This is a genomic window from Amycolatopsis sp. Poz14, from assembly GCF_006704225.1.
GTDB classification, from domain to species: Bacteria; Actinomycetota; Actinomycetes; order Mycobacteriales; family Pseudonocardiaceae; genus Amycolatopsis; species Amycolatopsis nivea.
Window position 1 is genome coordinate 6,417,033 of sequence record NZ_JACLHD010000001.1, and the last position, 57,087, is coordinate 6,474,119.

Annotated in this window: 51 protein-coding genes (2 of these 51 running past the window's edge); 30 read left to right on the plus strand and 21 right to left on the minus strand. The window is 70.4% G+C overall.

Features of this window, described 5'->3' with window-relative positions; all coding sequences use genetic code 11:
• Positions 1–444: the 5' portion of a 2-keto-4-pentenoate hydratase gene (locus FKO37_RS30050; RefSeq protein ID WP_134733942.1), read on the minus strand. 288 nt of this gene lie to the left of the window's left edge; the window shows 444 of its 732 coding nt (coding positions 1–444); its start codon is at positions 442–444; the stop codon falls past the left edge of the window.
• Positions 441–1,898: a 2-hydroxymuconic semialdehyde dehydrogenase gene (locus FKO37_RS30055; RefSeq protein WP_238606654.1), complete on the minus strand. Its 1,458-nt coding sequence runs from the start codon at positions 1,896–1,898 to the stop codon at positions 441–443. Before FKO37_RS30055 ends, FKO37_RS30050 begins: the two co-directional genes overlap by 4 nt.
• Positions 1,899–2,054: 156 nt before the next feature.
• On the opposite strand from FKO37_RS30055, the gene FKO37_RS30060 reads away from it, so the two are divergent.
• The 3 genes from FKO37_RS30060 (at position 2,055) to FKO37_RS30070 (ending at position 4,571) form a co-directional block, all read left to right on the plus strand.
• Positions 2,055–2,891, plus strand: coding sequence for an alpha/beta hydrolase (locus tag FKO37_RS30060; protein ID WP_238606655.1), 837 nt, complete (start codon positions 2,055–2,057; stop codon positions 2,889–2,891).
• 35 nt (positions 2,892–2,926) lie between these two features.
• Complete coding sequence (locus FKO37_RS30065; protein WP_043838096.1) at positions 2,927–3,853, plus strand: LysR substrate-binding domain-containing protein; 927 nt, start codon at positions 2,927–2,929, stop codon at positions 3,851–3,853.
• 73 nt (positions 3,854–3,926) lie between these two features.
• The gene (locus tag FKO37_RS30070; protein WP_037814372.1) at positions 3,927–4,571 is read left to right on the plus strand and encodes a cysteine hydrolase family protein; all 645 of its coding nucleotides are present in this window, start codon (positions 3,927–3,929) and stop codon (positions 4,569–4,571) included.
• 153 nt (positions 4,572–4,724) lie between these two features.
• Here FKO37_RS30070 and FKO37_RS30075 read toward each other — a convergent pair whose 3' ends face one another.
• Positions 4,725–5,897 carry an FAD-dependent monooxygenase gene (locus FKO37_RS30075; RefSeq protein ID WP_037814374.1) on the minus strand — a complete coding sequence of 391 codons (1,173 nt, stop codon included), beginning with the start codon at positions 5,895–5,897 and terminating at the stop codon, positions 4,725–4,727.
• A 72-nt stretch (positions 5,898–5,969) separates the two neighbouring features.
• On the opposite strand from FKO37_RS30075, the gene FKO37_RS30080 reads away from it, so the two are divergent.
• Positions 5,970–6,536, plus strand: coding sequence for a TetR family transcriptional regulator (locus FKO37_RS30080; protein WP_238606656.1), 567 nt, complete (start codon positions 5,970–5,972; stop codon positions 6,534–6,536).
• 38 nt (positions 6,537–6,574) lie between these two features.
• On the plus strand, positions 6,575–8,101 hold the full coding sequence (locus tag FKO37_RS30085; protein WP_238606657.1) for an HNH endonuclease: 1,527 nt from the start codon (positions 6,575–6,577) through the stop codon (positions 8,099–8,101).
• A 3-nt stretch (positions 8,102–8,104) separates the two neighbouring features.
• Here FKO37_RS30085 and FKO37_RS30090 read toward each other — a convergent pair whose 3' ends face one another.
• Positions 8,105–8,782, minus strand: coding sequence for a phosphonatase-like hydrolase (locus FKO37_RS30090; RefSeq protein ID WP_238606658.1), 678 nt, complete (start codon positions 8,780–8,782; stop codon positions 8,105–8,107).
• On the minus strand, positions 8,779–9,768 hold the full coding sequence (locus FKO37_RS30095; RefSeq protein ID WP_238606659.1) for a phosphotransacetylase: 990 nt from the start codon (positions 9,766–9,768) through the stop codon (positions 8,779–8,781). The genes FKO37_RS30090 and FKO37_RS30095 overlap by 4 nt, the downstream gene beginning before the upstream one ends.
• A 204-nt stretch (positions 9,769–9,972) precedes the next feature.
• Here FKO37_RS30095 and ald point away from each other — a divergent pair, with 204 nt between their 5' ends.
• The 5 genes from ald (at position 9,973) to FKO37_RS30120 (ending at position 16,077) form a co-directional block, all read left to right on the plus strand.
• Complete coding sequence (ald, locus tag FKO37_RS30100; protein ID WP_037814379.1) at positions 9,973–11,088, plus strand: alanine dehydrogenase; 1,116 nt, start codon at positions 9,973–9,975, stop codon at positions 11,086–11,088.
• Between the two features lie 96 nt (positions 11,089–11,184).
• Positions 11,185–12,648, plus strand: a complete 1,464-nt coding sequence (locus FKO37_RS30105) for a PLP-dependent aminotransferase family protein (protein WP_037814380.1) — start codon at positions 11,185–11,187, stop codon at positions 12,646–12,648.
• 95 nt (positions 12,649–12,743) lie between these two features.
• A complete protein-coding gene (locus FKO37_RS30110) occupies positions 12,744–14,408 on the plus strand; it encodes an amidohydrolase (RefSeq protein ID WP_238606660.1) in 1,665 nt (554 codons plus the stop codon).
• Positions 14,405–14,638: a DUF3311 domain-containing protein gene (locus tag FKO37_RS30115; protein ID WP_037814381.1), complete on the plus strand. Its 234-nt coding sequence runs from the start codon at positions 14,405–14,407 to the stop codon at positions 14,636–14,638. Before FKO37_RS30110 ends, FKO37_RS30115 begins: the two co-directional genes overlap by 4 nt.
• Positions 14,638–16,077 (plus strand): sodium:solute symporter, encoded by a 1,440-nt coding sequence (locus FKO37_RS30120; RefSeq protein WP_238606661.1) that lies wholly within the window; start codon positions 14,638–14,640, stop codon positions 16,075–16,077. Before FKO37_RS30115 ends, FKO37_RS30120 begins: the two co-directional genes overlap by 1 nt.
• On the opposite strand, the gene FKO37_RS30125 is transcribed toward FKO37_RS30120, so the two are convergent.
• From FKO37_RS30125 to FKO37_RS30135, 3 genes are read right to left on the minus strand one after another with little or no spacing between them, the layout of a single operon-like run.
• The gene (locus FKO37_RS30125) at positions 16,074–17,756 is read right to left on the minus strand and encodes a cobalt chelatase (RefSeq protein WP_238606662.1); all 1,683 of its coding nucleotides are present in this window, start codon (positions 17,754–17,756) and stop codon (positions 16,074–16,076) included. The two genes, FKO37_RS30120 and FKO37_RS30125, sit on opposite strands and share 4 nt — an antisense overlap.
• Positions 17,753–18,697, minus strand: a complete 945-nt coding sequence (locus FKO37_RS30130) for an AAA family ATPase (RefSeq protein WP_037814384.1) — start codon at positions 18,695–18,697, stop codon at positions 17,753–17,755. The genes FKO37_RS30125 and FKO37_RS30130 overlap by 4 nt, the downstream gene beginning before the upstream one ends.
• A 13-nt stretch (positions 18,698–18,710) precedes the next feature.
• Positions 18,711–19,556, minus strand: coding sequence for an IclR family transcriptional regulator (locus FKO37_RS30135; RefSeq protein WP_037814385.1), 846 nt, complete (start codon positions 19,554–19,556; stop codon positions 18,711–18,713).
• Between the two features lie 145 nt (positions 19,557–19,701).
• On the opposite strand from FKO37_RS30135, the gene xsc reads away from it, so the two are divergent.
• From xsc to FKO37_RS30160, 5 genes are all read left to right on the plus strand, one after another.
• Positions 19,702–21,510, plus strand: coding sequence for a sulfoacetaldehyde acetyltransferase (xsc, locus tag FKO37_RS30140; RefSeq protein WP_037814386.1), 1,809 nt, complete (start codon positions 19,702–19,704; stop codon positions 21,508–21,510).
• A 169-nt stretch (positions 21,511–21,679) separates the two neighbouring features.
• Entirely contained in the window at positions 21,680–23,044 is a 1,365-nt protein-coding gene (locus FKO37_RS30145; protein WP_037814387.1) for an aspartate aminotransferase family protein, read from the plus strand.
• Between the two features lie 295 nt (positions 23,045–23,339).
• On the plus strand, positions 23,340–24,704 hold the full coding sequence (locus FKO37_RS30150; protein ID WP_238608355.1) for an amino acid permease: 1,365 nt from the start codon (positions 23,340–23,342) through the stop codon (positions 24,702–24,704).
• Between the two features lie 193 nt (positions 24,705–24,897).
• Positions 24,898–25,644, plus strand: coding sequence for a sulfite exporter TauE/SafE family protein (locus FKO37_RS30155; RefSeq protein WP_037814389.1), 747 nt, complete (start codon positions 24,898–24,900; stop codon positions 25,642–25,644).
• A 40-nt stretch (positions 25,645–25,684) separates the two neighbouring features.
• Positions 25,685–26,404 (plus strand): sulfite exporter TauE/SafE family protein, encoded by a 720-nt coding sequence (locus FKO37_RS30160; protein WP_037814390.1) that lies wholly within the window; start codon positions 25,685–25,687, stop codon positions 26,402–26,404.
• A 30-nt stretch (positions 26,405–26,434) separates the two neighbouring features.
• Here the strand turns inward: FKO37_RS30160 and FKO37_RS30165 are convergent, their stop codons facing one another.
• Genes FKO37_RS30165 through hisD form a run of 6 tightly spaced genes read right to left on the minus strand, consistent with a single transcriptional unit; the run spans position 26,435 to position 35,022 of the window.
• Positions 26,435–27,997, minus strand: a complete 1,563-nt coding sequence (locus FKO37_RS30165; protein WP_238606663.1) for a GMC oxidoreductase — start codon at positions 27,995–27,997, stop codon at positions 26,435–26,437.
• A 12-nt stretch (positions 27,998–28,009) separates the two neighbouring features.
• The gene (locus FKO37_RS30170; protein WP_238606664.1) at positions 28,010–29,572 is read right to left on the minus strand and encodes a GMC family oxidoreductase; all 1,563 of its coding nucleotides are present in this window, start codon (positions 29,570–29,572) and stop codon (positions 28,010–28,012) included.
• Positions 29,573–29,586: 14 nt separating this feature from the next.
• Positions 29,587–31,374, minus strand: coding sequence for a thiamine pyrophosphate-binding protein (locus tag FKO37_RS30175; RefSeq protein ID WP_037814394.1), 1,788 nt, complete (start codon positions 31,372–31,374; stop codon positions 29,587–29,589).
• Positions 31,375–31,402: 28 nt separating this feature from the next.
• Positions 31,403–32,071 (minus strand): ThuA domain-containing protein, encoded by a 669-nt coding sequence (locus FKO37_RS30180; protein WP_238606665.1) that lies wholly within the window; start codon positions 32,069–32,071, stop codon positions 31,403–31,405.
• Positions 32,068–33,648, minus strand: a complete 1,581-nt coding sequence (locus tag FKO37_RS30185; protein ID WP_238606666.1) for an APC family permease — start codon at positions 33,646–33,648, stop codon at positions 32,068–32,070. The genes FKO37_RS30180 and FKO37_RS30185 overlap by 4 nt, the downstream gene beginning before the upstream one ends.
• Before the next feature lie 48 nt (positions 33,649–33,696).
• Positions 33,697–35,022 carry a histidinol dehydrogenase gene (hisD, locus tag FKO37_RS30190; RefSeq protein WP_134666205.1) on the minus strand — a complete coding sequence of 442 codons (1,326 nt, stop codon included), beginning with the start codon at positions 35,020–35,022 and terminating at the stop codon, positions 33,697–33,699.
• A 266-nt stretch (positions 35,023–35,288) separates the two neighbouring features.
• Here hisD and FKO37_RS30195 point away from each other — a divergent pair, with 266 nt between their 5' ends.
• From FKO37_RS30195 to FKO37_RS30205, 3 genes are all read left to right on the plus strand, one after another.
• Positions 35,289–36,338 (plus strand): LacI family DNA-binding transcriptional regulator, encoded by a 1,050-nt coding sequence (locus FKO37_RS30195; protein WP_238606667.1) that lies wholly within the window; start codon positions 35,289–35,291, stop codon positions 36,336–36,338.
• Positions 36,339–36,421: 83 nt separating this feature from the next.
• On the plus strand, positions 36,422–38,032 hold the full coding sequence (locus FKO37_RS30200; RefSeq protein WP_238606668.1) for a PucR family transcriptional regulator: 1,611 nt from the start codon (positions 36,422–36,424) through the stop codon (positions 38,030–38,032).
• A gap of 290 nt (positions 38,033–38,322) precedes the next feature.
• The gene (locus tag FKO37_RS30205) at positions 38,323–38,733 is read left to right on the plus strand and encodes a peptidase inhibitor family I36 protein (RefSeq protein ID WP_037814400.1); all 411 of its coding nucleotides are present in this window, start codon (positions 38,323–38,325) and stop codon (positions 38,731–38,733) included.
• A gap of 55 nt (positions 38,734–38,788) precedes the next feature.
• Here FKO37_RS30205 and FKO37_RS30210 read toward each other — a convergent pair whose 3' ends face one another.
• Positions 38,789–39,922 (minus strand): HoxN/HupN/NixA family nickel/cobalt transporter, encoded by a 1,134-nt coding sequence (locus tag FKO37_RS30210; RefSeq protein ID WP_037814401.1) that lies wholly within the window; start codon positions 39,920–39,922, stop codon positions 38,789–38,791.
• Between the two features lie 335 nt (positions 39,923–40,257).
• On the opposite strand from FKO37_RS30210, the gene mdo reads away from it, so the two are divergent.
• The 5 genes from mdo to FKO37_RS30235 all read left to right on the plus strand — a co-directional run bounded on the left by mdo (position 40,258) and on the right by FKO37_RS30235 (position 45,913).
• Positions 40,258–41,550: an NDMA-dependent methanol dehydrogenase gene (mdo, locus tag FKO37_RS30215; RefSeq protein ID WP_134666197.1), complete on the plus strand. Its 1,293-nt coding sequence runs from the start codon at positions 40,258–40,260 to the stop codon at positions 41,548–41,550.
• A gap of 67 nt (positions 41,551–41,617) precedes the next feature.
• Positions 41,618–42,796: an AAA family ATPase gene (locus FKO37_RS30220; protein WP_238606669.1), complete on the plus strand. Its 1,179-nt coding sequence runs from the start codon at positions 41,618–41,620 to the stop codon at positions 42,794–42,796.
• Positions 42,797–42,806: 10 nt separating this feature from the next.
• A complete protein-coding gene (locus tag FKO37_RS30225) occupies positions 42,807–44,318 on the plus strand; it encodes a VWA domain-containing protein (RefSeq protein ID WP_238606670.1) in 1,512 nt (503 codons plus the stop codon).
• Positions 44,315–45,232 (plus strand): mycofactocin oligosaccharide methyltransferase MftM, encoded by a 918-nt coding sequence (gene mftM, locus FKO37_RS30230; protein WP_238606671.1) that lies wholly within the window; start codon positions 44,315–44,317, stop codon positions 45,230–45,232. Before FKO37_RS30225 ends, mftM begins: the two co-directional genes overlap by 4 nt.
• Before the next feature lie 39 nt (positions 45,233–45,271).
• Positions 45,272–45,913 carry a GPR1/FUN34/YaaH family transporter gene (locus tag FKO37_RS30235; protein WP_238606672.1) on the plus strand — a complete coding sequence of 214 codons (642 nt, stop codon included), beginning with the start codon at positions 45,272–45,274 and terminating at the stop codon, positions 45,911–45,913.
• 52 nt (positions 45,914–45,965) lie between these two features.
• Here FKO37_RS30235 and FKO37_RS30240 read toward each other — a convergent pair whose 3' ends face one another.
• From FKO37_RS30240 to FKO37_RS30250, 3 genes are read right to left on the minus strand one after another with little or no spacing between them, the layout of a single operon-like run.
• Positions 45,966–46,634, minus strand: a complete 669-nt coding sequence (locus FKO37_RS30240; protein ID WP_037814409.1) for a response regulator transcription factor — start codon at positions 46,632–46,634, stop codon at positions 45,966–45,968.
• Positions 46,624–48,000: a sensor histidine kinase gene (locus FKO37_RS30245; protein ID WP_238606673.1), complete on the minus strand. Its 1,377-nt coding sequence runs from the start codon at positions 47,998–48,000 to the stop codon at positions 46,624–46,626. The genes FKO37_RS30240 and FKO37_RS30245 overlap by 11 nt, the downstream gene beginning before the upstream one ends.
• A complete protein-coding gene (locus tag FKO37_RS30250) occupies positions 47,997–49,259 on the minus strand; it encodes an iron-containing alcohol dehydrogenase (protein WP_200864500.1) in 1,263 nt (420 codons plus the stop codon). Before FKO37_RS30250 ends, FKO37_RS30245 begins: the two co-directional genes overlap by 4 nt.
• 174 nt (positions 49,260–49,433) lie before the next feature.
• Between FKO37_RS30250 and FKO37_RS30255 the strand changes: the two genes are divergently transcribed.
• The 3 genes from FKO37_RS30255 (at position 49,434) to FKO37_RS30265 (ending at position 51,861) form a co-directional block, all read left to right on the plus strand.
• On the plus strand, positions 49,434–50,687 hold the full coding sequence (locus FKO37_RS30255; RefSeq protein WP_238606674.1) for a GAF domain-containing protein: 1,254 nt from the start codon (positions 49,434–49,436) through the stop codon (positions 50,685–50,687).
• A gap of 78 nt (positions 50,688–50,765) precedes the next feature.
• Entirely contained in the window at positions 50,766–51,137 is a 372-nt protein-coding gene (locus FKO37_RS30260) for a DUF779 domain-containing protein (protein ID WP_051173043.1), read from the plus strand.
• Between the two features lie 415 nt (positions 51,138–51,552).
• Positions 51,553–51,861, plus strand: a complete 309-nt coding sequence (locus tag FKO37_RS30265) for a hypothetical protein (protein ID WP_238606675.1) — start codon at positions 51,553–51,555, stop codon at positions 51,859–51,861.
• 618 nt (positions 51,862–52,479) lie between these two features.
• Here the strand turns inward: FKO37_RS30265 and FKO37_RS30270 are convergent.
• Together FKO37_RS30270 and FKO37_RS30275 are read right to left on the minus strand one after the other, a co-directional pair.
• Complete coding sequence (locus tag FKO37_RS30270; RefSeq protein WP_238606676.1) at positions 52,480–53,313, minus strand: alpha/beta fold hydrolase; 834 nt, start codon at positions 53,311–53,313, stop codon at positions 52,480–52,482.
• Positions 53,314–53,324: 11 nt separating this feature from the next.
• A complete protein-coding gene (locus FKO37_RS30275) occupies positions 53,325–53,705 on the minus strand; it encodes a VOC family protein (RefSeq protein WP_238606677.1) in 381 nt (126 codons plus the stop codon).
• A 48-nt stretch (positions 53,706–53,753) separates the two neighbouring features.
• Between FKO37_RS30275 and FKO37_RS30280 the strand changes: the two genes are divergently transcribed.
• Complete coding sequence (locus FKO37_RS30280; RefSeq protein WP_238606678.1) at positions 53,754–54,389, plus strand: TetR/AcrR family transcriptional regulator; 636 nt, start codon at positions 53,754–53,756, stop codon at positions 54,387–54,389.
• A 602-nt stretch (positions 54,390–54,991) separates the two neighbouring features.
• Here the strand turns inward: FKO37_RS30280 and FKO37_RS30285 are convergent.
• Positions 54,992–55,354 carry a VOC family protein gene (locus FKO37_RS30285; RefSeq protein ID WP_238606679.1) on the minus strand — a complete coding sequence of 121 codons (363 nt, stop codon included), beginning with the start codon at positions 55,352–55,354 and terminating at the stop codon, positions 54,992–54,994.
• Between the two features lie 130 nt (positions 55,355–55,484).
• On the opposite strand from FKO37_RS30285, the gene FKO37_RS30290 reads away from it, so the two are divergent.
• The 3 genes from FKO37_RS30290 to FKO37_RS30300 all read left to right on the plus strand — a co-directional run.
• Complete coding sequence (locus FKO37_RS30290) at positions 55,485–56,075, plus strand: TetR/AcrR family transcriptional regulator (protein WP_238606680.1); 591 nt, start codon at positions 55,485–55,487, stop codon at positions 56,073–56,075.
• 176 nt (positions 56,076–56,251) lie between these two features.
• Positions 56,252–56,869: a cation:proton antiporter gene (locus FKO37_RS30295; protein WP_238606681.1), complete on the plus strand. Its 618-nt coding sequence runs from the start codon at positions 56,252–56,254 to the stop codon at positions 56,867–56,869.
• Positions 56,848–57,087 carry the 5' portion of a cation:proton antiporter gene (locus tag FKO37_RS30300; protein WP_238606682.1) on the plus strand. Its footprint extends 108 nt past the window's final position, so the window shows 240 of its 348 coding nt (coding positions 1–240); the start codon lies at positions 56,848–56,850; its stop codon lies off the right edge, out of view. The genes FKO37_RS30295 and FKO37_RS30300 overlap by 22 nt, the downstream gene beginning before the upstream one ends.

Here is a 57,087-nt window from a genome sequence, read left to right on the forward strand (position 1 = left end):
GAACGCGGACGCCGAGGTGTTGTCAGCAACGACGTCGGCCAGGCTGAACTTGAAGTCGCGGTACCGGCTGTCGATGATCTCCAGCGCGGGCGCCACAGCGACGATCTCGGCATCCGGGCCGAGCCGGAACGCGACCTCGGGCTCGACGCGCGGATGCACCCCGCGGCCGACGTCGAACGTCCCGCCGTCCTCGATCCGCATGCGGTCGGTCAGCGAGCCGATGATCACGTCCGAGACGCCCATCTGCTCGGCCTTAGCCTTGCTCGTGAAGCCCAGTTTGACCCCGGCCAGCCGCTCCCCGCGCCCCTCGCGCAGCGCGATTCCCGCGTGCTGCACGGCGTACGCGGTTTCCAGGCTCATCGGCCCAGCGCTGGTGAGCTGCGGGATCGCCTGCCCGGTAGCGGTCGCCCGGTCCAGCCGCGCGGCGTGGTCCTCGATCGTCATAGCTGCACGCACACATTCGTCGGCTGGGTGTAGAAGTGCATCGAGTGCAGGCCGCCCTCGCGGCCGATGCCGGAAAGCCCGACGCCGCCGAACGGCGACCGGAGATCGCGCAGGTACCAGGTGTTGACCCAGGCCATCCCGACCCGCATCTGCTGCGCGACCCGGTGGCCGCGCTCCAGGTTCGTCGTCCACACGGCGGCGGCGAGCCCGTAGTCGGTGTCGTTCGCCAGCCGGACGGCTTCGTCCTCGGTGTCGAACGGGATCAGCGCCGCGACCGGGCCGAAGACCTCCTCGCGCACGACCCGCGCCGAGTTGTCCAGCCCGGTCCACAGCGTCGGTTCGATCCACGACCCGCCCGCCAGGTCCGGCCCCAGTTCCGGAACCGCGCCGCCGGCGAGCACCGTCGCGCCTTCGGCGACCGCGAGGTCCAAATAGGACTGGACTTTCTTCCGGTGCTGCTGGGATATCAACGGCCCGGTCGTGGTGTCCGGATCACCCGGCCGGCCCAGGCGCAACGCCTTCGCCCGCTCGGCGAGCCCGTTCGCGACCGCGTCGAAGACGGACCGCTCGACGTAGACCCGCTCCGTGCACAGGCACACCTGCCCGGTGTTCAGGAAAACCGACCGGGCGAGTCCGTCGAGGGTCTTCTCGAGATCGCAGTCCGCGAACACCACCGCGGCGTTCTTTCCGCCCAGTTCAAAGGAAACCGGCCGTACCGACGGAGCGACCGCGCGCATGATCGCCGAGCCGGTCCGGGATTCGCCGGTGAACGTGACGCCGTCGATGCCGCGGTGAGCGGTGAGGTACTCCCCGGCGGAGTCCGGCCCGAAGCCGTGCACGACGTTATACACCCCGGTCGGCGCACCGGCCTCCGCGATCACCTCGGCGAGCAAGGTCGCGGTCGACGGCGTCTCTTCGGACGGCTTGACCACCACCGCGTTGCCGCACGCGAGCGCGGGCGCGACCTTCCAGGTCAGCAGCAGCAGCGGCAGGTTCCACGGCACGATCACCGCGACCACGCCCAGCGGCTTGGGCACCGCGTAGTTCAGCGCCTTCCGGCCGTTCGGCAGATCCGTCAGGAAGGAATCGAGACCGGCCGCCGCGATCGTGTCGGCGAACGAACGGAAGTTCATCGCCGCCCGCGCCACGTCCAGGTCGCGCGCCAAGTGCTCCGGTTTTCCGGTGTCGCGGACCTCGGCGGCGACGAAATCCTCGAACCGCTCCTCGATCCGGTCGGCGATCCGCCGCAGCAGAGCGGTGCGCTCGGCGACCGAGGCACGTCCCCACGGCACGTCCACCGCGGCGCGCGCAGCCGCGACCGCCGCGTCGACCACGTCCGGACCGGCCTCGTGGACGTGCGCGACCAGCGACCCGTCGACCGGGTCGATCTTCTCGAAGGTGCGCCGCCCGGCGACCCGGGTCCCGCCGACGACGTTGTGGAGTTCCGCAGCCATGAAGCTGACCGTAGGGACGTCCGGAATGCCTCGCCAATGCTCTTTGCCGCCGCTGCCATAGCTGTCCGGACATGTCTCGCCCATGCCTGTAGCGGCATGGCTTTCGTCGGAATGGGCATTGGTCAGGCATGACAGCGGCGGCGAAGGATGGGTCCCGTGAACCATCCGAACGTCGATCGGGACTACAGCGCGCAGGGCACGGTGACCGAGGCCGAGTTCGACGCCGTGATGGCCCGCTACCGCTCCGCCTCCGAATCCGCCACCGCCGGGCTGGCAGGCGTTCGCGACCTGGCTTTCGACCCGCTCAGCGACGAACGGCTCGACGTCTGGGGCATCTCCCCCGGACAGCTGCGCCCCGTCGTCCTCGCCATCCACGGCGGCTACTGGCGGATGCTCTCGCGCCACGACACCGCGTTCCCAGCGAGGATGCTGGCTGACGCCGGAATCGCCACCGTCGTGCCCGACTACACGCTCGCTCCCGCGGCGCCGCTGGAGGAGATCGTGCGTCAGGTCCGCGCCGCGGTCGCGTGGGTGCACCACCACGGCGCCGCGCACGGCCTCGACCCGGACCGCATCCACGTCGTGGGCAGCTCAGCCGGCGGGCATCTGGCGGCGATGACCGCCGTCGCCGGATGGCAGCGCGCCGCCGGGCTGCCGGAGGACGTCGTCAAAGGCGCGATGGCGATCAGCGGGCTCTTCGACCTCCGCCCGTTGGTCGATTCGTTCGCCAACGCGTGGCTGTCCCTCGACCCGACCCGTGCAGAGGCGCTCAGCCCGATCCTCGCGCCGCCAGGCCCCGTGCCGTTGCACGTGGCGGTCGCGGAACACGAAGCCGCGGGATTCCATCGGCAGAGCAAGGCTTTCCACGCACACTGGCCTGCCGCCGGTTCGTTGACCGTCGTGCCCGGCCGGAACCACTTCGACGTCTTCCTCGACCTGGCCGACCCCGCCTCGGCGCTCGGCCAGGCCCTGATCCGGCTCGCCCTCTCGTGACGCCGGAAGCCGAGCCGGACAGTAATGTCGCCGGAATGGAGATGCCCCGCCTGCTCGACGGCCGCCTCAAGCTCAGGCACCTCGTGCTGGTGGACACCCTGACCGAGCAGGGCAGCGTCGTCGGCGCGGCGGCCGCGCTGCACGTCACGCAGCCGGTCGTCACGCGCGGCCTGCACGATCTCGAAGCGATCCTCGGCGTGCCGCTCTACGAACGCGGGCCGCGCGGGATCACGCCGACCGAGTTCGGGACCGCGTTCACCGAACACGCGCGCGCCGTGCTCGCCCAGCTCACCCACGCGGCGCGGCACGTCGTGGAGATCGCCGACGCGACCCGCGGCCGGGTCGTCGCGGGCATCCATCTCGCGGGTTCGAACCTGTTGCTGCCGCGGGCCATCGCGCATCTGAAGGAAGACCATCCGCTGGTCACGGTCGTCGTCCGGGAGGGAACGCCGGAGTCGCTGCTGGTGGAGCTGACCGCGGGCCGGGTGGACGTCATCGTCGGCAGGCTGAGCGGCCCCGGCACCGAAGACACCCGGCGGCGGGCGCTGTACCAGGAGTCGATCCGCGTCGTCGCCGGGGCGCACCACCCGCTCGCCGCGCGCGGGAGCGTCTCGCTGGAGGATCTGGCGGAGTTCCCGTGGATCGTGCCCGGCACCGAGACGATGCTGCGCCAGGAGCTGGAAAGCCTCTTCGCCCAGCACGGCCTGGACCTGCCCGCCAACCGCGTCGAAGCGACGTCGTTCCTGACTGTGCGGCAGCTGCTCACCGAAACCGCCATGGTCGCCGCGCTCCCCGGCCTGCTCGGCATGGACGACCCGCGGCTGGTCACGCTGCCGACGCCGCTGGAGAACATCGGCCACAGCGTCGGCCTGACCCTCGCCGCCGGCCGGCGGCTGAACCCGGCCACCCAGGCGCTGATCGAGTCCCTGCACACCGTCGCCGCGCAGATCGAAGACGCCTGACGCGCTCTGTCGCTTTCTTGACGACCGACGACAACCCGTGATACTTCATGGACCTCCGCGGAAGGAGCGTTCCATGGGTTACCGCTTGTCCACCGTCGATCCGGCCCGCACCGCGCTGGTCGTCATCGACATGCAGCACGACTTCCTGGCACCCGGCGCCCCGCTGGAATCCCCGGCAGGCCGCGCGATGATCCCGGCCCTCAACGACACAATCCGGTTCTGCCGCGACGCGGGCATCCCAGTGTTCTTCACCGCGCACGTCCACCGCCCCGACGGCACCGACATGGGCCGGTTCGCCGACCTGTACCCGCCGATCGCCGCCGGCACCGCGCTCATCGAGGGCACGCCTGGCGCCGCGCTGTACTCCGAAGTTGACCGCCGCCCGGACGAACCGCTGATCCCCAAGCACCGTTACAGCGCCTTCTACGGCACGGATTTCGAAATGCAGCTGCGCGGACGCGGCGTGGACACCCTGATCGCCACCGGAGTGACCACCGAGGACTGCGTCCACGCCACCATCCGCGACGCGATGTTCCGCGACTTCCGCACCGGAGTGCTGTCCGACGCGTGCGCCACCTACGACCACCCCGACCTGGGCCACGGCCCGATGTCCGCCGCGGAAGTGCACGCGGCGACGCTGGTTGTTCTCGCCCAGTCCACTGCGGACGTGCTGACGAGCGCGGAGTTCAAGGCGCTGGCGGAAAAGGGAGCCGCTTAGCCGCGCCCTGCGAGCGGGCTCGCCGCCGGGAGCGCTGACCGTCCCCGCCCGGTCCGGAATCCGGGCAGTCGCCTAGCCCCTTGCGAACGGACCGCACGAATGCGCCCGCCCGCCGGAGCAGCGGCCGGCCCAACCCGGAATCCGAGGAGCCGCTTAGCCGCGCCCCGCCGCAGCCAGCGCGTCGTGCGCGTGGATCCACTCCACCGTCTCCCCGATCCGCCCCAATGCGGCGTCCCGAGCCTCCGCCGCCGGACCGTCCGGCAGGTGCAGCAAGGCATTCGCCACCCACGAGCTCCGCTGCACCGCCCGGGTCCGCGGCCGCCGCAGCTTCTCGTACCGGGCGAGTGCCGCGTCGCGTGAGTCCCGTGCCAGGCATTCGGCGAGCGTCACCGCGTCCTCGATCGTCTGGTTCGCGCCCTGCCCGTGGTGCGGCAGCATCGCGTGCGCCGCGTCGCCGAGGAGGACCACGCCGCCGCGGTGCCAGCGGTTGAGCGGATGCTGGCCGAACAACCCCCACCGCTGATACAGCGTCGTCGCGCCGACCATCTCGCGCACCGCCGGATGCCAGCCCTCGAACGCCGCCTCGATGCGCTCCCGGGGAATGTCCTCGGTCCACGACTCCCCCGGCCACACGTCCGGTTCGTCCAGCACCGCAAGGAAATTCACCACCGACCCGTCGCCGATCGCGTAGTGCAGCAGATGCCCGCCCGGCCCCATCCAGAACTGGATCGCCCCCGCGTCCGGCAACGACGGCAGCCGCTCCACCGGCACCAGCCCGCGAAAACCGCTCGAACCCGAGTACCGGGCGAACGGCGCGTCGTCCACCCACTCGCGCACCGTCGAGTGCACCCCGTCCGCGCCCACCACGACATCGGCGGTTTCGCTTGTCCCGTCGGCGAATTCGAGCCGATACCGCGATCCGTCCGCACCGACGCCGGTCACCTGCCGTCCAAGATGGACCTTCCCGCACGCGTCCGCCAGGATCCGCTGCAAGTCCGCCCGGTGCACCCCGAAATAGGGTCCGGCGAATCGCTCCTCGTAGCTGTCCCCGACCGGATACGCCATCACCCGCTGCCCGCTCCGCCAATGCCGGTAGACCAGCTCCGTCGGCACCGCGGAACACGCGGCCAGCTCGTCCCGCAACCCCAGCCGCCCGAGGATCCGGGACCCGTTGGCGGCCAGCGCCACCGCCGCCCCGACCTCGCGCAGTTCGGCCGACCGTTCGTAGACCTCCGCCCCGATCCCGCGCTGCCGCAACGCGAGTGCGAGCGTCAGCCCGCCGATCCCGCCGCCGACGATCGCCACCGAGAGTGCTTTGCCCGCCATCAGCCCTCCTCGCCCATGTACCGATCGGTACACGAATGGACGGTACGGCGTACCGATCGGTACAGTCAAGGGGTGGATTCCGGAACCGGCCGTCGCGCCGAACTGCTCGAGCAGGCCGTGGGTTACCTGGCGACGCACGGCCTGGCGGACCTGTCGCTCGCGCCGATGGGCGAAGCGCTGGGGACGAGCAAGCGGATGCTGCTGTACTACTTCGGCAGCAGGGAAAACCTGATCACCGAAGCGATCGCCGCGAGCCGCCCGGACGTCACCGAACTCTTCCGCTCCGTGCACGATGAGGAATCCCTCGCCGCCGCGGCGCACGCTTTGTGGCACGCGATCACCCGGGGCCGCCAGCAACGGCCGATCCACATCCTCTTCCAGGTCCTCGCACTGGCCCCGACCCAGCCGGAGCGCTACCTGACCGTCGCGAGAGAAGCGATCACCGCGATGGTGGACCCGCTGGTGCCGGTGTATCGAAAACTGGGCTACGCCGAACCCGACGCGGCGGCCCGGGCGAGCCTGCTGATCTCGGGCTTGCGAGGGCTGTGCCTGGACCGCATCGTGACCGGGGACGAAGAACGGATCGAGATCGCGGCACGGGCGTTGATCGCTACTGCGGTCGCGCCGCCCGCGCCATAAACGTGAAAGACTTTGTCTGCATCGGATAACCTTGCCCGGTGAGCATTTCGGACTTGACCCGTGCAGTGGTCCGTGCCGCGATGGTGGAGCACGACGAGTACGGAGCAGAGGCCTTCTGCGCGGAATACGGCTTCGAGATGTGGTGCGAGTACGTCGTGGTCGACCGCGAGCGCCAGTACGGAATCCAAGCCTTGGCCGCGGCCGCGCACGCCTTCCTGCCCGGACACATCCCGCTCACGCCGGCCGAAGTCGCCGATCTCGGCGCGGTGAAGGATCGGATGACGGGCCTCGACTTCACCGTGCGAACGCAGCGGCTGCCGGACTGGTCCCGCGACGAGCTGATACTGGCGTGCGCCCTGCTGTTCAAGAACGGCAGGAAGGCAGCGAGGGCTACCGACCCGCGAGTTCGCGAACTGTCCGAATTGCTGCGGTCCGCTGTCGTTCCGGGTCAGTACGGCGACAAGTTCCGCTCGGTCAGCAGCGTCCAGCACAAGCTGTACGACCTGCAAACCCGGCTGCGGGAGTACACCAAGGTGCGGACCCGGGGCAGCAAGCTGGACGACAAGGTGCTGCGAGAGTTCGAAGACGCGCCCGCCGCGATGCTCGCCGAAGCCGATGAGGTCCGCTCCCGGATGGACCGCGGGGCATGGGCCCTGTTCTCCGCTGAAGGCAAGCGGAAGTACGACGGGAACGACGGCTACCCCGATGTGCTCGGCGAGCAGTACGTCTACGACAACCTGGTCTCCAACTCGCTCCAGCTCCGCGTCGGAGACCTCGTCGTGCTCTGGGACGCCGAACGGGTGCACGGCGTCAGCCGCATCGAGCGGATCGACCCCCAGCCCGACATCCTCAAGCCGAAACAGGTCTGCCCGAACTGCGGCCGGAGCTACTTCGAACCGCGCAAAGTCCAGCGCCCCAAATACCGCTGCCGGCACGAAAACTGCCGGCACGAGTTCGATGAACCGCGCGGGGAGACGAGGTCGGTCACCCAGTTCGTCGCCGGTTACGGCTCCGGCTACCGCCCGGTCAACGGAACGATTTCCCGCGAGCAGGTGCAGGAGCGGCTGCGGGACGGAGCCAAGCAGAACGCGATCCGCCGCCTCGACCATGCCGCGATGCTGACGCTGCTCGAAGAGTCGGCCGTATCCGTGCCGAAGCGCGCGCCCGTCAAACGGAAAACCCCAGTGGGCGGGCATCGCGAAGCACGGGCCAAGGTCCGCGTCGGCCAGGGTGCGTTCCGGAAGAATCTGATCGCACAACACGGCGCGCAGTGCGCGGTCACCGGACCGTGCCCCGAGGCGGCGCTCGAAGCCGCCCACCTGATTTCGTTCGCCGAGCACGAATCGCACGAGGACGGCCTGCTGCTGCGCGCCGACGTGCACAAACTCTTCGACCGAGGACTGCTGGCGGTCCATCCCGACACCTTGCGCGTAGAGATCGCCCCCGCACTGGCTGGGTACGCCTACTACTCCGAGTTCGAAGGCGTGTCAGTCCCCGAAGGTCTGGATCGCGCGGTAGTCCGAGACCTGTATCTCACGGTCACCGCGAAGTGGAAGGAAGAGTAGCTCCTAGAGTTCAAGTACCGCAGGCAACTCAGCCACCGACCCCAGCACATGTGTCGCCCCATGCGCCCGCAACGTCGCCTCGTCATGCGCCCCCGTCAACACCCCAGCCGCCACCGATGCACCCGCTCGTCGGCCGGTCAGCATGTCGAACCCGGTGTCCCCCGCGACCGCGACCGCGCGTACGTCGGTGATTCCCAAGCGCAGCACCGCAGTCAGCACCATGTCCGGGAACGGCCTGCCTCGCCCGCCCGCATCTGCTGGGCACACCACCAGGTCCGCCAAGTCCGTCCACCCGAGCCGCTCCAGCAATGCATCGCGGGTCGCTGCCGAGAAGCCCGTGCTCAGGCACACCCGGCGGCCCTGCGCGCGCAGCTTGTCGATCGCTTCCTCCGCACCCGGAAGCGGCGCGGCAACCTCGATAGCCTGCGAAGCAAAAGCAGTCTCGAAAACCTGATTCGCCTTCTCCGCCACCCCGTCCGCGGGGAACAGCGCCCGGAAGACCTCGATCTTCGACTGTCCCATGGTGTCGCGGACGTAGGCGTCCACGTCCTCGCGCTCCGGCGAGTCCGCGGGCACCCCGACTGCTTCCAGGGCCGCCGAGAACGCTGCCTCGACCGCGCCGTCGTCGCGGACTGTCGTGCCTGCCATGTCCAGCACGACCAGTTCCACCACTCGCGTCATCGGACCCCCTCCACTTCCCGGCCGGTCACCGCGTGCACTGCGCTGATCAGGGCCATCGTCTCGATGTCGGCCGCGCTGCAGCCGCGCGACAGGTCGTGCAGCGGGGCCGCGACGCCTTGCAGGATCGGTCCCAGCGCGGTCGCTCCGCCCAGCCGTTCGGCGATTTTGTAAGCGATGTTCCCCGCGTCAAGGTTGGGGAACACCAGCACATTCGCCCGCCCGGCGACGGTCGACCGCGGCGCTTTCGCCACCCCGACCGCGTCCACGACAGCGGCGTCGAATTGCAGTTCGCCGTCCACCGCCACGCCGGGCAGTCGTTCCCGCACCAGTGAAGTCGCCTGCCGGACCTTGTCCACCGCGGAATGCTTGGCACTGCCTTGGGTGCTGAAGGAAAGCATCGCCACGACGGGCTCGGTTCCGGTCAGCGCCCGGTGCGTGGAAGCCGCACCGACGGCGATGTCCGCCAGCGCCTCCGCATCCGGCTCGGGAACCACGGCACAGTCGGCGAAAGTGAGCGATCGGCCGTCCTGCAACAGCATCAGGAAGCAGCTGCTGAGAGTTCGGACGCCGGGAGCGAGGCCGACGATTCGCAGGCCGGCCCGGAGGACATCGGAAGTGGGCCGCGTCGCGCCTGCCAGGCACGCGTCTACCCGGCCGAGTGCGAGCAGCGCGGCGGAGAGGGCGACCGGATCGGTGCGGACCGTCTCCACCCGGTCGGGGAACGCGGTAGCCAGCCGCGCGAGGACGGCGTCGTCGGCAGCCAGTTCCGCGGTGTCCAGGAAAGGAGGCACCGAAACGCCAAGCTCTGCCGCGGCTGCAGCGATCTCGTCCGCGGGGCCGACCAGCACCGGTTCGATCTCGCCGCGCTCGGCCAGGTGCGCGGCCGCGGTGACGGCGCGCGGGTCGGCGCCGTCGGCGAGCGCGATCCGCGGGCGGGCGCCGCCGACGCGGTCCCGCCAGGTCTCGGCCAGAGGGGCCGTGGTCATCTCGCAAACTCCCTCGCGGACGGCAGTGCTCCCCGAGCAGGATCCCGACCCCTGGCCCCAAGGGACAGAGCCAGAACAGTGCCCGTTGACAGGTCCAGAAGGCCGAGTGTCTGGACCTGTCGACCGAGCGGTTTCTGGCACTTTCGCCGTGGCCAGTCGTCCCGCACTCTCGACCGCACCAGACACGGCAGATGGGAGCAGGCGATGAAGATCGGTGTGCCTCGCGAGGTCAAGAACCACGAATACCGGGTGGCGGCGACGCCGGCCGGAGTACACGAGTTCACCTCGGCCGGCCACGAGGTCTTCGTGGAACGCGGCGCGGGCGAAGGCTCGTCGATCCGCGACGAGGACTACACGGCCGCCGGCGCGAAGCTGCTCGACCAGGCGGACGACGTGTGGGGCACCGCGGACCTGGTGCTGAAGGTCAAGGAGCCGGTCGCCGAGGAGTACCACCGGCTGCGTTCGGACCAGCTGCTGTTCACCTACCTGCACCTCGCCGCGAGCGAGCCCTGCACCAAGGCCCTGCTCGACGCGGGCACCACCTCGGTGGCCTACGAAACGGTCCAGCTGCCCAACGGCTCCCTTCCGCTGCTGTTCCCGATGAGCGAGGTGGCCGGACGGCTGGCCCCGCAGGTCGGCGCGCAGACGCTGATGCGCGTCAACGGCGGGCGCGGCGTGCTGATCGGCGGCGTCTCGGGGGTGCCGCCGGCCCGCGTGGTCGTGCTGGGCGCGGGCGTCGCCGGGATGAACGCGGTCGCCGTCGCGGCCGGAACCTGGGGCGACGTCGTGCTGTTCGACAAGAACGTCGACAAGCTGCGCGCCGCCGACCGGATGTACCAGGGCCGCATCCGCACCGCCGCGGCGAACTCGTACGCGATCGAGCAGGCGGTACTCGAGGCCGACCTGGTGATCGGCGCGGTCCTCGTCCCCGGCGCGAAGGCGCCGAGCCTGGTGTCCAACGAGACGGTCTCGCGGATGAAGCCGGGCAGCGTGCTCGTGGACATCTCGATCGACCAGGGCGGCTGCTTCGAGGACTCGCGTCCGACGACGCACGCCGACCCGACCTTCCGGGTGCACGAATCGGTGTTCTACTGCGTGGCCAACATGCCGGGCGCAGTCCCGCACACCTCCACGCACGCGCTCACCAACGTCACGCTCCCCTACGCGCTGGAAATCGCGAACAAGGGCCTCCGCACCGCGGTCCAGGACACGCCCGAACTCCGCGGCGGCGTGAACACCGTGGCCGGGGCGCTGACCTACGAGCCGGTCGCCGTCGCGCACGGCCTGCCGTTCACCGACGTCGCCGACGCGCTGGCCTGAGCCTGCCCGGCGCAGCGCGGCGGGGTGGGAAAACCGGCCACTGCGAGTTACGTTTCAGCCCACCCCGCTGCACGCCGGCCACTTGGGAGAACGCACGTGCCACGCACGCTGATCGAGATCGACCGCTCGTCGGACGAACCGCTGTACCGCCAGGTCCGGCGGGCGATCGAGCACGGCATCGCCATCGGCACGTTCGACCCGGCCCGCCGGCTGCCCAGCTCGCGGGAACTGGCCGTCGAACTGGGCGTCTCCCGCAACACGATCAACCTCGCCTACCAGGAGCTGGTCGCCGAGGGCTACGTGGAAAGCCGCGAGCGCAGCGGGCTGTTCGTCAACACCGAGATGCGCCCGCACTGCGCGGTGGAGGAACGGGACACCGAATCGCGGATCGACTGGGCGGCCCGGGTGCGCCGGTTCCCGGACGCCGGCGTCGCGCACATCGAGAAACGCACCGACTGGGCGAGCTATCCGTACCCGTTCCTCGCCGGGCAGGTCGACATCACCGCGTTCCCGGCCCGGTCGTGGACGCGCTGCCTCCGCGACGCCCTCTACCGCCCGCACGTCTTCCACAGCCTGCAGGACAGCGTCGGCTCCGATGACCCGATGCTGGTCGAGATGGTCTGCCGCCAGCTGCTCACCACCCGCGGCATCGAGGCGGACCCGGACGAGGTGCTGATCACCGTCGGCTCGCAGCAGGGCCTCGACCTGCTCGGCCGCGTGCTGCTCGGCCCGGACCAGGTCGTCGCCATCGAAAACCCCGGCTACCTCGACGCCCGGCACATCTTCCTCCGCACCGGCGCCCGCGTGACCGGGATCGACGTCGACTCGCGCGGCCTGCAACCGCCCGAATCGCTCGACGGGGTCGACCTCCTCTACCTCACCCCGAGCCACCAGCACCCGACCAACGCGACCCTCAGCATCGGCCGCCGCCGCCAGCTGCTCACCCAGGCCGCCGCGTCCGGCACCGTGGTGGTCGAAGACGACTACGACAGCGAATTCCGCTACCAGGGCAGCCCGACCCCGGCGTTGAAGGCGCTCGACAACACCGGCGACGCCGTCTACCTCGGCACCTTCTCCAAGTTCCTCTCCCCCGGCCTGCGCCTCGGCTACCTGGTCGGGCCGCGCGAACTGGTGCGCGCGCTGCGCGAGGCCCGCCGGTACGTCCTGCGCCACCCGCCGGGCCAGCTGCAACGGGCGCTGGCGCTGCTCATCGAAAGCGGCGAGTACCACCGCTCCCTGCGCCGCTACCGCACGAAGTTGATGCGCAAATGGACCGCCACCACCGCCGCGGTCGCCGAATACCTGCCGTGGGCGCAGGGCCCGTACCCGCCCGGCGGCGTCAGCCTGTGGATGACCGGCCCGTCCGAACTGGACTGCCGGGTACTGGTGGAGCGCGCGGAGGAGCTGGGCATCCTCATCGAACCGGGCGACATCTTCTTCCTCGGCGACGACCCGCCGCGCAACCACTTCCGCATCGGCTTCTCCGCCACCCCGCCGTCCGCGATCGACCCGGGCATCCGGCTGCTCGGCGACCTGTGCCGGGAGCTGCTGGACAGCTGACTGGACCCACGCGCGCGTCGCCTTCTGGACCTGTTCGCGGGCCAGCTCCCCCGGCACTGTCTTGGGGCAGGACACGTGGACAAGGAGGTCCCATCGTGGGCGAACCCGCGGTATCCGCTCGTCCGGCCCCCGACCTGGTGGTGCTCGGGGGCACGGTGCTGACCCTGGACCGAGGCGGGACGCGGGCCTCCGCGCTCGCCGCCCGCGACGGCCGGATCGCCGAGATCGGCGACGACCGTTCGATCGCCGCTCTCGCCGGTCCCGGAACGACCGTGCTCGACCTGGCCGGGCGCACCGTCGTCCCGGGTTTCGTGGAGTCGCACAACCATCCCTCGTTCTTCGGCATGGCGCTGGCCGCCCCGGTCGACGCCGGAAGCCCGCCCAACGACCGGATCAGCGACATCGCCGACCGCGTCCGGCAGGCGGCGCGCGACTTCGGCCCCGGCGAATGGATCAAGGGTTTCCGTTACGACGACACGCTTCTCGCCGACAACCGGCACCCCACCCGGCACGACCTGGACCCGGCTTCGCCGCGGAACCCAGTCCTGCTCACCCACGTGACCGGACACTTCAGCGTGGCCAATTCCGCCGCACTGCGGGCCGTCGGCATCACCGCGGCCACGCCCGACCCGCCCGGCGGCGCCATCGCCCGCGACGAACGCGGCGAACCGACCGGCCTCCTCATCGAGACCGCGGCGTTCCTGGTCAACTCCGCGATGCCGTCGCAAGGCCCCGACGAACTGGCCGCGGCGCTCCAGCTCGCCGACGCCGAGTACCTGCGCAACGGCGTGACTTCGGTCCACGACACGGGAATCGGCCTCATCGGCGGCGAACAGGAACTCGCCGCGTACCGGATGCTCACCAGCGCCGGAAAGCTGCGCACCCGCATCCACGGCTACCTCTTCCACACCCTCCTGCCCGGCCTCGCCGAAGGCGCCCCGGAATCGCCGGACCCGTCCAATCCGGACGGCTTCACCATGAACGGCATCAAGATCGTCGCGGACGGCTCGATCCAGGGCCGCACCGGCTGCCTGGCCGAGGGCTACACCTGCGACCCCGACGAACACGGCATGATGCTGCTCGAACCGGACGAACTGTCCCGCCGCATCGCCGCCCTCGACGCAGCGGGCTGGCAGGTCGCCGTGCACGGCAACGGCGACGCCGCGATCGACGCCATCATCGACGGCTACGCCCGCCTCGGCGCGCCCGAAGGCACCGGCCGCCGCCACCGCATCGAACACTGCCAGACCGCCCGCGAGGACCAGCTCGACCGGATGGCCGAAAACGGCATCGCCGCGTCGTTCTTCATCAAGCACGTCTACTACTGGGGCGACCGGCACCGGGACGTTTTCCTCGGCCCGGAGCGGGCTCGCCGGATCAGCCCGCTCGCGTCGGCCCGCTCCCGCGGAATCCACTTCGGACTCCATTCCGACACCCCGGTCACGCCGGTGCCGCCGCTGGAAGGCATCTGGTGCGCCGTCGCCCGGCAAACCAGCAGCGGCCAGCTCCTCGGCCCGGAGCAGGCGATCGACGTCGAAGCCGCCCTGCGCGGGTACACCATCGACGCCGCGTACCTGGCCGGAGAGGAAGAGAGCAAGGGCAGCATCGAGGTCGGCAAGCTCGCCGACCTGATCGTGCTGTCCGAGGATCCGACCGCAGTGGACCCGAGCCGGATCCGGGACCTGACCGTCGACGCCACCGTGATCGGCGGACGGCTGGTCTGGCAACGCGATCCCGTCCCCGCCGGGGGTGCGCGATGATCCGGAGCTGGCCCAGCCTGTGCATCGGGCTCGGCATCCCCGCGGTGGCGGTCCTCGGCGGAATCCCGCTGGTGGCGGGTTCGCCCGCGACCGTAGCCGGGTTCCCGCTGGTGTTCTTCTGGATGTTCCTCTGCTTCCCGCTGACCACGCTGTGCCTGTGGATCAGCTGGCGGTTCTTCGACCGCAAGCACTACCCGGCGGACACGCCCGCGGCGAAGGAGGACCAGTAATGCTGATTCTCATTGTCGCCGTCGTGATGGGGCTGTCGATCCTGCTGGCGCTGTGGGCGGGCCGCTCGTCGCGCGGCGGCGGGATCTCCGAGTTCCTGGTCGGCGGCCGTTCGTTCCCGCCGTGGCTGCTGTACTTCCTGGCCGTCGGCGAGGTGTACAGCATCGGCACGATGATCGGCTTCCCGAGCGGCATCTACGCGCACGGCGCGAGCTACGGGATCTGGTTCCTCGGCTACATCCTGCTCGCCTATTCGCTGGGCTACTTCCTCGCCCCGCTGGTCTGGCGCGCGGCGCGCAAACACGACGCGATGACCGTCCCGGACGTCTTCGGCCGCCACTACGGCAGCCGGACGCTGGAGCTGATCACCTGCGTGACGATGCTGATCGCGCTCGTGCCGTGGGGCCAGTACCAGTTCATCGGCCTGCAAGTCGTGCTGAGCAACCTCGGGCTGAAACTGACGCCCGTGCAGTGCGTCATCTTGGCCGGGATCATCGCGTTCGCCTACATCGCGGTGTCCGGCATCCGCTCCCCCGCGTTCGTGTCGATCCTCAAGGACGCGTTCATGCTGCTCGGCGTCGTGCTCGTCGGCCTCGCCGCGGTGCTGGTCGCCGGCGGTACCTCCGGCGTGACCGGGCCGGAGGCGCTGGCCAGGGCGCAAACCACGATGGGCGGCCAGGATCTCTGGTTCGCGATGACCACGATCCTGTTCCAGAGCGTGGTCTTCTACCTCGGCTTCGGCGGCGCGTACGTGTTCCCGGCGCGCTCCGAGTGGGCGGTGAAGAGTTCGACGGTGTGGATGCCGCTGTACATGCTCATCTACCCGTTCCTCGTCTTCGCCGCCTACTACGGCCTCAAGCAGCACCCCGGGCTGAAGAATCCGAACACGGTCTTCATGGTGACCGCGAAAGGCCTTCTCCCGGAACCGGTTCTGGGTCTGGTGGCCGCCGGCGCCGCGTTGTCCGGCGTGCTGGTGCTGTCCGCGACGGCGCTGGCGATCGGCGGCATGGTCAGCCGCAACCTGGCCCCGAACGTCCGGCCCGCGGCACAACGGCGCTGGACGGTCGTGGCGGTGGCGGTGTTCCTGGTGCTCGCCGCCGTGCTCACGCTGACCGCCTCGACGCTCATGCTCACCGTGCTGAACCTGACCTACAACCTGCTGGCCCAGGTCGTGCCGGGCTGGCTGGCGATCCTGTTCGCCCGTCGGGTGCGCACGGCCGCGATCGCGACCGGCATGGTGGTCGGCGTGGTGACCGCGGTCGTCCTGTACGCCACCGGCGTGACGCTCGGCGGCCTCAACACCGGTCTGGTGTCGATGGGCGTGAACCTGGTGATCGTCTTCGGCTGGAGCCTGCTCGCTCCGGGCAAGAAGCGGTCGCCGATCGCCTTGGAGCGCAACGAACCCGCCGCGGTCCCGCCGGTCGCTCAACCGGCAGGCTAGCGGCGCGTCATCAGGTCGAGGATCTCGCGGAAGGCACGGAATCCCGTGCCTTCCGCGGCGTCCAAGGCCACACTGCGGCGGTAGTACGCACTGAGATCGAGCCCGACCCCGATGCCGTACACCTCCGTCTCGCTCCGCTCCAGCCCGTCGGCCACCTGCACCAGATGCCGGTCGAGGTACCGCTCCTCGTTGGCCAGCGCGGTGGCGCCGTCCATCGGGCTTCCGTCCGACAGCACGAAAACCAGCCGCCGCCGTGCATCGCACGCCCGGGCCCGTTCAGCCGCCCACGCCAACGCCTCGCCGTCGATGCCTTCGCGGAACAGATCGGCTTTCAGCAACGCCGCGACCTCCCGTCGCGCGCGCCGCCACGGGGTCGCCGCGTCCTTGAACACCAGGTGCCGGCGCTCGTTGAGCCGCCCCGGGTGCTTCGGCCGCCCGGCGCGCATCCAGTCCCGCCGCGCCCGGCCGCCGTGCCAGGCACCGGTGGTGAAGCCCAGGATTTCGCAACTGGCCCCGGCGAGATCGAGCGCGCGAGCGAAGAGATCGACCAGCACCGCAACGGTTTCCCGGTGCGCCTTCATCGAACCCGAGCAGTCGATCAGGAAGGTGACCAGCACGTCGGCGACCGGTTCGGTCCGCTCGACCCGGAACACCCGATGGTCCGCGGGCGTCGCGATCAACCGCGCGAGAGCCCGGCCGTCGATCTGGCCTTCCTCCTGCGCACCGTCCCAGCCGGACCGTTCCGGCTCGGCGAGCACCGCGGTGAGTTCCCGCGCGAGCCGAGCCACGTTGACGCCCTGCTTCGCCACCCGGGCGTCGAGCCGTTCGCGCAACTCGCGCAGCAATTCCGGCCGCACCAACGGTCCCGCCCGGTCCTCGCGGTCGTAGGCGGTGGTGAAAACCCGATACGCCCCGGCCGCCACCGGTCCGTTGTGGTCGCCGAGGCCCGCGGTGCCGCCTTCCTCACTGCCGGTTTCGTCGTCGAAATCCAGCAGAAGCGCGTACGCCGCGGTGTCTTCTTCTTCGTCGTCGGCGTCCTCGGACTTCTCCGGCTCCAGCAACCCGGCGACCGCCTCAGCCAGCGCCCGCGCGTGCTCGGCGAACGCCGCCTGATCGGCCCGATTCCGCCGAAGCCCGGCCAAGTGCGCACCGAGCATCGGCGCGATCGCCGCCCGGGTCGCCTCGATCAGATCCTCGGTCTCTTCCACGACCGGCTCGCCGGTGATCCGCGCCCGCGCGACCTGCGCGACGGTGTAAATCAACACGCCGCGCGCCGTCTCGGTCAGTCCATTGTGGTGCGCCGACAGCGACCAGCGTTCGTGCCGCCGTCGCACATTCGCCGTAACGCCGGGAAAACCGTTCGGCACCAACGACTCCACCCGGAACTGCTCCAGCAGCTCGAACAGCAGCCGCTCGACACCGCCCTCGGGCCGCAACCGCTTGTGCAGCTCCCGATCCGACCGGCTCAGGTGCAGCGCCATCCCGTCCGCCGCACCGCGGAAGGACGGCACGTCCTCGTCTTCAGAACGCAGATGCGGTGCGGGCATCGGCACCGGACGGGTGCCGCGGTGCAAGCGCCCGCCCCGGAAATGCGCGTCCGGCGACCCGCTGACCGCCCGGATCGCCGCCGCGGACAGCTCCTCGACTTGCTGGCGCCGGCGGGTCTCAGGCGTGCTCACGCCGCGGCCAGCTCCAGGTCGAAGCAGCGCTGGAAGTACTCGGCGACGACCGGGCGTTCGGCCTCGTCGCATTTGTTGAGGAAGGTCAACCGGAACGCCAGCGCCGGATCGCCGAAGATCTCGCAGTTCTCCGCCCACGTGATGACCGTGCGCGGCGACATCAGCGCGGACAGGTCGCCGGCCCGGAACCCCTCGCGGGTCAGCCCGGCGACCGCCACCATCGCTTCGGCGAACTGCTCGGTCGTCCGCGGCACCCGCGCCCGCACGATCGCCGCTTCCTCTTCCGGCGCCAGGTAATCGAGCGCGGCGACGATGTTCCACCGGTCGATCTGCGCGTGGTTGAGCCGCTGCACGCCGTGGTAGAGCCCGTTGAGATTGCCCAGCCCCACGGTGTTGGCGGTGGCGAACAGCCGGAATCCCGGGTGCGGGCGCAGCACGGTGTTGCTGTCGATCAGGGTGAATTTGCCGTCCCGTTCGAGCAGCCGCTGGATGACGAACATGACGTCCGGCCGTCCCGCGTCGTACTCGTCGAGGATCAGCGCGGTCGGCCGCCGCAGCGCCCACGGCAGGATGCCCTCGCGGAATTCGGTGACCTGCTTGCCGTCGCGCAGCACCACCGCGTCCTTGCCGACGAGGTCGAGCCTGCTGATGTGGCCGTCGAGGTTCACCCGCAGGCACGGCCAGTTCAGCCGCGCCGCGACCTGTTCGACGTGCGTGGACTTGCCGGTGCCGTGCAAACCCTGCACGAGCACGCGCCGGTTGTGCGCGAACCCGGCCAGCAACGCGAGCGTCACGTCCGGGTTGAACCGGTAGGCCGGATCGATCTCGGGCACGTGCTCGCCGGGCTCGGAAAAGGCCGGGACGACCAGGCTCGAATCGATGCCGAACGCGTCGCGCACGGCGATCCGGGCGTCGGGACCGTTGCCGCACAACGGGTTCATCAGGGGACCTCCGTCAGGACGGGATGCTGTCGGCGTCGTCGGCCGAACCCTCGGCCTCGACCTCCTTGATCGCTTCGGCGGCCCGCTGCAACGCGGGAAGCGCCTGCAAAGCCTTGTCGGCGGTGAGCCGCATGACCGGGGCCTGCACCGCCACCGCCAGGTTGGACCGCCCGCTGCGGCTCGGCACCAGCACCGCCACGCACACGAGCCCGGGCAGGAATTCCTCGTCGTCGAGGGCGAATCCGTCGCGCCGGATGCGGGCGAACTCCTCCTCCAGCGCGTCGAGATCGGTGACGGTCTTGGCGGTGTACTGCTTGAGCGGAGCGTGCGCGAGCAGCTTGCGCCGCTGCGCCGGGCTCATCTGGGAGAGAATGATCTTGCCGCTGGCCGAGCAGTGGATCGGCACGCGCGAACCCGGCCGCAGGTAGAACCGCAGCGGCTCGGGCGTCTCGACGCGGTCGAGGTAGACGATCTCGCTGCCGGACAGCGCGGTGATGTTGCAGCTCTCCCCCAGCTCGTCGACCAGGTGGTTGAGCACCGCGCGCCGCGCGCCGTGGTGCGTCGCGTTGAGCAGCAGGTTCTCCGCGAGGCGGCGCAGCCGGTCGCCGGTGCCGTAATGCCGCCCGTCGGCCTGTCGCACGAGCAGGCCCGCGCCTTCCAGCTGCTGCAGCATCCGGTGCAGCGTCGGCTTCGGCAGGCCGGTCTCCTCGACCAGGCTCTGCAGCGTCACCAGCTGGTCCTTCGCCGCGATCAGCTCGAGCAGCGAGAACAGCCGCATGGTCGGGGTGTCTCCGTCGAGGCCCGCGCCGTCCGGCTCGCGCACGAGTTCCACGGCGCTGGTCTTCCGCAACTCACTCACGTTCCGAAAAGTAGCACATCCTGTCTCGTTTTCCAGCAACTGCCGGTTGACCTCCCGCGCGTGGCATCCTATGGTCCATCGAGTTCAGCTTTTACGAACCTCACGTACCGAAAACCAAGACTTTCAGCGTCGAAGGAGTTCAACCATGGCGGAGAGGAAGACGGGCGACGGCCGCACCGTCGTCAGCGGAACGGCGAAGATGACCCCGTCGGAGGCCTTCGTCGAGACGATGGTGGCCAACGGCGTCACCGACATCTTCGGCATCATGGGCTCGGCGTTCATGGACGCGATGGACATCTTCGCGCCGGCAGGCATCCGGCTCGTCCCGGTCGTGCACGAGCAGGGCGCCGCGCACATGGCCGACGGCTACGCCCGGGTCAGCGGGCGCCACGGCGTCGTCATCGGGCAGAACGGCCCCGGCATCAGCAACTGCGTCACCGCGATCGCGGCGGCGTTCTGGGCGCACAGCCCGGTCGTGATGATCACGCCCGAGGCGGGCACCATGGGCACCGGGCTCGGCGGCTTCCAGGAGGCCAACCAGCTGCCGATGTTCCAGGAGTTCACCAAGTACCAGGCGCACGTCAACAACCCGAAGCGGATGGCCGAGTACACCGCGCGGGCCTTCGACCGGGCGCACGCGGAACTCGGCCCGACGCAGCTGAACATCCCGCGCGACTTCTTCTACGGCGAGATCGAGACCGAGATCCCCGAGCCGCAGCGGCTCGACCGCGGCCCCGGCGGCGAGAAGAGCCTCGCCCAGGCGGCCGAACTGCTGGCCACCGCCGAGTTCCCGGTGATCATCTCCGGCGGCGGGGTCGTCATGTCCGACGGCGTCGAGGAGGCCAAGGCGCTCGCCGAGCGGCTCGGCGCGCCGGTCGTCAACAGCTACCAGCACAACGACAGCTTCCCGGCCAGCCACCCGCAGTGGTGCGGCCCGCTCGGCTACCAGGGCTCCAAGGCCGCGATGAAGCTCATCTCGCAGGCGGACGTGGTGATCGCGCTCGGCACCCGGCTCGGGCCGTTCGGCACCCTGCCGCAGCACGGCATGGACTACTGGCCGAAGAACGCGAAGATCATCCAGATCGACGCGGACCACAAGATGCTCGGCCTGGTCAAGAAGATCACCGTAGGCATCTGCGGCGACGCGAAGGCCGCCGCCGCGGCGCTGACCGAACGCCTCGCCGACCGCACCCTCGCCTGCGACGCCACCCGCGGCGAGCGCGCCGACCGCACCAAGGCCGAGAAGGACGCGTGGGAGGAAGAACTCTCCGCGTGGACCCACGAGAAGGATCCCTACTCCCTCGACATGATCGCCGAGCAGGAGCAGGAGGAGGGCAACTGGCTGCACCCGCGCCAGGTCCTGCGCGAGCTGGAGAAGGCCATGCCGCCGCGGGTGATGGTCTCCACCGACATCGGCAACATCAACTCCGTGGCGCACAGCTACCTGCGCTTCGAGGAGCCGCGGTCGTTCTTCGCACCGATGTCCTTCGGCAACTGCGGTTACGCGCTGCCGACCATCATCGGGGCCAAGGCCGCCGCGATGGACCGGCCGGCGATCGCGTACGCCGGCGACGGCGCGTGGGGCATGAGCATGGGCGAGATCATGACCGCGGTGCGGCACGACATCCCGGTCACCGCCGTCGTGTTCCACAACCGCCAGTGGGGCGCGGAGAAGAAGAACCAGGTCGACTTCTACGACCGCCGGTTCGTCGCCGGAGAACTGGAAAGCGAGAGCTTCGCCGGGATCGCGCAGGCGATGGGCGCGGACGGCATCGTCGTGGACAAGCTCGAGGACGTCGGCCCGGCGCTGAAGAAGGCCGTGGACGCGCAGATGAACGAAGGCCGCACCACGGTCATCGAGATCATGTGCACCCGCGAGCTGGGCGACCCGTTCCGCCGCGACGCGCTGTCGAAGCCGGTGCGGTTCCTGGAGAAGTACCAGGACTACGTGTAATCCCCCGCTAGCGAGCCGACGAACCGGCCGGGCCCCGCGCCCGGCCGGTTTTTCGCGTCCGGGCCCCGATCTGGCCCCAGTGATCCGCCTCTTTCTGGCTCTGGGCGTGGACCAGAAAGATTGCGATCGTCGACACATTCCCGTTCTCGCACACACAGGAGGTCGCCAGGTGAACGTCACGGAGCTGCGGGCCACTGCCCGCCGACACCTCGGGCCGCACTTCACGCGCAAGGACACCTGGCAAAGCGAATTCCCGGTGTTCGTCCGCGGCGAGGGCAGCTATCTGATCGACACCGAGGGCCGCCGCCACCTCGACGGTCTCGCCGGGCTGTTCTGCGTCAACATGGGCCACGGCCGCGCGGACATCGCCAAGGCCGCGGCCGACCAGGTCGGCACCCTCGCCTACGCCAGCAACTGGGGCTCGGCGCACCCGCCGTCGATCGAGGCCGCCCGGATCATCGCCGACCTCGCCCCCGGCGACCTCGGCACCACGTTCTTCGTCAACTCCGGTTCGGAGGCGGTCGAGACCGCGCTGAAGTTCGTCCGGCAGTACCACCGCAGCCAGGGCGCCCCGGAGCGGACGAAGATCATCAGCCGCGAAATGGCCTACCACGGAACGACCATGGGCGCGCTGTCGGTCACCGGCCTGCCGAAGATCAAGGAGCCGTTCGGCCCGCTGCTGCCGGGCATCCGGCACGTCCCGAACACCCTCGGCTTCACCGGCGACTGCGGCCCGGCCGACCAGCTGGACTGCGTCCGAGCGATCGAGGCGGTCATCCTCGAGGAAGGCCCGGAGACGGTCGCCGCGGTCTTCGCCGAGCCGGTCCAGAACGGCCGGGGCGCGCTGGTCCCGCCGGAGGGCTACTGGCCGGCGCTGCGGGCGCTGTGCGACAAGTACGGCATCCTGCTCGTTTCGGACGAGGTGATCTGCTCGTTCGGCCGCCTCGGCCACTTCTTCGGCCACGGCCTCACCGGCGTGGTGCCGGACCTGATCACCTTCGCCAAGGGCTCCACCTCGGGCTACGCCCCGCTCGGCGGCGTGATCGTGCGCGAGCAGCTGGTCACCGAGCTGTACGACTCCCCCAAGGGCGGCGTGTTCACCCACGGCGCGACGTGGGGCGGCCACCCGGTGTCGACGGCCATCGCGGTCGCCAACATCAGCGCGATGCGCGACGAGAAGGTGCCCGAGCACGTCCTCTCCGAGGGTCCGAAGCTGCACGCCGCGCTGGAGTCGCTGAAGGACGCGCACCGCTGCGTCAAGGACGTCCGCGGCACCGGGTTCTTCTACGCGATCGAGCTGATGGCCGACCGCGACGGCGGCCGCGAGCTGACCGACCAGGAGTCGCTGCAGGTCCTGCGGGAGGTCCTGCCGGAGTCGTTCCGCCGCACCGGGGTCATCCTCCGCGGCGACGACCGGGGCGCGACCATGCTCATGATCTCGCCGCCGCTGGTGGCCGACACGGACGTGCTGGACGAGCTCCTGCACGGCGTCGACGGCATGCTCACCGACGTGGAGAAGGCGATCCAGCCCTGACGGATAGCGCCGGCGGGCGCTGGGTACCTCGTAGGACACGGGGCACCCGGCGCCCGTCGTGCTGTCCGGGGCCGGCTCGTTCTGGTCCCAGAGCATCGGTGGTATCTGGCTCTCGCAAAGGGACCTGTTCCTTTCTACGGTGACGGGAACCACACAGCAGCTCTCAGCGACAGCGCGGCGGCGGCCGGCGCGGGGACATCGAGGTCCCCCGGCGCCGCCGGAAGGAGGAGACGTGGGTTCTGCACCGGAAACAGCCGCCGAGAGCGGTCTCAAACCGGGCCTCAAGCAACGCCACATGAATCTGATCGCACTCGGCGGCGTGATCGGCGCCGGCCTGTTCGTCGGAAGCGGCGTGGTCATCCAGTCGGCCGGGCCCGCGGCGGTGGTCTCGTTCCTGATCGCCGGGCTGATCACCGTGCTCATCATGCGGATGCTGGCCGAAATGACCGTCGCGCGGCCCGCGCTCGGCTCGTTCTACGTCTACGCCAGGGAGGCGATGGGCAACCGGGCCGGCTTCACCGTCGGCTGGATGTACTGGTACTTCTTCGTGATCGTGGTGGCCGTCGAGGCGGTCGCCGGCGGCCGGATCCTGCAGCTCTGGCTGCCGAACGTGCCGCTGTGGGTGCTGAGCCTCGGCCTGCTCCTGCTGCTCACCGCCACCAACCTGGTCTCCGCGCGGTCCTACGGCGAGTTCGAGTACTGGTTCTCCTCGATCAAGGTCATCGCGATCCTCGTGTTCCTGGTGGTCGGCGCCCTGTACCTGTTCGGCGTCTGGCCCGGCTCGCACGGAGGCGTCGGGAACCTGGTCTCCCACGGCGGTTTCGCCCCCATGGGCATCGGCGCGGTGCTGGCCGCGGTCGTCCCCTGCGTCGGCTTCTACACCGGCGCCGAGATCGTCACCATCGCCGCGGCCGAGTCCGCCGAACCGCGCCGCGCGATCGCCAAGGCCATGCGCTCCATCGTGTTCCGCGTGGTCCTGTTCTACGTCGGCTCGGTCTTCGTGGTGGTCGCGGTCAAGGCCTGGAACGCCCCCGACACCGCCGTCAGCCCGTACGCGGCGGTCCTGGACGTGCTGGGCATCCCCGCCGTGGCGACGATCATGAACGCCATCGTGCTGACGGCCGTGCTCTCCTGCCTGAACTCGGCTCTGTACACGTCCTCGCGGATGCTGTTCGCTCTGACGCGCAACGGCGACGCCCCGAAGATGTTCACCAAACTGTCCCGCAGCGGCGTCCCCCGCCGGGCCATCATCGCCGGGACTGTCATCGGGTACGTGTCGGTGATCGCCGCGTACACCTCGCCGAACCTGATCTTCCAGTTCCTGGTGAACTCCTACGGCGCGGTCGCGCTGTTCGTGTACCTCGCCATCGCGCTGGCCCAGGTCCGGCTGCGGAAGCGGCTGCAGAACACCGATCCGGGCGCGCTGAGCCTGAAGATGTGGCTGTTCCCGTGGCTGAGCTACGCCACGATCGCCTTGATGGCGGCGGTCATCCTGGCCATGGCGTTCCTGCCGACTACCCGCTCGCAGTTCTGGCTCAGCGCGGTGACGCTGGCGCTGATCCTGATCGCGTATCAGTTCCGGAAGCGCCGTCCCGCCGTTCCCGCGGCGGCGACGGAGACGGACTCGTCGCGGGGAGAGGCCGGAGTCGTCTCGACCTGACCGGCTCAGTCTGTGCGGGGAAAGCCGGGCGGTCCCTCGACGGGGCCGCCCGGCTTTCCCGGCTGGCACCCCCCGATGCCGCGATTCTGGACCTACCGCCACGACCAGACGTCCCGCACAGTGGAGCGATCCGCCCGCGCCGTGGAGGTCTGATGCCGCACCCGTCCAGGGTCCTCGCTCCCCCGGGCCGTCCATGACCTTCTGGCAGCTGTCCCCGGCCGCGATGGCGTTCGCCGTCGCCGCCCTGTTCGCCGGAGGCCTGATCCGCGGCTACTCCGGCTTCGGCGCGTCCCTGGTGTGGGTCAGCTGCCTCTGCCTGGTCCTGCCGCCCCCGGCCGTCGTCCCGAGCACGCTCCTGCTCGAAATAGCGTCCAGCGTGACCCTGCTGCCCAAGGCCTGGTCCGACGCCCACCGCCCGTCCGTCCGCTGGCTCCTGGCCGGCGCGCTCCTCGGACTCCCCATCGGCATCTGGTTCCTCGCCGCGCTGCCCGAACGCGCCACGAGACTGACCGTCGGCCTGGTCGTCGGACTCTCCGCACTGGCACTGGCCCTGAGCCGCCGAACCCGCCGCCTGCCCGGCCGCGGCGCGTGCGCGAGCATGGGCACCGCCTTCGGGGTCCTGAACGGCGCCTGCGGCATGGGCGGCCCGCCAGTCGTCCTGATGTACCTGGCGTCCCCGCTGCCGATGACGGTCAACCGCGCGAGCCTGGTCGTCTTCTTCCTGGCCGCGGACACCATGACAGTCGCCACCGCGGGCACCGGCGGCCTCCTCACCAGCGACGTCCTCCTGCAGACCGCGCTCTTCCTCCCCCTGGCTCTGGCCGGAGTCGCCGCCGGAAGCTGGCTGTACCGCCACGCCCGCGGCGACGCCCGCCGGATCGTGCTGGGACTCCTCGCGGTGCTTTCCCTTGCCCTGGTAGGCCAAGCGGTGGTCACATGACCCGTTCCCCCGACTGCTCGCTCCCCCACCAGGCGGCCTCATGATCCTCGGCGCACTAGCCGTCGCCTTCGCCGGCTTCATCGGCGGCCTGACCGGATTCGGCGCGTCGTTGGTCGGCACGCCCTTGCTCCTGCTCATCGGACTCCCGCTGCCGCAGGTGGTCGTGATCAACCTGATCACCACCATGATCACCCGGCTCGCCGTGCTCCACCGCGAACGCGACCACATCGCCTGGCGCCGCGTAGCCGTCCTAGGCGCCGCAAGCCTCCCCGGCGCCGCCGCGGGCGCACTCACCCTGCACCTGCTGGAGCCGCACGCCCTCCGCATCCTGGCCGGCACCGTGGTCGTGCTCTCCGGCCTGCGCCTGCTCCTGCGCCCAACCCGCGACGCCCACCCGGCGACCCCGGCAAAACAAACGATCGCCGGTCTGCTGGGCGGCTACCTCTCCACGACGACTTCGCTGAACGGCGCGCCCCCAGCCGTCCTGCTGGCCTCGGCGAAAGTCCCCCCGAGAACCTTCGTCGGCGACCTGGCGGGCTACTTCGTGGTGACCAACTGCCTGTCCCTGCTCCTCCTGGTCACCGCGGGCCAGTTCGACACCACGGACCTGGGCACCCGCCTGCCGGTCCTGGTCCTGGCCGCCCTGGCGGGCAACATCCTCGGCGGCCGCCTCATCGGCCGGGTCCCGCGCCTGGTGTTCGACCGGGCGATCGTGGGGCTGATCGTGACGTCCGGCGTGGTGACGATGATCAGCGCCTGACGGGCGTGAGCGGTTCCCCGCGCCGCCGCGCTAGAGGAGGCCGGGCAAGCCCTGGGGCGTCCCGGCGACCGACTTCGCGATCCGGAGCGCGTTCGCCGCGATCGTCAGTGCCGGGTTGACCGCCGCCGAGGACGGGAAGAACGACGAATCGGCGAGCCACAGGTTCTCCACGTCGTGGCTGCGGCACGAGGCGTCCAGGACGCTCGTCGCCGGGTCGGGGCCGGCGACCGCGGTGCCGCACATGTGGGAGTTGGTCTCGATCCCCATGCGCTGGGTGAACAGCAACGGGTATCCCGCTTTGCGCACCAGCCGCCGCATCCGGGCGACGAGTTCTCGGTGCGGCGCGACGTTGTTCGGCGTCCAGTCGACGACCGTCCGGCCGCCTTCGACCCGGACCCGGTTGTCCGGCGAGGGCAGGTCCTCGGTGGTCAGGTACAGGTCGAGGCTGCGCGCGGCCATGAACGCGAGCGCGGGCATCGGGGCCCACCGGCGGGCGGGTTTCAGCATCGGGGCCTGGAGCTTGCCGAGCATCTGCACGTTGCCGAGCGGATACGGCCGCGCCTCGTAGAAGTCGTTGATTCCCAGCGTTTTCTGCCACTTCGTGGGGTTCGTGCGGAACGGGTTCACCCCGACGAAGAAGGTGCTGTTGTGCACCATGTAGTTCCGGCCGACGAGCCCCGACGAGTTGCCCAGCCCGTCCGGATGGCGCGCCGAGGCCGACCGCAGCAGGAGCGCCGCGGAGTTCACCGCTCCCCCGGCCAGGGCGAACCGGCCGGCGTTGATCCGCAGCGTCCGGCCCCGGTGCCGGACCTCGGCGGCGACGACCCGGCTGCCGTCGGGCGAGACGATCAACCGGATCGCCTCGGCTTCGGGCAGCAGCCGCACGCCTTCGCGCAACGCGGGCAGCAGCAGCCGGTTCTCCGCGTCGGACTTGCGTCCCGTCTCGTCGGGGCAGCCGTCGGCGGCGGTGACCGCGGCCCGGTCGGCGTCGGTCACGACGTTCAGCGCGTTCGGCGTGTGGAACGGGTGCAGCCCGGACCGCCGCAACGACGCCGCGAACCGCTCGATCACCGGCTCGTGCGCGAGCGGCGGATGCGGGTACGGCGTCGAATGCGGCGGTTCGGTCGGGTCCTCGCCGAGCTGGCCGTGCACTTCGAGCAGCCGCTCGGCGAGGCCGTAGTACGGCTCCAGCTCCTCGTACGGGAACGGCCACGCGCGCGAGACCCCGTCGTGGTGCTCGACCTCGCCGAAGTCGCTGCGCCGGAACCGCGGCAGCATCGCCCCGTAGAACCTCGTGTTGCCGCCGACCCAGTAGTAGACGCCGGGCGCGAACGGCCGTCCGGTCCGGCCGTCCACCCACTCGCCGGCGTTCTTGTACCGGCCCTTGAGATACATCTCCGCCGGCTGCGAATTCTCCGGCTCGCGCGGGAGGAAGCCGCCGCGTTCCACGACGAGCACGCGCAGCCCCGACGAGCGCAGCGCCCACGCGAGCGCCGAACCGCCCATCCCGGAACCGATGATCAGCACATCGGTTTCGAGTTCGTCCTCCGGCGAAACGATGGACTCCGCGGGAGCCTCCGGCGGGATGTACACAGGTTCTCCTTCTCAGGCGTCGCCGCGGAGGAAGTCCGCGGCGCGTTCGCCGATCATGATCGCCGGGGCGTTGGTGTTGCCGGTGACGAGCGTCGGCATCACGGAGGTGTCAGCAACGCGGACATTGTCCAGTCCGCGCACGCGCAGTTTTTCGTCGACGACCTTGCCCAGCACGCAGGTGCCGGACGGGTGGTAGAACGAGAACGACTGCGTGCGGATGAACTCGTCGATGTCGTGGTCGCGATCGGAAGCCGGGGCCAGCCCGGCTGCCGCGGCCCCGGCGAGGTCCGCGTCCAGCATCCCGGTCAGCCGGTTCTCCCGGGCGATCCGCATGCACATCCGGACCCCCTCGCGCAGACGCTGCCGGTCGTCGGCGTCGTCGAGGTAGTTGTGCACGATGCGCGGCTTGGCGTACGGGTGGTTGTGCCGCAGCCGGACCGAGCCGCGGCTCGCGGGCCGGGCGACGTAGGGCCCGAACGACATCCCCGGTTCGGCCGACGCGGTGAGCCCCTGGTCGCGCACGATCCCGAGCGCCGCGTGCACCTGGAGGTCCGGCGCGGGCAGGCCGTCGCCGGACCGCAGGAAGCCGCCGACCTCGGTCCAGGCCATCGGGCCGTCGCCGTGCTCGCGCAGCCGCCGCTCCTCCGCCGAGGTGTCCGGGCCGGGCACCGGTTCGGCCCGGCTGGAGAAGCTGAGGAAACACCCGGCGTGGTCCTGCAGGTTCCGGCCGACGTCGGGCAGGTCGTGCAGCGGTTCCACGCCCGCGGCGCGGAGTTCGCCCGCGGGGCCGACGCCGGACTGCAGCAGCAGATGCGGCGAGTTGTAGGCGCCGAGCGACACCACGATCTCCCGCGAAGCCCGCAGCGTCCGAACCGTGCCGAGGTGGTCGACGTCCACTCCGGACGCCCGCGTGCCGTCGAACCGCAGCCGCAGCGCGAGCGTCGACGGGAGGACCGTCAGATTCGGCCGTTCGGCAAGGAACGCGACCGCGCTGCTGCAGCGCAGTCCGTCGCGCTGGGTCACCTGGTAGTAGCCGACCCCGTCCTGCTCCGCGCCGTTGAAGTCCGGGTTGAACGCGTGCCCGGCGTTCTGCGCCGCTTCGACCCACGCGGTCAGCAACGGGTGCACGAACACCGGGTCGCTCACCGTCAGCGGGCCGCCGACCCCGTGGAACTCGTCGGCGCCGCGCTGGTTGTCCTCCGACTTCTTGAAGTACCGCAACACGTCGGCGTAGCCCCAGCCCTTGTTGCCCAGCTGCTCCCAGGTGTCGTAGTCGTGCCGGTGGCCGCGCACGTACAGCATGGTGTTCATCGAACTGGTGCCGCCGATCGCCCGGCCCCTCGGCAGATACGCGCGACGGCCGCCCAGCCCCGGCTCCGGTTCGGTCTCGAAATCCCAGTCGTAAGCCGTTTTCATCTGCCGGGAGAACAGCGCCGGGATCTCGAACAGCCTCCCGGCCGCGGGCGGGCCTGCTTCGACGAGCGCGACGCGGACGCCGGGGTCCTCGGACAGCCGCCCGGCGACGGCGCAGCCCGCCGAACCGGCGCCCAGCACGATGTAGTCGTAGTCGGTCATGCGGGTTCTCCCGTTCAGAGATGCTGTTCGGTGGCGCGCGTGCGGTGGTACTCGTCCTGCCGTTCGTCGGTGATGTAGGCCGGGACCGGGAAGTCCCACCAGCCCGGCACCCACGGCCCGGCGGCGTCCCGGTCGGTCGGGACCTCGACCAGCGCGGGCTCGCCGGACTGGACGGCCTTGCGCAGGATCGGCTCGAGCGAACCGGCGTCCGGCACCCGCCAGGACTCGATGCCGAAGGAGGCGCCGAGCGCGGCGAAATCCGGGCTGTAGGGCGATCCGTCCGGCCGCGAGAACTCGGTGCCGATGTGCCGCGAGGTCTGCTTGCGCTGGCCGCCGCGGATGGACATGTAGCCCGCGTTGTTCTGCACGACGAACACGACCGGCGCGTCCATCGTGATGCTGAGCGCGATTTCCTGGGCGGTCATGAGGAAATCGCCGTCGCCGAGCACACACGCGACCGTCCGGTCCGGCCGGCCGAGCTTCGCGCCCACCGCGGCCGGGACCGCCCAGCCCATCGACGAGAAGCCGCCGGACGTGAGGTGCGTCCGCGGCTCGAAAACGGGGAACGTCTGCTTCACCGCGCCCTGGGTGTTGCCCGAGCCCGCGACGATGATCGAGTCGCGCGGCAGGACCGACCGAAGGGCGCCGAGCGGACGCTGCGAGGTGAACGGGAACCGGTCGCTGTCGCGGCGACCGGCCAGCTGCTCCTCCCACTTCCGTTTGTGCTCGGCCAGTTCCGCCAGGTACTCATCGCGTTCCGCCCGCGCCGACGGGAGCGAATCGGCGATCGCCGAGACGGTGCGCTGGGCGTCCGCCACGATCCCCACTTCGGCCGGGTAGTTCTTGCCGATCTCGTGCGGATCGATGTCGATGTGGATCAGTTTGGCGGGCGGGATCGAGAAGCTGACGCCCTGCGCGTAGCTGGAGGCGGACCAGTCGGTGAACCGGCAGCCGACCGAGACGACCACGTCCGCGGAGCTCGCGATCGCGTTGCCGACGATGGTGCCGGTCTGCCCGACGCTGCCCGCGAACAGCTCGTGGTCCTCGGGGAAGGCGCTCTTGCCGTTCCACGTCGTCACGACCGGGATCTGCCAGTGTTCGGCCAGCGCGCGCACCGCGTCCCCCGCTTCGGAGGTGACCGCGCCGCCGCCGACCACGATCACGGGCCGCCGGGCCGCGCGCAGCACCGCCGCCGCCCGGTCGACCGCGGCCGGATCGGGGTGCTGGCGGCCGACCGGGAGACGGCGTTCCAGGTCGTGCAACTGGACGTCGGCGGCTTCGGCCTGCACATCCATCGGGACTTCCAGGTGCACCGGGCCGGGCCGCCCGGTCAGCATCGAGTTGAAGCACCGGTGCAGCACGAACGGCAGCTCCTCGGCGCGGGTCACCACCCAGTGCCGCTTCGACACCGCCTCGGCGACCTTCGGGAAGTCGTTGGCGGTGTAGCGGTCCAGCTCCTGCAGCAGGCCGTGCCCGCGCATGTGGGTCGGCGGGCCGCCGGTGATCACCAGGACGCTGGTCGAGTCGGTGAACGCGGTGCCCATCCCGATCACGGTGTTGCTGGCCCCCGCGCCGATCGAGGTCACCGCGGCGATCGGGCGGCCGGTGGCGCGGTAGTACCCGTCGGCGAGGTGCACCGCGCTCTGCTCGTGGAAGGTCTGGACGAACGGGATCTTCGCTTCCTCGTCGAGGAACGCGTCGGTCAGCGACCAGATCCCGTGGCCGGGGATCCCGGCCACGTAGTCGACGCCGTAGTTGCGCAGCGTCCGGGCGACGATCTGGCCTCCGGTCAGGACAGGCATGGTTGCTCCTCGGTGTTTTCGGTCCGGTTCAGGCGGTGCGGCGCGCGGCCCAGGCGAAGCCCTGCGCGCACAGCCGGGTGACGTCGGGGTGCCGCAGGTCGTCCAGGTCGTGGCCGACGGCGCTGTAGAACACCCGGCCCGCGCCCCAGGTCCGCGTCCAGGCCTGCGGCATCCGCCGCCCGGCGAGCCACGGGACGTGCGCCCCGGTGAACTCGGTCTCGGCGAGCACGTGGTTGTTCGGGTCGAGCGACAGGTAGTACTGCTCGGACGCGACGTCGAAATCCGCCACCCCGCGGGTGATCTCGCTGTCGCGGTCCACAATGGACACCCGGTACGGGTCCTTCACGCCCTCCCCCGCCGGGTGTTCGAGGAAGCTGCCGCCCAGCATCAGGTGGTAGCGGATGCTGGTGCGGAACGCTGCCGCGGCGCCGTGCCAGGCGGCGATCCCGGTGCCCGCTTCGACCGCGTGCAGCAGGCCGTCCTCCTGCGCGACCGAAAGCCCTTCGGACAGCAGCGCGTTGTTCCAGTTGAGGGCGATGAGGTCGTAGCCGGTGAGGTCCGCGTCGAGGGCGAAGACGTCGTTGGTCTGGTCGACGTCGAAGCCGAGTTCCTTGAACAGCGGCAGCGCCCACTCGTTCGCGATCTCGTAAGGCTTGTGCCCCGGCCAGCCGCCGTAGAGGTACAGGACCCTGGTCATGCTTCGCTCCTTTCCGCGGATGCCGCCGAAGCGGCGCGGTCGCGCAGCCGCTGCGCGATTTCCAGTGCGTCGCCTTCCGGCGCGGTCGACTTCCGGTCCGGCTTCGCCGTCAGCAGGTACACCAGGCCCACAGCCGACACGACGAGGAAGCCGATCAGCGCGATCCAGCGGTCCGCGAAGGACGCGTTCGGGTCCCCGGTCGGCGCGGCGAGCAGAATCATCGCCAGCACGCCGTAGACGAGCGCGGCGACATTCACCGCGAACCCGTACCGGCCGAGCGACCACGCTCCCGCCGGGCGCCAGCCCTTCAGCCGCATGCGCAACGCGGCGAGCACGACCATCTGGAACGCGGCGTAGCCCGCGAGCACCTGGAACGCGGCGATCCGCACCAGCGAGTCCGGCGAGAAGTAGACGAACACGAAGATCAGCAGCGGGGCGACATTGACCGCGAGCAACGCGTTCCGCGGCACCCGGTAGCGGCTCGTCACGCGGGAGAAGATCCGCGCGCCCGGGAACATCTCGTCGCGGGCGAAGGAGAACACGATCCGGCTCGCCGCCGCCTGCTGGCTCATCACGCCCGCGATGAACGACGTCAGCGCGACGAGCAGGATCAGCTTCGTGCCGACGGTGCCGACCGAACTCTGCAGGATCGCGGGGATCGGGTTGGTGTCGGAACCGGTCAGGACGGCTTCGAGGTCGGGCGCGGCCAGCGCGTACCCGGCGAACGCCAGCAGCGCGGCGAGCCCGCCGACGACGACGGTGAGCTGCATGGCCTTCGGGATGCTCCGGGCCGGATTGGGCACCTCTTCGGCGATCTCTCCGCAGGCCTCGAAGCCGTAGTAGAGGAACAGGCCGACCAGCGAAGCCGCGACGAAGGCCGCGAAGTAGCTGCCCGGGTGGCTGGCCGAACTGCCGTGGAAGAAGATCGAGACCGGGTTGCGCCGCTGGAACAGCAGCAGGTACAGCCCGACCAGCACGATGCCGATCAGCTCGGCGGCGAGGCCGATCTTCGAGATCAGGGCGAGCACCCGGGTGCCGAAACTGTTGCACACCAGGCAAACTGCCGTCACGGCGACCGCGATCAGCAGGCGCTGCAACGGTGTCGAGGCCACGCCGGGGTGCTGCGCGGTGCCGCCGAAGAGGCTGGCCACGAAGTCGGAGCTGAACAGCGCGGTGCTCGTGATGCCGATGGTGATGCAGCAGATGTAGGTCCACGCGGTGAACCAGGCGTACCTGCCGTTCCAGAGCCGGCGCGCCCATTGGTAGAGACCGCCGGCGAGCGGGAACTGCGACACGATCTCGCCGAACACGAGCGCGACGAGCAGCTGCCCGAGTCCGATGAGGACGATCCAGAACACGGAAGGGCCGCCCGCGGTGGACAGCCCCACCGCGAACAGCGACAGGACCCCGACCAGCGGGGACAGGTAGACGAAGCCGAGGGCGAAGTTGCCCCAGAGGCTGACTTTGCGGTCGAAGCGTTGTTCGTAGCCGAGCGCGGCGAGCAGTTCGACGTCCTCCGCGGACGCGACCGGCCCGCTGGGCGGCGGGGTCGTGGGGGTTTCGGGTGTCGGGGTCATCGTCGACCTCCGGATCGGGATCGGGCGGGCAAGGGGAAAGGGCGCCGGTCAGGCGCGGCCGAAAACGTGGTCGGTCCAGTCCAGGGCGGCCGAACCGAAACGCGCGGCCCGGACGTCGCCCGAGCGCGCGTGCCCTTCGAAGTTCTCCAGCCGGGACGCCCTGCCGCACAGCGCGCCGAGTTCGGCGCTCGCGGCTGGGTCCCGGACTTCCTGGTAGGTAACGGTTTTCAGGTACTTGCCGACCCACAGGCCGCCGGTGTAGCGCGCGGCCTTGAGCGTCGGCAGGACGTGGTTGGTGCCGATCACTTTGTCCCCGTAGGCGACGCACGTCTTGTCGCCGAGGAACAGCGCGCCGTAATTGCGCATCGCGGAGAGCGCGGCACGCGGGTGTTCGGTGAGGATCTGGACGTGCTCGCTGGCGTATTCGTCGGCGAGGGCATAGGCGGCGTCGAGGTCGGGCACGACGAGGACCTCCCCGTGCTGGCGCCACGCGACGCCGGCGACGTCGCGGGTGGGCAGACCGGGCAGCAGTTCCTCGACCCACGCGATGGTCTCGGTCGCGACCCGGTCCGAGGTCGTGATCAGCACTGCCGGGGAATCCGGTCCGTGCTCCGCCTGCGAAAGCAGATCGGTCGCGACGACGAACGGGTCGGCGCTGTGGTCGGCGACGATCAGGACTTCGGTCGGCCCGGCGAACAGGTCGATGCCGACTTCGCCGAACAGCTGCCGCTTCGCCTCGGCGACGTAGGCGTTGCCGGGCCCGGCCAGCAGGTCGGTCTTGGCGATCGATTCGGTGCCGAGCGCGAGCGCCGCGATCGCCTGGACCCCGCCGAGCACGTAGATCTCGTCGGCGCCGGCGAGGTGCATCGCCGCGATGCTGACCGCGGGCGGGTTGCCGCGGTCCGGCGGAGTCGTCGCGGCGACCCGCCCGACGCCGGCGACCTTCGCGGTCACGACGGTCATGTGCGCGGACGCGGTGAGCGGGTAGCGTCCGCCGGGAACGTAAGCTCCGGCCGCGTCGACCGGGATGTTCCGCTGTCCCAAGCAGACTCCGGGCAGCGTCTCGACCTCGAAGTCGGCGAGCGAATCCCGTTGCGCCTTGGCGAATCCGCGCACCTGCCGCTGCACGAAGCGCAGGTCGTCCAGCACCGTCTCGGGCACCGCGGACACCACACGCGCGACCTCGTCGGGCCCGAGCCGGAAGGACTCCGGGCTCCACGAGTCGAATTTCTCCGACCACCGGCGCACCGCGGCGTCGCCCTCGGACCGGACGTCCTCGATGATCTCCGCGACCGTGTCGGCGATCTCCGGTCGGCCGGCCCGCACCGGCTCCGCCGCGAGCCGCTCCTTCACGATCTTGACCGAAGTGGACACTGCACGCTCCTTGACGAACTGGTCGGCTGCCGTGGATTCGAGAAGGAATTCTGGCTTCGGGCCGCGGCGCGGGACAGGCACAAGCTGTGCAGTGTCCGCCGCGCCGGTTGCACACCCTGGTCCGCCGCGCAGGCCGCGCGCACCACCGCCGCCGGCACCGTCCGTAGTCCCCACTTCACACCTCTGAACTGCGGTGATACGATTAACTACGAGCGGCAACTCTGACATAGCGCCCCTGCGGCGTCAACGGTCGGGAGAATGACCTGATGGTGACCATGCGCGAGATCGCGCGAGCGGCGGGCGTGTCCCAGGCGGCGGTGTCCTACGCGTACAACCGCCCGGCGAAACTGTCCGAGACGCAGCGGCGGCACATCCTCGACACGGCGGCGCGGCTCGGCTACGCCGGACCGAATGTGCTGGGCGCGGGGCTGCGCGCGGGCAAGGTCGGCGCCATCGGCGTGATGGTGATGGACAGCCTCGAGTACGCCTTCACCGACCCGTCGACGCGAGCCCTGCTCGAAGGCATCGCGCAGAGCCGCAAGTTCGACGACCACGCGCTGACGCTCGTCCCGCTGCCGCGCTCGCCCGTCGCCGCGGACGACGGGCTGCCCGATCAGGCCGCGCTGCAAGGGATCGTCGACGGGATGATCGTGCACTGCCTGCCGGACGACCACCGGTCCCTGCGGACCCTGCAGTCCCGCGGGCTGCCGATGGTGGTCGTCGACGCGCCGCTGCTGCCCGGCGTGCCGCGGGTGTGCGTCCAGGACCGGCTCGCCGCCCAGGACCAGATGCGGCACCTGCTCGACCTCGGCCACCGGAAGACCGGCGTGCTGGCCGAACGGCTCTCCCCCGACGGCCGCCGCGGCCTCGCCGGGCCCGGCCGCCGGGCCGAGTCCACCGAACGGGTCGTGCGCGAACGCGTCGCCGGCTACCTGGACGTCGCCGCCGGGCCGGTCTCGGTGATGGAAGCCGGGGGCTTCGACCGCGCGGCCGGGACCGCCGCCGCGCACGAACTCCTCGACACCGCGCCGCTCACGGCGATCGCGGCGACCTCGGACACCATGGCGATCGCGGCGCTGGAGGCCGCCCGCGCACGCGGGTTGCGAGTGCCGGACGACCTGTCGGTGATCGGGTTCGACGACGCCCCGGACGCCGAGCGCTGGTCGCTCACCACCATGCGCCAGCCGATGCGGGAGAAGGGCCGGATCGTCGCGGAAATGCTGCACGACCTGCTGAACGGACGCACCCCGGCGGAGACGGTCGAACTGCCGGTGGACCTCGTCGTGCGAGAAACCACTGCCCCGCCCGCGGGATAGCCCTTGCGCCGTTGCTGAAACGCTTGCCTCTCCCCCGTTTCAGCCGAAGAATCGATCGTCCTTTGTTGTGGCTGAGGTGGACCATGGCCGAAATCCTGACCGCGCGCACCGCTTTGCGCCTCGATGTCTTCCAGCGCACCGTCGCCCGGGTGTACGCCGGTGAACAGCACCTCGACCGGCCGGTCCGATGGGTGCACACCGGCGAGATCCCGGACATCCACCGCTTCCTCAGCGGCCACGAGATGCTGCTGACCGCGGGTCTCGGCATGGGCGACACGCCGGAACGGCAACGGGCGTTCGTCAGGCGAGTCGCCGACGCGCGGGCGTCCGTGCTGGTGGTCGAACTGGCGGGGCGGATGTTCGACGAGATGCCCGCCGCCGCGATCGAGGAGGCGGAGGCGGCCGGGCTCCCGCTTGTCGGGCTCCTGGACGAAATCCCGTTCGCCGAAGCGTCGGCACAGGTGCACGAGATGCTGGTCGAGGGCCGGGTTGCGCAGTTGCTCGCGGAAGAAGAAGCCGGGCAGGCGTTTCTCAATCTCCTGCTGTCCGATCAGGACTACCTCGCGATGGTCGAGGAACTGTCCCGCCGGACGGGAATGCCTGCGGTGCTGGAAAACGTGGCCCACCAGATGCTGGCCTACGCGGGCGCGACCGCCGAATCCGACGCTGCCGCCGAGGACTGGGCAGCGCACTCTCGCGCGATGCACGAACTGCACCGTCCCGCCATCACCGACGGGTCCGCCGCGCCGGTCGCCAAGGCGGGCTCTTTCCGCGAGGTCGCCGCTTGCGCACGCAGACCTGTCGTCCTGCGCGGCGAGTCCTGGGGCTGGCTGCATCTGCTCCACGGGGCCGCGGCACCCGCGCCAGCCGATCTCCACGCGCTGGAAAGGGCTTCCGCCGCGGTCGCGATCAGCCTGCTCAGCGAACGGGAAAGCGGAGCACGCTCAGCGCAGCGGCAGGGTGCGCTGCTGAATCGCCTCATGCTCGGGGAAATCTCCGGCGAGGACTTCGTCCGCCTCGCACGCACCCTCGGCCGAGACTTGCGCAGCAAGACCCTGGTCGTCTTCGTGTCCGCGCTCCGCGATTCGCCCGATCAGTCCCCGGTCCACTCCGCGGACTCCGTCCTGCACGGACTCGACGCGAGCGCCGTCGTCGGAGACCTTGGCGACTTCGCCCTGTCCGTCGTCGCGCCCGGCCGTCGGACGACCGCGGCGGCGATCGAAGCAGCCCTCGCCGGAGCCGGACATTGGGGCGGAGTGAGCCGAACCGTACCGGCGGCAGCGTTGCCCGCCGCGGTCCGGCAAGGCCGCAGCGCCGCGGCGGCAGCCTCCGCGACCTCCGCCGGCCATTTCCTCCATTTCGACGACCTCGGCGCCCTCCGGCTGCTCGTGACGCTCGCCGAAGGCCCGGAACTCGCCCGCTACGTCGAAGACGAAATCGGCGCGCTCCTCGCCAACGACGCGCGAAGCACGAACCCCCTGCTGCCCACCCTGCGAGCTTTCCTGGACGCGGCGGGCAACAAAGCCCGCGCCGCGGAGATGCTTTTCGTCCAGCGCCGGACGCTGTATTACCGGCTGGATCGGATTTCCGCGCTGCTCGGGCTCGACCTGAGCAGCAGCGAATCACAGCAACGCCTTCAACTGGCGGTGCGCGGACACGACCTGCTCCGCCGCCCGGTCGCGCGCCGCCCCTGAACGGCTGATTCAGCGGCGGAATCGCCTCGCGACAGCCGATTTCGAACGCGGCGCGGCGATCACCGTCGAGATCCCGCGCGACATCTCCCCTGCATCGAACCAGGGCCGCGCCGCCCCTGCTCGAGCACGGCTGAGAGATCACTCCCGCTGGTGGCTCGGTCAACCGCGATCTTCATCGGGGCTGACCTGCGGAAGGACGGCGCGAGGACGAGACGGGGACGGCTCCCGGCAGCGTGGTGCTCGTCCGGTCGCCCGCTCCGGTGGCGACCGCTTCGAGGGGAGAAACCCGCATGCCCACGATCCGCTCCGCAGTGGCTCTCGCGGCCGCCGTGGCCGGCGCCGCCGCCGGCACCGTCCTTGCCGCGGCCCCGGCCTCCGCGGCCACCGCGCCGTGCCCGGCCGGCTACTACTGCTTCTACCAGGACGCCAACTACAACCGCGGCACCACCGGCTGGCATCTCAACTACAACAGCACGCAGTCCGGGGACTTCAACAACCCGCCCGCGTCCAGCGGCAACAAGCGCAACCAGCTGTCGTCGATCATCAACAACGGCAACCGCACCATCTGCGTCTACAACGACGTCGTGCTCGCGCCCGACAAGCTGCTGATCAAGGTCCCGCCGTACGGGGACGTGCCGAACCTGGCCAACATCCCCGGCGCCAACGACAACGCCGACTACTGGAAGCTCAACGCCTGCTGATCCGGAACGCGGGAGCCCTTGCCGAGCAGGGGCTCCCGCATCTTTCCCCAGCGGCTCAGCCAGTCCGATCCGATCCCTCTCCGCGAACGGCTTCCGCACCGGCCGGCACCGGCCATCGCTCTTCGAGCCGCCCCAGTTTCCACACTCCGATCGCGATCGCCCAGCCGAGGACGAACACTCCGACGATCCCGAATCCCATCCGGTTCACGTCGAGTCCGGCGACCCAGTCCCAGAGCCCGCCGGTCAGCCCGAGCTTTTCCGCCAGCACCGACAGCAGTTCGACGGTGCCGATGAGCAGCGCGACCGCGACGGACAGGCCGGTGAGCGTCAGGTTGTAGTAGACCTTGCGCAGCGGCTGTGACAGCGCCCAGCCGTACGCGTAGTTCATGAACGATCCGTCGATGGTGTCGAGCAGCGACATGCCCGCCGCGAAGAGCACCGGCAGGCACATCACGGCGTACCAAGGGAGTCCGGCGCCCACGCTCGTGCCCGCGAGCACCAGCAGGGCGATTTCGCTGACCGTGTCGAAGCCGAGCCCGAACAGGATGCCGACCGGATAGATCTGCCACGGCGCGGAGATCGCGCGCATCGTCCGACGGAGGATCCGGGTGAGGAAACCGCGGTTCTCCAGGTGCGTGTCCAGTGCCGCCTCGTCGTAGTCTCCCCGGCGCATCCGACGGAAGACGCGCACGATCCCGGCGAGCACGACCAGGTTGACGATGCCGAGCAGCCACAGGAACCCGCCGGACACAACCGTGCCGATCAGGCCGCCGAACGTGCGCAGCGGCGACCCGTCGTCGGTCAGTTCGATGCCCAGCGTCCGGATCCCGGACGCGAGCAGCAGCGTCAGCACGACCACCACGGTGGAATGCCCGAGCGAGAACCAGAAGCCCACCGAGAGCGGGCGTTTGCCCTCGGCGATCAGCTTGCGCGTGGTGTTGTCGATCGCGGCGATGTGGTCGGCGTCGAAGGCGTGCCGCAGCCCGAGCAGGTAGGCGGTCAGCCCGGTTCCCGCGCCGAACACCCCCGCGCCGATCCGATAGTGGCCGGGGACGACGAGCAGGAGCAGCACGCCCCAGCCCACGACGTGCAGCAGGGCGATGAACGCGGCCATCCCGCCGACGTGCGCCCGTTCCCGGCGCGACAGCCGGCGGCGCGCGGCGGGGCGGGTACTCGCGATCGACGTCATCGGGCATCACCTCGGGTTTCGGGCGCGGGCTGGTCCGCCGATCGACGATAGGTCGGCCCGGGCCCGGTTCTCGCCGTGCGATCGGGCGCGCCGTACCTGTCCGGGCGGGCAGGTACCGCGGATTCGCTCGCGGGCCGGGACCGCGCACCTGGCCGATCGGGCAGGCGGGCCCCGTCCGATCGTGCCGAGCGGGGTCTCCGGTCGGCCGGGATCGGCCCGCGCCGGGTTCCCGGACCGCGGTGGCGCGCCTAGCTTTCCGGTTGTCCGTGCTCTTGCCAGAGCAGCCGCCCGCCGCACGCACGTCGCCCGGACGTGCCGAGAGGACCAGTGCGATCATGCAGGTCGATGAGCTGTTGAAACCGTTTCCCATCAAGGAGTTCCACCCGTTTCCGCGGGCGCTGCTCGGTCCCGGCTCGCACGAGCTGATCGGGCCGGAAGCCCTCAAGATGGGGTTCAAGAAGGTGCTCGTCATGACGTCCGGCCTGCGCGGGACGGACATCGTGCACAAGATCGTGGAGTCGATGAAGTACCACGGTCTCGAGGTCGTCGTGTACGACCAGGTGGAGTCGAATCCCAAGGACTACAACGTCATGGACGCCGTGACGCTGTACCAGGAGAACAAGTGCGATTCGTTCGTCTCGATCGGCGGCGGTTCCTCGCACGACGCGTGCAAGGGCGCGCGCATTTCGGTCGCGCACGACGGCCGCAACGTCAACGAGTTCGAGGGCTTCAACAAATCCGAGAACCCGAAGAACCCGCCGCACATCGCGGTTTCCACCACCGCGGGCACCGGTTCCGAGACGTCGTGGGCCTACGTCATCACCGACACCACCACCGATCCGGAGAACCCGCACAAGTACGTGGCGTTCGACGACGCGTCGGTGACGACGCTGGCGATCGACGACCCCGTTCTCTACTACGACTGCCCGATCGACTACACCGCACAGTGCGGTTTCGACGTGCTGGCGCACGCCTCCGAACCGTACGTGTCCCGGCTGAATTTCGAGCCGTCGCTGGGAAACGCGCTGCACGCGATCAAGCTGACCGGCCAGAACCTGCGGGCCGCGGTGTGGAACGGCCAGGACCTCGCCGGCCGCGAGGGCATGATGTACGCCCAGTACATCGCCGCGCAGGCGTTCAACTCCGGCGGACTCGGGATCATCCACTCGATCTCGCACGCGGTGAGCGCGTTCTACGACACCCATCACGGCCTGAACAACGCGATCGCGCTGCCGCGGGTGTGGGCGTTCAACATGCCGGCCGCGTACAAGCGGTTCGCTGACATCGCCGAGGCACTCGGCGTCGACACCTACGGCAAAACCGACGTGCAGGCCGCCGACGCCGCGCTCGCCGCGGCCATCCGGTTGCTGCGCGACGTCGGCATCCCGGAGAAGTTCACCGACGTCACCGCGGACTCCTACTCGAAGAACCGGCTGGGCCAGGGTCCGACCAAGTACTACGAGCGGGCGAAGGTGATCAAGGGCGACGACGCCGACGTCGACCGCATCACCAACCACGTCCTCGGCGACGCGTGCACCCCGGGCAACGCCAAGGAGTGCACCTTCGACACGGTCCGCCCGGTCGTCGACCACTGCCTCAACGGCGATCTCGACGACCTGCTCGGCTGATCCCGCGCGGCGGGGCTCGCTCCGGCCCCGCCGCGCTTCTTCCCGACTTCGACGCACCGGAGGCGACGTGCCCACCGCAATCCCCGACCACGCCCGGTTCGGCTCGATCGAAGAGGTGGCCGACCGGTTCGCCGGCGCCGGCTACATCGCGGACCGCCGGCTGGCCGCCACCGTCTACCTGATGTCCGCATTGGACAAACCGGTGCTGCTGGAGGGCCCGGCCGGCGTCGGCAAGACCGAACTGGCCAAGACCCTCGCCGCGGTCACCGGCCGCAGGCTGCTGCGGCTGCAGTGCTACGAGGGCCAGGACGAGACGAAAGCCCTCTACGAATGGGACTACGGCAAGCAGTTGCTCTACATCCAGATGCTGCGCGAGAAAATCGGCGACGTGATCGCCGACGCGCCGGACCTGGCCAGTGCGGTCGCCCGGATCGACGCGCAGGACAGCGTGTTCTTCTCCGACCACTTCCTCGCCGCGCGGCCGCTGCTGGACGCGGTGCGCGGCGAGGAACCGGCGGTGCTGCTGATCGACGAGGTCGACCGCGCGGACGAGGCGCTGGAGGCGGTGCTGCTCGAATGCCTTGCGGAGTACCAGGTTTCGGTGCCGGAGGTCGGCACCTACGTCGCGAAGGTCCCGCCGCTGGTGGTGCTCACGTCCAACAACACGCGCGACCTTTCCGCCGCGCTGAAACGGCGTTGCCTCCACCTGTTCCTGGACTACCCGGACACTGAACGCGAACTGGAGATCCTGCGTTCCAAGAAAACCGGGCTGCCCGACGCGGCCGCGCGCACGCTCGTCGAGGTGGTGCGGAAGCTGCGCGGGCTGCGGCTGCGCAAGAGCCCGAGCATCTCCGAAACCATCGACTGGGCCCGCACGCTCGCCGTGCTCGGCGTCGAGGAGCTGTCGCCGGAAGTCCTGGCCGAGACGGCGAATGTGGTGCTGAAGTACGAACGCGACCTGGGGCGCGCGTTGCAGGTGCTGCCGGACCTGGTCGACCCGAACCGGGAGCTGCCCGCCGAACTGCCGCACAGCCACGGGCACGGACATGGCCACGGGCATGGTCACCACGACGGCCATTCGCACCACGAGGACGACGGCGGCCGGGCGGCGCGGCTGGCCAAGGACCTGCCGGGCCGCCACGACGAGAATTACTACGGTGCTCCGGGCTCCGGCCCGGCGCAGCGGTCGAGCGGCGGTCAGGGCGGCCGGGCGTTCGAGGCGTTCACCCGACGGCGTCCGGTCTGAGGCGGCGGCCGTGGAGAGCAGCCTGCACCGGTTCGTGCGCCTGCTGCGCCTGTTCGGTTTGCGCATGTCGGTCTCCGAGGCGACCGACGCGATGCGCGCGGCGGCCCAGGCCGGGGTCCTCGCCGAGCGCGCTACCCTGCGCGAGGCGTTGCGGATGACGCTGGTCAAGGACCAGCGGGACGACGAACTGTTCGAGGAAGCGTTCGACGCCTACTTTTCGCTGCGGGAAATCGAGCGGCTGCGCGAAGAAACCGGGCACGGGCACGGCCACGACGACCTGTCCGACACCGGCGAACTCGAAACGTTCACCGTCTCGCCGGAGCCGTCCGAAACCCCCGAGCAGGGGCACAGCCACGGCAAGCCCGCCGACATCCGGGACTACTTCGACCAGCAGGACCTGGCCCAGCAGTACAACCTGCACCAGGAAGCGAACAAGATCGACCTGGCCGCGATGACCGACGAGATCGTGCTCTCGAAGGACAGCGCGTCCGGCGGCACGGCCGCGCCGAGCGTGCAGCTGGAAACCTCGTCGCTGCACAACGCCGGGGTGCCGGGCAAACTCGCGCCCGCCACCGGGCGCCGGCTCGACGTCGAGCTGACCGTCGCCCCGGAGAACGCCTTGCTCGGCTGGCTGAACGACGCGGAAGAAGACCTCGCGCAGCTGCCGCCCGGGCTGGCCGGGGTGCTGGAAGACCTCCCGGAACTGCTGCGGCGGCATCTGGAGAAGCTGGCCGAACTCGCCGAAACCGCGGTGGAGACGCGGGTCGTCGAGGCGGCGCGGGCCGAGCGGGTCGACGAACGCGAGCGCGCGCAGCTGGAAGAATCGTTGCGGCGCTTGGCGCACACCCTGCGCGGCGCGCTGACCAGCCGCAAGCGCAACACGTTGCGCGGCCGGGTGCATCCGGCCCGCACGATGCGGCGGAACATGCGCTACGACGGCGTGCCGTTCCGTCCGGTGACAGTCACGCGGGCCGAGGACAAGCCCCGGCTGCTCGTGCTCGCCGACGTTTCGCTGTCGGTGCGCGCCACCGCCCGGTTCACCCTGCACCTGGTGCACGGCCTGCAGTCGCTTTTCGGACAGGTGCGCACGTTCGCGTTCGTCGACGAACCGGCCGAGATCACCGAACTGTTCGCCGAACACCCGCTCGAACGCGCGCTGGGCCTGGTTTTCGACGGACTGCCCGCGGGCGGGCTGCTGGACGTCGACGCGAATTCCGACTACGGACGGGCGTTCGAGCAGCTGATCGAGGACCACAGCGCCGCGCTGAACCGGCGCACGACGCTGCTGGTGCTCGGGGACGGCCGCGGCAACGGCAACGATCCGAAGCTCGAAGTGTTCGAGGAAATCACCCGGCGCGTGCGGCAAACCCTGTGGCTGACCCCGGAACCGCGGTATTCGTGGCGGCTCGGCGGATGCGATCTGCCCGCGTACGCGGAGTTCTGCGACCACGTGCAGGTCGCCGCGGATCTGGCCGGACTCGACCGGGCGGCGTTCCGGCTGGCCGAGGACGTGCTGGGATGACGACGACCGCGCCGAGCACCGCCGGCCGCTTCCTCGACCCGCTCGCCCCCGTCCTCGCCGGGGCGTATTTCGCGCGGCCGCTCGCCGTCGTCCGGGAAACCGCCGGGCAGGGCGGCCCCGCGCCGCTGGTCCGGACCGAGCACTTCAGCCTGCACAAGGACGGCCGCCGGGTGGAACTGCGGCACCGGCTGCGCCCGGAGGACCTCGACAACGACCTGGCCGGGCTGCTGGCCGACGAACTCTTCGCACCCGGCTGGCTGTCCGGGACCGAGGTTTTCGAGCACGCCTTCACCGGCGTCGTCAAGTCCACTGTGGACGATCCGATGCGAGCGTGGCTGCGGTTCTACGACAACACTCTCCACCGGATCCGCGCGTGCCTGCGGGAACCGCCGCGCCTGCCCGGCCGCTCGGTGATCGCCGGATTCGCGCCGGTGTACGAGCACGCGCTGCGCCTCACGCCGCCCGGCCGCGTCCTGGACCTCGGCTCGTGCTTCGGTTTTTTCGCCCTGCTGCTCGCCGGACGCGGCCGCAACGAGGTGGTCGCCTCGGACGTGTCGGCGGGCGCCATGCAACTGCTCGAGGCCTACGCGACGCGGCGGGATCTCCCGGTGGAAACGCTCGTGTGCGACGCGGCCCGGCTGCCGTTGCCGGACGCGTCCGCGGACACCGTGACCTTGCTGCACCTGCTGGAGCACCTGGACCCGGACGTCGGCGAGGAGGTCGTGCGCGAGGCGACGCGGCTGGCGCGCGGGCCGGTGGTGCTCGCCGTGCCGTTCGAGGACGAGCCCGCCGAGGAGTACGGGCACGTCCGCGTCTTCGACCTGCCCGCGCTGCGCCGGCTCGGGGTCCGCTCGGGCCGCCGGTTCAGCGTGCACGAGCACCACGGCGGCTGGCTCGTGCTGCATCCCCGCTGACTGCCGCGCAACGGTGCGCGGCGACCTAAGGAGGAAGTGATGACTGCAGCGGAAATCGACGTCCCCGTTTCCCACGCGGCCGCCGAACCGGACCCGGCGCCCTCGCCGCTCGGCGGCGATCCGGCCCTGATCGGCGTGCCGACCTTCCTCGTCGGCTCGATCGCGCTCGGGCTCACGCTGGTCGGCTTCGTCCCGGCCGCCGCGGTCGGCGCGCCGCTGGCGATCATCCTCGTCGCCACCGGGATCGGCCAGCTCGTGTCGGCGGTGTGGGCGGCGGCTCTCGGGCAGAACGCGGTCGCCGGCATCTTCGGCGTCTTCTCCGGCTTCTGGCTGAGCTACGCGGTACTGGTGTTCGGCCTGCTGCACAGCTGGTTCGCGGTCCCGGCCGCGAACGTCACCGCGACACAAGAGCTGTTCCTGATCTCGTGGCTGGTCACCATCGTGCTGCTCACCCTCGCCACGCTCCGGTTGCCGCTCGCGTTCACGCTGCTGTTCGTGCTCGTCGACGTGGCGCTCGCGCTGGTGCTGACGGCCACGGCCCAGGGCTCCGCGACGCTGCAGACCGCGGGCGGCGTCGGCGTGTTCGCGTTCGTCGCGGTCGGCGTCTACCTGTTCTTCCATGTCGCCTCGCTGGCCACCGGCGGAAGGGGGCTCCCGCTCGGCCGCCCGCTGGTCGGCTGAACCCGGTCCGGCCGGTCCGCCGCGTGGTGTCGTCCGCGGCGGGCCGGCCGTCTCAGATCACGCCCGCCTTGCTGGCCTCGTAGACCGCTTCGGCCCGGCTGCTGGCGTCGAGTTTGCGCATGATGTTGCGGACGTGGAACTTCACCGTGGTCTCGGAGATGTACAGCTTGCCGCCGATGACGCGGTTGCTCAGGCCGTTCGCCAGCAGCCGCAGCACGTTCAGCTCCCGGTCGGTGAACGACGGGCGTTCCCGGGCCACCCGCATCGAACGGGCCATCGCCGCCGCGGACCGCGAGTCGAACGCGCTTTCGTTGCGCGCCACCGCGCGGATCGAGCGCAGCAGCTCGGTGGTGTCCACGTCCTTGACCACGTAACCGCGCGCGCCGTGGTGGACCACGTCGACCACCAGTGCGTCGTCGAGGAACGTCGTCAGCACGAGCACGCCCAGGTCCGGATAGCGCCGCGTGAGCCGCGCGCACAGGTCCAGCCCTTCGGTGTCCGCGCCGGTGGACAGCTTGAGATCCAGCAGCACGATCGACGGCCGGGCGGACTCGATCACCGCCAGCGCCTCGTCCGCGGCCCCGGCCTCGCCGACGACCTGCAGGTCGGTTTCGCGCTCCAGCAGCGAGCGCAGGCCCTGCCGGACGATCGCGTGGTCGTCCACGAGCACGATCCGCACGGGCCCGGCGGCCTCCGCGGGCACAGTCTGCTCAGCCGTCATCGGGCGCCTCCCATTCCGTGGGCACCGGCAGCGGCACCCGGACCTGCAGGCGGATCCCGCCCATCCGGGAGCGGCGGATGGTCAGCTCCCCGCCCAGTTCCTCTGCTCTGGCCAGCATGTTCGCCAGGCCGCGGTGCCGCCCGGAAAGGTCCGCCGCCTTCGTCAGCCGCAGCGCCCGGCGGATCTGCGCGGGATCGCCGTCGCCGTCGTCGGACACGCTGAGCACCACGGCCGAGCCGTCCGGCCGGTACTGCAGGCGCACCAGCGCGCGCTCGGCCTTGCCGTGCGCGGCCGCGTTGAACAACGCCTCGCCTGCCATCCGCACGAGCGACTGTTCCGCCCGCGGCGGCAGCGCCACCGGACTGCCCGCGACCCGCACCTGGACCGACAATTCGGTCAGTCCGTGCACAGTGGACAGTCGTTCCAGCAGCACCGGCAGCGGGCCGGGCGTTTCGCCGGAAGTGTGGTGCAGCGCGTAAATCGACGCGCGCAGCCGCTCGACCGCCTGCCTCGTCAGCTCCTTGGCGGGCGCGAGCTGCGCGGCGATCTCCGCGGCCCGGCCGCCCAGCGCGGCCAGTTCGGCCCGGCAGACCTCGATCGTCATGCCCGCGCCCAGCACGGACTGCGCCACGCTGTCGTGCAGTTCGCGGGCGATCCGGTGCCGTTCGTCGTCGAGCACCTGCCGCTGCATGACCTCGACCAGGCGTTCCTGCGTCTGGGCCAGCTCGGCGCTGCGCGCGGCGAGGTCGCGGGCCTGGCGTTCGGCGGCCTCGGACAGCCGTTCGGTGCGGCCGCGCAGCTGGGCGGCGGCGTGGAACAGGAACGAGTTGTGCAGCGCGACCGCGGCCTGGTTGCCCAGCACGCGCAGGATGGCGACGTCGGTGGCGGCGATCTCCAGACCCGGCGCGGGCCGGGCGACGATCCCGCCGACCGGCTCGTCGTCCAGCGTCATCGTCGCGCGGACCAGGCCGTCCCGGTGCGGCCACCCGTCGAGCTCCCACGGCCGGGTGCGCAGCACGTCGAGATGTTCGAGGACCTCCTCGGGAACGTCCGCCCGGTCGTCGACGATCGTCCCGCCGACGTTCAGCACGAACCTCGGCCGCGCGGCGCGCAACGCGCCGTCCGCGACCGCGAGCAGCAGCCAGTCCGCCTGCAGGTGCTCCGACGCCGCCCGCAGCACCGCTTCGACCAGCGCCCGCGGCCCCTCCGCGGTGCGCACGAGCGCGCGGGAGATGCCGTCGAGCGCTTCGACCGCCCGCGAAACCCGTTCGGTCGAGCGGATGTACTCCGGATAGAACGACCGCTTGCCGGACCGCACCCCGGTAAGGACGCCCAGGTCGGCCGTGGTTCGCTCGGGATCGTTCACAGCGCCGCCCGGAACAGCGCCTCGATGTCCTCCACCCGGGCCTGGCGCGGGTTGGTCGCCAGGCACGCGTCCTTCATCGTGGTGCGGGCCAGCGTCGGGATCTTGTCCTCGGTGACGCCGAGCCCGGCCAGTCCGCGCGGCACGCCGACCTCGTCGGCGAGCCGGCGGGCGCGGTCGGCGAGCAGGTGCGCGGCTTCGAGCCCGGGCAGGCCCGCGGTGTCGATGCCGGCGGCCGCGGCGAGCGGGACGAACCGCTCCGGCTCGCGCGCGGCGTTGAACCGGATCACGTGCGGCAGCAGCACTCCGTTGACCACGCCGTGCGGCGCGTCGAGCAGCCCGCCCACCTGGTGGCTCATCGCGTGCGTGGCGCCGAGGATCGCGTTGGTGAAGGCCATCCCGGCCTCCAGCGCACCCTGCGCCATCGCCGTGCGCGCCTCGGCTTCGCGCGGTTTGAGCTGGGTGCGCAGCAGGTTGCGGGTGATCAGGCCGACGGCCTGCAGCGCGTGGTTGTCGGTGAGCGGGTTGTGCGCCTTGGACACGAACGCCTCGATGCCGTGGGTCAGCGCGTCGAGGCCGGTGGCCGCGTTGAGCAGGTCCGGCATCGTGGTCAGCAGCCGCGGGTCGATCACCGAGATCTCGGGCACCAGCGTCCGGCTGATGATGGTGATCTTGACGTGCTGGCTGGTGTCGGTGACGACGGCGAACTGCGACACGTCCGCGCCGGTGCCGGAGGTGGACGGCACCATGACGGTGGGCGGGATCGGGTGCACGACCTTGTCCACGCCCTCGTAGCCGAGGATGCGCCCGCCGTTGCCGGACAGGATCGCGACGCCCTTCGCCGCGTCGATGCACGACCCGCCGCCGAGGCCGACGATCACGTCGCTGCCGCTTTCGCAGTACTGCTCGAAGGCGCTCTGGATCTCGTGGTCCTTCGGGTTGGGCGTGACGCCGTGCCAGACGACCGGGGCCAGCCCGGCCAGCCGCAGGTGCCCGACGGCCTCGTCGACCCAGCCCGCCTCGATCAGTCCGGGGTCGGTGACCAGGAACGGGCGGCGCGCGCCGACCCGCAGCGTGCAGTGGCCCAGCTCGGCCAGGGAACCGGGTCCGAAGACGATCTCCGGGGCGTGGAACTTCGCCAGCCCCGCCGGTTCGCGCGCGGGGTGCGCGCCGACGGCCTGCGGGCCGGACAGCTCCCCCGGCCCGCCCTCGCCCGCCCCGTGGTCCATGGTGATCGCAGCGCCTTCCGCGAGTCGGAGCATCGGGACCTCCCGACCTGCTGAGGAGCGTGATGCCTGCACGAGGGTAACCCCTCCGCCGCCCGGCGGAGGGCTCTCCAGGGTAAGCCCCCGCCGGCGGCGGCACCCCCTCCTTCGCGGCCGTGCGCACCTGTCCGATCGGACAGGTGCGCGCGGCGGGGGCGCTTGCGAGGATGGATGGCCGGCACGCAAGACGACGACGTCGGGATGTCCATGCACGAACTCGATGCGCTTCGGCGGCGCAGGATCGATCTCGAACAGCGGTGGGCGGAGGTGGTGCCCCGGCTGCGGCAGGCGCCCCGTGCCGATTCCGGCGACCTGATGCTCCGCCACGAGGTCACCGAATCGTGGATCAGGTCGCTGCCCACTGTCGACCCCGCGACCGGCAGCGCACCGGTCGCCGACGGCGGCGTGGTCCGGCCGCGCTGGGCCGGGTCTCCGCTGCGCGAGCCGGTGCGGCGCGTCGAGGACGAACTGCGGACCGTCGCCGACGACGCGGGCTTCATCGCCGCGGTCACCGACGAGACCGGCACGATCCTGTGGACCTGCGGCGGCCGGGTCATGCGCAGGCGGGCCGAGCAGGTCAACTTCGCTCCCGGCGGACGGTGGGACGAAACGGCGATGGGCACCAACGCGCTGTCGCTCGCCCTGCGCACCGGACGGCCGAGCGCCGTGTTCTCGGCCGAGCATTTGGTGGCCGCGCTGCACGGCTGGGTCTGCTACTGCGCCCCCATCCGGGACGCGCGGGGCCAGGTGCTCGGCGTCCTCGACCTGTCGAGTACCTGGGACCGTTCGCATCCGCTGGCGATGTCGACGGTGCGATCGCTGGTCTCGGCCATCGAGTCCGGGCTGCCCGCGGTGTCCCCCGCCGGGCTGCGGGTGTCAGCGCTGGGAGTGTCCGCCGCGGTCCGCGACGGGGTCCGGTTGAACCTGCGCCCACGGCAACTGGAAATCCTGACGCTGCTGGCGCTGCAGCCGGAGGGATACTCGCTCGACGCGCTGCGCGAAGCGCTGTACGGCGACCGGATGGTGAGCACGACAACGGTGCGCGCGGAGGCGTCACACCTGCGCAACGCGCTCGGCGGCGTCCTCACCGCCCGCCGCTACGCCTCGACGGTGCCGATCGAATGCGACGCGGTGGACGTGCTGAAAGCGTTGGAGCGCCGGGATTTGGCCACAGCCGTGCGGTTGTACCGCGGTCCGTTGCTGCCGCAGTCGGAAGCACCCGGCATCGTGCGCTGGCGAGACCACCTCGAAGTGACCATGCGCGAAGCGGTGCTGGCCAGCGAGGCACCGGAACCCGCACTGGCCTACGGCGAACGTGCTTGGTACGACGCGGAAATCCACGAACACGCCCTCGGCTCGCTCCCCCGCGACGACGCCCGCCGAGCCATCGCCGCCGGCCGCCTCGCCGTCGCCCGGCAGGAGTGACGCCGGACGCCAACCCCGTGCCAACCTTCCGCGCGCATCGTGAGCCCCGTCACGGCGACCGGCGAGGAAGGGGAAACGGTGGAAGGACAATCCGGGACGGCGAGCGGGCCTTTCGTCCGGGTGCGGATCACCCGCGCAGCCGAGGACCTGATCCTCCGCCTGCGCCTCCGGCACGGCCCGCTGATGGTCCAGCAGACCGGCGGCCGCGGCGACGGAAGCGAGCCGATGTGCCACCCGCACAGCGAATTCCGACTGGGCCGCTCGGACGTCCTGATCGGCGAACTGGCGGGCGGCACGCCGTACTGGATGAGCGCCGACCAGTACGAACACTGGCGGCACAACGACCTGACCGTCGACGTCGTGCCCGGCCGGGGGAACGAATTCTCCCTCGAAGCCCCGGAAGGAGTCCGGTTCCAGGTCCGGTCTAGGGTGCTGCCGGGTCACGGGTAGAGCCCGGGAGAAACGCTCCTGTGCCCGCCAGAATCCCGGTCGCGCACGCGCTCACCGCCGCCCTGCTGGCCGCGCATCACGCAGACGGTCAATCTGCGCGAAGACGTCGTGATACCAGCGCTGAACGGCTGGCTCCGTCAGGTGTTCGACCCGGGGAACCAAGCGGCGTTCGAGGCAGGCGTGGGTCCGGCCGCAGTGGTCCAGGCGATCAACACGGCGCAGACGGAGCGGGAACCGGCTCGCGCCGAGTTGCAGCAATTGCCGAAGGCAACGGTCATCGAAGCTGCGGAGGGGTACGCGCGGCTGAACTCGATGGACGACGTGGCCCCGGCATCGCGGAAGTCAACGGTTCGACGCGGCATTTGCCGCCATCAACCGCTCAGGACACCCACGGCTGCTCGTATTGCACGGGGCGATGACCCACCTGCAGCGAGCGTTCGCCACCCCGGGCGCGATCGCCGGACAGCCTGCCGCGACGAACCCGGAGCCCGTGCTGGCGGGCTTGACGCAAGGAGACTCGGACGTCGTGGCGCTGCAGCCGCGGAACGCGGAGTTCCTGCTGTGGCAGGCGGTGGTCCTGGCCCGTGCGGGCCGGATCGACGACGCCCGGAACGTGTTCGGCCAAGCGCTGACCCGCCAGCCCGCCCTGCACGACCTGCCGCAGCGGCTGGCCAGCGCGGGGTTTCTCACACCGCAGGCCGCGCAGAGGCTTGGCAGTCCGTAAGGCTTCTCGCGCCTCGCCGTAGCGTCTTGGGCAACCGACCGGGCCGAAACTGGCCCGCGGCAAGGGTTTCTTGCTCTGAGTCGCCGCGAACTGTTCGGTCCTCGACAGCTCGTAAACCTCGGCCGGCCCGATCCCGGCTTGTGCTGCTCGGCGGTCGAGCAGGACGGCCTTTCCCCAGAACGCGCATCACCTCCACCTCGAAGTCGAAGCTCCCGCGTTTCACGTAATTGCCCGCCATGGGCCAAACGCACATTCGACGTTGTATCCAGCCGGAAGCTCCACCAGGCGCTGGAACTTTGCATCTGATCGCCTCGTCCGGTCCGAGACCTCCCGGCCTGATCGAAAACTGCTCGCCGGAAAGGACCTGGACGGAGGCGGCTCGTGCTTCCACTACGGGACGACCACTGTGATTGCCGACCGCCACGCTCAACCGTTGCTGCCCGAACCGCTGGGGCCCTGGTTGCACGATCAACCTGTCCACCGCCTGCACCCCTTGCCCGCCAACGCATCCACGCCAGGATAAAAGGGCTCGCCGTGCGGTTCCCGCGCACCGCGGATTCTCCGACGCGATCCTGGCGAGCCGCGTGTGTCGGGTTCCCACGGGCGGTGATCAGGTCCTCAGGCTGGGCTTGGCGCCGCGGTGGGGTTCCACGAGCCGAGCAAGGTCTTCAGCTCGGCGGGGTGGGTGAGCGGGAGCAGGTGGTTGGCGTGCTCGAGCGTGACGACGCGGGCGTCGGGCAGGAGGGCCGCGAGGCGGGCGATCATCCGGTGTGTCGCTTGTGGACTCGCGGCGCCCTGCACGAAGACGACCGGCGCGGTGATCGAGGCCAGGTCGCCGGGCGTCCAGCCGTTGAGGGCCGGGATCTCGTTGGCGAAGAAGAAGCCGGAGTCGCGCTCGGCCCGGGCGAGCCCGTCCTGGCCGAGCGTCTCGCCGAGCACACCGCGGTAGCCGGGGCCGCAGACGGCGGACATGAAGGCGTCGAACGCGGCCGGGAGATCGCCGTTTCCCATCGCGTGCATGGCTTTGCCGATGGCTGGGCCGATCGTCGCCCGCACGTCGGCGAGGTCGGCCGGGTCGATCAGGGCGTCGATCAACGGCGGCTCGCACAGCACGAGCCGCGACACGAGCTCGGGGCGGTCCTGGGCGAGCTGCAGCGCGATCGCCGAGCCGGAGGAATGGCCGATCACGGTGGCGGGCACGGCATGCAGCCGCTCGAGCAGCGCCGCGGCGTGCGCCGCGTGCCCGGCCAGGTCGACCAGCCCGGACGGCTCGGGGCCACCGGCGTAACCGGCTCTCCGCATTCGGATCACCCGGCCGTCGAGGAGTCCGGCCAGCGGCGCGAACCACGCCTCGAAGCCGCCGGCGTGCAGGAGCAGGGTGACGTCACCGCCGGTGTTGTCGCCGGTGTCGGCCCACCCGATGGTGGTGCCGTTAACAGTCATGGTGTTCATCTGGGTTCCTTTCATTCGGCGTAGAGCCGGATCTCGATTCCGTCGGGGTCGTGCAGGCCGACCAGGACGGAGCCGCCGTGGTGGCCGGTCACGACGCCGCCATGCGGTTCGCCCGCCTGGTCCAGCGCGGTCTTCCACGCCTGGACAGCGTCCCGGCTCGGGACCAGCAGAGCGAGGGCGTCGAAGCCGGACAGCGCCGCGGCCCGGGCGGGATCGTGCCGCAGGGCGAGCTGGGGCGCGCAGCCGGCGTGCCGCAGGGCGACACCGCGAACCTCGCCGTCCTCGACGAACTCGATCGCCTGCTCGAAGCCGAGCACGCGCTCGTACCAGGTACGACTGCGCGCGACGTCGCTGACGGGCAGCTTGACGTGGTGGATGCCGCCGATCTCCATCGGCCCCTCATTTCGTTGTAGTCGAACTCTAGAGTTAGAATGCGACCAATGAGCGAGAACGTCAAGCCCAGGGCCGCCCGCACACGGGCCACCCGCCGCCGGATCGTGACCGCGGCGTCGGAGTCGTTCGTGGCCAACGGTTACGCGGCGACGACCCTCGAGGAAATCGCGCGCCGCGCCGACGTCGCGGTGCAGACCGTGTACTTCCACTTCGGCAACAAGCGCACGGTGCTCAAAGAGGCGGTGGACGTCGCCGCGGTCGGCGACGACGAACCGGTCCCCGTGCTCGACCGCCCCTACGCCGAACAAGCCCGCACCGAGCAGGACCCCCGGCGGGCAATCGAACTGTGGACCGCCTTCGGCCGCCAGATCATGACCCGGGTCGGCCCGATCATGCGCGTCGTGCGCGACGCCTCCGCCGTGGACCCGGACATGGCCAAGCAGTGGAACGAGAACCGCGAGCAGACCGCGTCGGCGTTCCGCGTGCTGGCCACGCAACTGGATGCGATGTCCGCGCTGCGGGTGCCGGTCGACGAGGCCGTCGACATCCTGTGCGCCCTGTCAGGACTGGAGATGTACCTGGTCCTGACCGACCGCGGCTGGAGCCCGCTCCAGTGGGAACGATTCGTCGTCGACTCACTCGCCCACGCCCTGCTCACGACAGAACATCGACAATCATTGTGATGCGCCGGACGTCCGGCAACAGTGCGACGCCCGGCTGCTCGGCGTCACCTCTCCGACCTCGCCCAAACCTGTTGCAGCGAAACGACCCGGCCGCCACGCCGGGCTGCTAGTGCCGCCGGAGCGGCGAAGTACGCCCGGCGCATGCGTGCCGAGGGCAGGCAGCTTGGCGCGCACGTGGCCGACGAACTCGACGGCCAGGGCTCCGCTGAGGCGATGGCCCACGGAATCGGGGGCGTCCTGGACATTGCGATGGTGCCATGTTCTGCGACTGGAGCAGTCCGCAAACGAAGCGAGTTTCGCCGCGATAAGCGCGCCGGACAAACGAAATCACCTGAAAGCCGGATTGCCCCAGGCAGTCTTAGCAGCAGCCCGGCTTGCCAGTTGATACAAGGTCAACCGCCACTGAGTCTCTCCATCCCGGGATGACCTCTACTCCATGAGAGGTCTTGACCGGCTGGACCTTCGGCGGAGCCACAAGTGCAACCGGACCATCACCAGCAGGGCGTACCGCTGCCGCCGTTCCTGCCGCGGCACTGCTCCTTGCCGGGCGTCCGGCTTGGGAACCGTGGACATCAGGAAACCTTTTCTCATCGGCACGCGCGTCACTGCGCGCGCGGTTCCCACAGCACCAGCGTGGCGCCGGTGGGGTCATTGATCACCACGAGCGAGCCGACCGGCAGGTCGGTGCGCTCGCGAACCACGGTCGCGCCGAGCGCCTTGGCCTGCTCGGTCGGCTTGTCGAGGTCGTCGACCGGCGCGTACGGAACCCACTGCGGAGCCCGGCCGTCGCCTTCGGCGATCGGCGTGAAGCCAGCCCACGGGCCCGTTTCGTCGGCGAACATCGGGATCTGCTTCCCGCCCATCGGCAGCTCGGCAACGGGCCAGCCGAACAGCTCGGTGTAGAACGAGCGCGCCGCCTCGACATCGCTGGTGCGCAGGTCGAAGAAAACAAACGGCGGAGTCATCGAAGATCCTTTCCCGGTCTTTGACAGGTCACTTGACCCACACACTATCGGTCACTTGACCTCAAAGATAGGTCACTTGACCCGAACTCGGTGTGTCGCGCGGATCCGTCCTGGCATTACGCTGGTGCCTGTGACGGTTCGCAGCCCATTGACCAAGGCGAAGTTGTCGCCGAACCAGCTGGAGAAGCAGCGCCAGATCATCGAGGCGGCCCGGGTGGTGCTCGCCCGCGACGGGCTGGCGGCGTGCACGACACGCGCGGTGGAAGAAGCGGGCCCGCTCGCGAAGAGCGCGATCCACTACTACTTCAGCGACATGGACGAGCTCGTCGACCAGGCGATGGCCCAGCATCTGCAGGCGTTCATGGACCGCCTGCGTGCCGCCGCGGCCGCACACGAGGACCCGAGCCGTCGGTTCTGGGCCGCGGTAGAGGAGTTCCTGGGCATCTTCGCGCAGATGCCCAGCACGGCCCTGCTGTGGTTCGACTACTGGATCGACGCCACCCGCAAGGGCAGGGTCGAGCCGATCGACCGGCTCAACCGCGAAGTCACCGCGATCTATGAGGAACTGCTCGCCGCGGTGCCCGTGCCGGAGCCGCAACTGCACGCCGAGGCGTTGTTCTCCTGCTTGCTCGGGCTGATCGTGCGGCAGACGGTGCAGGGGCCAATCGATGCGTTGCGGCCGCTCATCTCGCAGATCTGTGCGGTCGACGTGCCTTCGTAGGTCACGGCTGCCGGGGTCGCCCCCTAACGACCCCGGTTCCGCTGCAGCAGCACCCCGGGTTTGCGGGCCTGCCGCTCATCGTCGGATCGCGTCCGTTGACCGTCGGGTTGGCGTCGCGGCAAGCCTGGACGCACCGGGGGCGGTCCTCGGATGCGTGCGGGCAGGGGTCCTCCGCGGTGAAGCCCGATCTGGTGCTGGCCCTGTTGTTCGATCTCGCGCTGATCATTGCGCTCGCCCAGGTGCTGGGCGCGGTGGCGCGACGACTCGGACAGCCGCCGGTGATCGGCGAGATCCTGGCGGGCCTTCTCATGGGGCCGACGCTGTTCGGCGGCGCGATCGCGCGAACGGTGTTTCCCGTCGATGTGCGGCCGTCGCTCACGGCGCTGGCCAACGTCGGTGTCGCCGTGTTCATGTTCGTCGTCGGACTGGAGCTCGAGCGCGGTTTGCTGCGCGGACAGGGGCGAGTGGCCGTCACTGTGGCGATGGGATCCATCGTCGTGCCGTTCGGGTTGAGGGTGCTGCTCGCGTCGCATCTCGCGCGCGACCACGCGAACGGCAACCGGCTGGGGTTCGTGCTGTTCCTCGGGGCCGCAATGTCGGTGACGGCTTTTCCGGTGCTGGCCCGGATTCTCGCCGATCGAGGCATGATCAACACGCCGCTCGGCGGGTTGGCGCTGGCTTGCGCAGCCGTCGACGACGTCCTGGCTTGGTCGCTCCTGGCGGTCGTGGTCGCGCCTGCGGGCGGGGGCCGAACCAGTGGAGGGTATTGCTGGTGCTGCCGTACTTGGCGGTGATGCACTGGGTGGCGCGGCCGCTGTTGCGCAGGATCGCCGCCCGCATGCGGGACGGGCGGTTGACGGTGGGCGTGCTAGCCGCCGTGTTCGCCGGCCTGCTGCTGTCCGGTGCCGCGACCGAGTGGATCGGGCTCCACTTCATCTTCGGCTCGTTCCTGTTCGGCGTGATCATGCCGCACGGCGAGGCGGTGGTGTTGCGCACGGAGATCCTCGAACGG

What these genes read in the sequence shown, in the direction of transcription:
- FKO37_RS30055 (WP_238606654.1), bottom strand. Translation starts at nt 1,898, where the DNA reads ATGGCTGCGGAACTCCACAACGTCGTCGGCGGGACCCGGGTCGCCGGG.
- FKO37_RS30065 (WP_043838096.1), top strand. Translation starts at nt 2,927, where the DNA reads ATGGAGATGCCCCGCCTGCTCGACGGCCGCCTCAAGCTCAGGCACCTC.
- FKO37_RS30070 (WP_037814372.1), top strand. Translation starts at nt 3,927, where the DNA reads ATGGGTTACCGCTTGTCCACCGTCGATCCGGCCCGCACCGCGCTGGTC.
- FKO37_RS30075 (WP_037814374.1), bottom strand. Translation starts at nt 5,897, where the DNA reads ATGGCGGGCAAAGCACTCTCGGTGGCGATCGTCGGCGGCGGGATCGGC.
- FKO37_RS30090 (WP_238606658.1), bottom strand. Translation starts at nt 8,782, where the DNA reads ATGACGCGAGTGGTGGAACTGGTCGTGCTGGACATGGCAGGCACGACA.
- FKO37_RS30095 (WP_238606659.1), bottom strand. Translation starts at nt 9,768, where the DNA reads ATGACCACGGCCCCTCTGGCCGAGACCTGGCGGGACCGCGTCGGCGGC.
- ald (WP_037814379.1), top strand. Translation starts at nt 9,973, where the DNA reads ATGAAGATCGGTGTGCCTCGCGAGGTCAAGAACCACGAATACCGGGTG.
- FKO37_RS30115 (WP_037814381.1), top strand. Translation starts at nt 14,405, where the DNA reads ATGATCCGGAGCTGGCCCAGCCTGTGCATCGGGCTCGGCATCCCCGCG.
- FKO37_RS30120 (WP_238606661.1), top strand. Translation starts at nt 14,638, where the DNA reads ATGCTGATTCTCATTGTCGCCGTCGTGATGGGGCTGTCGATCCTGCTG.
- FKO37_RS30130 (WP_037814384.1), bottom strand. Translation starts at nt 18,697, where the DNA reads ATGAACCCGTTGTGCGGCAACGGTCCCGACGCCCGGATCGCCGTGCGC.
- xsc (WP_037814386.1), top strand. Translation starts at nt 19,702, where the DNA reads ATGGCGGAGAGGAAGACGGGCGACGGCCGCACCGTCGTCAGCGGAACG.
- FKO37_RS30150 (WP_238608355.1), top strand. Translation starts at nt 23,340, where the DNA reads ATGAATCTGATCGCACTCGGCGGCGTGATCGGCGCCGGCCTGTTCGTC.
- FKO37_RS30155 (WP_037814389.1), top strand. Translation starts at nt 24,898, where the DNA reads ATGACCTTCTGGCAGCTGTCCCCGGCCGCGATGGCGTTCGCCGTCGCC.
- FKO37_RS30160 (WP_037814390.1), top strand. Translation starts at nt 25,685, where the DNA reads ATGATCCTCGGCGCACTAGCCGTCGCCTTCGCCGGCTTCATCGGCGGC.
- FKO37_RS30170 (WP_238606664.1), bottom strand. Translation starts at nt 29,572, where the DNA reads ATGACCGACTACGACTACATCGTGCTGGGCGCCGGTTCGGCGGGCTGC.
- FKO37_RS30175 (WP_037814394.1), bottom strand. Translation starts at nt 31,374, where the DNA reads ATGCCTGTCCTGACCGGAGGCCAGATCGTCGCCCGGACGCTGCGCAAC.
- FKO37_RS30180 (WP_238606665.1), bottom strand. Translation starts at nt 32,071, where the DNA reads ATGACCAGGGTCCTGTACCTCTACGGCGGCTGGCCGGGGCACAAGCCT.
- FKO37_RS30185 (WP_238606666.1), bottom strand. Translation starts at nt 33,648, where the DNA reads ATGACCCCGACACCCGAAACCCCCACGACCCCGCCGCCCAGCGGGCCG.
- FKO37_RS30195 (WP_238606667.1), top strand. Translation starts at nt 35,289, where the DNA reads ATGGTGACCATGCGCGAGATCGCGCGAGCGGCGGGCGTGTCCCAGGCG.
- FKO37_RS30200 (WP_238606668.1), top strand. Translation starts at nt 36,422, where the DNA reads ATGGCCGAAATCCTGACCGCGCGCACCGCTTTGCGCCTCGATGTCTTC.
- FKO37_RS30205 (WP_037814400.1), top strand. Translation starts at nt 38,323, where the DNA reads ATGCCCACGATCCGCTCCGCAGTGGCTCTCGCGGCCGCCGTGGCCGGC.
- FKO37_RS30210 (WP_037814401.1), bottom strand. Translation starts at nt 39,922, where the DNA reads ATGACGTCGATCGCGAGTACCCGCCCCGCCGCGCGCCGCCGGCTGTCG.
- mdo (WP_134666197.1), top strand. Translation starts at nt 40,258, where the DNA reads ATGCAGGTCGATGAGCTGTTGAAACCGTTTCCCATCAAGGAGTTCCAC.
- mftM (WP_238606671.1), top strand. Translation starts at nt 44,315, where the DNA reads ATGACGACGACCGCGCCGAGCACCGCCGGCCGCTTCCTCGACCCGCTC.
- FKO37_RS30235 (WP_238606672.1), top strand. Translation starts at nt 45,272, where the DNA reads ATGACTGCAGCGGAAATCGACGTCCCCGTTTCCCACGCGGCCGCCGAA.
- FKO37_RS30240 (WP_037814409.1), bottom strand. Translation starts at nt 46,634, where the DNA reads ATGACGGCTGAGCAGACTGTGCCCGCGGAGGCCGCCGGGCCCGTGCGG.
- FKO37_RS30250 (WP_200864500.1), bottom strand. Translation starts at nt 49,259, where the DNA reads ATGCTCCGACTCGCGGAAGGCGCTGCGATCACCATGGACCACGGGGCG.
- FKO37_RS30255 (WP_238606674.1), top strand. Translation starts at nt 49,434, where the DNA reads ATGGCCGGCACGCAAGACGACGACGTCGGGATGTCCATGCACGAACTC.
- FKO37_RS30265 (WP_238606675.1), top strand. Translation starts at nt 51,553, where the DNA reads ATGACCCACCTGCAGCGAGCGTTCGCCACCCCGGGCGCGATCGCCGGA.
- FKO37_RS30270 (WP_238606676.1), bottom strand. Translation starts at nt 53,313, where the DNA reads ATGAACACCATGACTGTTAACGGCACCACCATCGGGTGGGCCGACACC.
- FKO37_RS30275 (WP_238606677.1), bottom strand. Translation starts at nt 53,705, where the DNA reads ATGGAGATCGGCGGCATCCACCACGTCAAGCTGCCCGTCAGCGACGTC.
- FKO37_RS30280 (WP_238606678.1), top strand. Translation starts at nt 53,754, where the DNA reads ATGAGCGAGAACGTCAAGCCCAGGGCCGCCCGCACACGGGCCACCCGC.
- FKO37_RS30285 (WP_238606679.1), bottom strand. Translation starts at nt 55,354, where the DNA reads ATGACTCCGCCGTTTGTTTTCTTCGACCTGCGCACCAGCGATGTCGAG.